General features: G+C 57.9%; 45 protein-coding genes, 1 tRNA gene, 2 rRNA genes, 3 pseudogenes and 2 CRISPR repeat arrays (2 of these 53 running past the window's edge). Of the genes and pseudogenes, 31 read left to right on the forward strand and 20 right to left on the reverse strand.

Features of this window, described 5'->3' with window-relative positions:
- Positions 1–1,976: ribosomal RNA gene (locus tag MUK72_RS18945) — 23S ribosomal RNA — on the forward strand; it begins 960 nt to the left of the window's first position.
- Between the two features lie 132 nt (positions 1,977–2,108).
- Positions 2,109–2,227: ribosomal RNA gene (gene rrf, locus MUK72_RS18950) — 5S ribosomal RNA — on the forward strand.
- Between the two features lie 426 nt (positions 2,228–2,653).
- On the opposite strand, the gene nucS is transcribed toward rrf, so the two are convergent.
- From nucS to MUK72_RS18965, 3 genes are all read right to left on the reverse strand, one after another.
- Positions 2,654–3,415, reverse strand: coding sequence for an endonuclease NucS (nucS, locus tag MUK72_RS18955; protein WP_244707201.1), 762 nt, complete (start codon positions 3,413–3,415; stop codon positions 2,654–2,656).
- A gap of 280 nt (positions 3,416–3,695) precedes the next feature.
- Entirely contained in the window at positions 3,696–4,256 is a 561-nt protein-coding gene (locus MUK72_RS18960; RefSeq protein WP_244706464.1) for a TATA-box-binding protein, read from the reverse strand.
- Positions 4,257–4,469: 213 nt separating this feature from the next.
- Positions 4,470–4,922: an HVO_A0114 family putative DNA-binding protein gene (locus tag MUK72_RS18965; RefSeq protein WP_244706706.1), complete on the reverse strand. Its 453-nt coding sequence runs from the start codon at positions 4,920–4,922 to the stop codon at positions 4,470–4,472.
- Between the two features lie 177 nt (positions 4,923–5,099).
- On the opposite strand from MUK72_RS18965, the gene MUK72_RS18970 reads away from it, so the two are divergent.
- The gene (locus MUK72_RS18970; RefSeq protein ID WP_244698896.1) at positions 5,100–6,269 is read left to right on the forward strand and encodes an ISH3 family transposase; all 1,170 of its coding nucleotides are present in this window, start codon (positions 5,100–5,102) and stop codon (positions 6,267–6,269) included.
- Between the two features lie 148 nt (positions 6,270–6,417).
- Here MUK72_RS18970 and MUK72_RS18975 read toward each other — a convergent pair whose 3' ends face one another.
- The 3 genes from MUK72_RS18975 to MUK72_RS18985 all read right to left on the reverse strand — a co-directional run bounded on the left by MUK72_RS18975 (position 6,418) and on the right by MUK72_RS18985 (position 8,029).
- The gene (locus tag MUK72_RS18975) at positions 6,418–6,699 is read right to left on the reverse strand and encodes a hypothetical protein (protein WP_244706708.1); all 282 of its coding nucleotides are present in this window, start codon (positions 6,697–6,699) and stop codon (positions 6,418–6,420) included.
- A 128-nt stretch (positions 6,700–6,827) separates the two neighbouring features.
- Positions 6,828–7,568: a class I SAM-dependent methyltransferase gene (locus MUK72_RS18980; protein ID WP_244706710.1), complete on the reverse strand. Its 741-nt coding sequence runs from the start codon at positions 7,566–7,568 to the stop codon at positions 6,828–6,830.
- A gap of 185 nt (positions 7,569–7,753) precedes the next feature.
- Entirely contained in the window at positions 7,754–8,029 is a 276-nt protein-coding gene (locus MUK72_RS18985; RefSeq protein ID WP_244706712.1) for a hypothetical protein, read from the reverse strand.
- Positions 8,030–8,337: 308 nt separating this feature from the next.
- On the opposite strand from MUK72_RS18985, the pseudogene MUK72_RS18990 reads away from it, so the two are divergent.
- Positions 8,338–9,675, forward strand: a pseudogene (locus MUK72_RS18990) (Na+/H+ antiporter NhaC family protein); the annotation flags it as partial.
- A gap of 176 nt (positions 9,676–9,851) precedes the next feature.
- Here MUK72_RS18990 and MUK72_RS18995 read toward each other — a convergent pair.
- Positions 9,852–11,021 carry an ISH3 family transposase gene (locus MUK72_RS18995; RefSeq protein ID WP_244706366.1) on the reverse strand — a complete coding sequence of 390 codons (1,170 nt, stop codon included), beginning with the start codon at positions 11,019–11,021 and terminating at the stop codon, positions 9,852–9,854.
- 82 nt (positions 11,022–11,103) lie between these two features.
- Between MUK72_RS18995 and MUK72_RS19000 the strand changes: the two genes are divergently transcribed.
- The gene (locus MUK72_RS19000; protein WP_244706714.1) at positions 11,104–11,448 is read left to right on the forward strand and encodes a hypothetical protein; all 345 of its coding nucleotides are present in this window, start codon (positions 11,104–11,106) and stop codon (positions 11,446–11,448) included.
- Positions 11,449–11,550: 102 nt separating this feature from the next.
- Positions 11,551–13,113: an acyl CoA:acetate/3-ketoacid CoA transferase gene (locus MUK72_RS19005; RefSeq protein WP_244706716.1), complete on the forward strand. Its 1,563-nt coding sequence runs from the start codon at positions 11,551–11,553 to the stop codon at positions 13,111–13,113.
- Between the two features lie 249 nt (positions 13,114–13,362).
- Positions 13,363–15,797: direct repeats of the CRISPR family, unit length 37 nt; unit sequence GTTTCAATCCCGGTGTGGGTTTCTACCGCGTCGCGAC.
- Positions 15,798–15,914: 117 nt separating this feature from the next.
- Here MUK72_RS19005 and csa3 read toward each other — a convergent pair.
- On the reverse strand, positions 15,915–16,547 hold the full coding sequence (gene csa3, locus MUK72_RS19010) for a CRISPR-associated CARF protein Csa3 (RefSeq protein WP_244706718.1): 633 nt from the start codon (positions 16,545–16,547) through the stop codon (positions 15,915–15,917).
- A gap of 174 nt (positions 16,548–16,721) precedes the next feature.
- On the opposite strand from csa3, the gene cas6 reads away from it, so the two are divergent.
- From cas6 to MUK72_RS19055, 10 genes are all read left to right on the forward strand, one after another.
- Positions 16,722–17,570: a CRISPR system precrRNA processing endoribonuclease RAMP protein Cas6 gene (cas6, locus tag MUK72_RS19015; RefSeq protein WP_244706720.1), complete on the forward strand. Its 849-nt coding sequence runs from the start codon at positions 16,722–16,724 to the stop codon at positions 17,568–17,570.
- Between the two features lie 387 nt (positions 17,571–17,957).
- The gene (gene cas10d, locus MUK72_RS19020; protein ID WP_280518337.1) at positions 17,958–20,459 is read left to right on the forward strand and encodes a type I-D CRISPR-associated protein Cas10d/Csc3; all 2,502 of its coding nucleotides are present in this window, start codon (positions 17,958–17,960) and stop codon (positions 20,457–20,459) included.
- On the forward strand, positions 20,456–20,893 hold the full coding sequence (cas10d, locus tag MUK72_RS20295; protein ID WP_280518338.1) for a type I-D CRISPR-associated protein Cas10d/Csc3: 438 nt from the start codon (positions 20,456–20,458) through the stop codon (positions 20,891–20,893). The genes cas10d (MUK72_RS19020) and cas10d (MUK72_RS20295) overlap by 4 nt, the downstream gene beginning before the upstream one ends.
- Positions 20,894–20,895: 2 nt before the next feature.
- Positions 20,896–21,882 (forward strand): type I-D CRISPR-associated protein Cas7/Csc2, encoded by a 987-nt coding sequence (gene cas7d, locus MUK72_RS19025; protein ID WP_244706722.1) that lies wholly within the window; start codon positions 20,896–20,898, stop codon positions 21,880–21,882.
- A gap of 4 nt (positions 21,883–21,886) precedes the next feature.
- A complete protein-coding gene (gene cas5d / locus MUK72_RS19030) occupies positions 21,887–22,621 on the forward strand; it encodes a type I-D CRISPR-associated protein Cas5/Csc1 (protein ID WP_244706724.1) in 735 nt (244 codons plus the stop codon).
- A complete protein-coding gene (cas3, locus tag MUK72_RS19035; protein WP_244706727.1) occupies positions 22,618–24,768 on the forward strand; it encodes a type I-D CRISPR-associated helicase Cas3' in 2,151 nt (716 codons plus the stop codon). The genes cas5d and cas3 overlap by 4 nt, the downstream gene beginning before the upstream one ends.
- 1 nt (position 24,769) lies before the next feature.
- Positions 24,770–25,393, forward strand: a complete 624-nt coding sequence (gene cas4, locus MUK72_RS19040; protein WP_244706729.1) for a CRISPR-associated protein Cas4 — start codon at positions 24,770–24,772, stop codon at positions 25,391–25,393.
- Positions 25,390–26,385 carry a CRISPR-associated endonuclease Cas1 gene (cas1, locus tag MUK72_RS19045; RefSeq protein WP_244706731.1) on the forward strand — a complete coding sequence of 332 codons (996 nt, stop codon included), beginning with the start codon at positions 25,390–25,392 and terminating at the stop codon, positions 26,383–26,385. Before cas4 ends, cas1 begins: the two co-directional genes overlap by 4 nt.
- Positions 26,382–26,654: a CRISPR-associated endonuclease Cas2 gene (gene cas2 / locus MUK72_RS19050; protein WP_244706733.1), complete on the forward strand. Its 273-nt coding sequence runs from the start codon at positions 26,382–26,384 to the stop codon at positions 26,652–26,654. The genes cas1 and cas2 overlap by 4 nt, the downstream gene beginning before the upstream one ends.
- 126 nt (positions 26,655–26,780) lie before the next feature.
- Positions 26,781–30,126: direct repeats of the CRISPR family, unit length 37 nt; unit sequence GTCGCAGGACGGTAGAAACCCAGCACGGGATTGAAAC.
- Positions 30,127–30,325: 199 nt separating this feature from the next.
- Positions 30,326–31,384 carry a hypothetical protein gene (locus MUK72_RS19055; RefSeq protein ID WP_244706735.1) on the forward strand — a complete coding sequence of 353 codons (1,059 nt, stop codon included), beginning with the start codon at positions 30,326–30,328 and terminating at the stop codon, positions 31,382–31,384.
- Between the two features lie 23 nt (positions 31,385–31,407).
- Here MUK72_RS19055 and MUK72_RS19060 read toward each other — a convergent pair whose 3' ends face one another.
- Both MUK72_RS19060 and MUK72_RS19065 read right to left on the reverse strand, forming a co-directional pair.
- Positions 31,408–32,385, reverse strand: coding sequence for an IS1595 family transposase (locus MUK72_RS19060; RefSeq protein WP_244706737.1), 978 nt, complete (start codon positions 32,383–32,385; stop codon positions 31,408–31,410).
- A 53-nt stretch (positions 32,386–32,438) separates the two neighbouring features.
- Positions 32,439–32,849, reverse strand: a pseudogene (locus MUK72_RS19065) (coiled-coil domain-containing protein); the annotation flags it as partial.
- 139 nt (positions 32,850–32,988) lie between these two features.
- On the opposite strand from MUK72_RS19065, the gene MUK72_RS19070 reads away from it, so the two are divergent.
- The 4 genes from MUK72_RS19070 (at position 32,989) to MUK72_RS19085 (ending at position 36,103) form a co-directional block, all read left to right on the forward strand.
- Positions 32,989–33,648, forward strand: a complete 660-nt coding sequence (locus MUK72_RS19070) for a hypothetical protein (protein ID WP_244706741.1) — start codon at positions 32,989–32,991, stop codon at positions 33,646–33,648.
- Complete coding sequence (locus MUK72_RS19075) at positions 33,632–34,996, forward strand: ApeA N-terminal domain 1-containing protein (RefSeq protein ID WP_244706743.1); 1,365 nt, start codon at positions 33,632–33,634, stop codon at positions 34,994–34,996. The genes MUK72_RS19070 and MUK72_RS19075 overlap by 17 nt, the downstream gene beginning before the upstream one ends.
- 378 nt (positions 34,997–35,374) lie before the next feature.
- A complete protein-coding gene (locus MUK72_RS19080) occupies positions 35,375–35,770 on the forward strand; it encodes an OsmC family protein (RefSeq protein ID WP_244706745.1) in 396 nt (131 codons plus the stop codon).
- A gap of 259 nt (positions 35,771–36,029) precedes the next feature.
- Positions 36,030–36,103: transfer RNA gene (locus MUK72_RS19085), tRNA-Met, on the forward strand.
- Positions 36,104–36,115: 12 nt separating this feature from the next.
- Here the strand turns inward: MUK72_RS19085 and MUK72_RS19090 are convergent.
- Positions 36,116–36,694 carry a methyltransferase family protein gene (locus MUK72_RS19090; protein ID WP_244706747.1) on the reverse strand — a complete coding sequence of 193 codons (579 nt, stop codon included), beginning with the start codon at positions 36,692–36,694 and terminating at the stop codon, positions 36,116–36,118.
- 151 nt (positions 36,695–36,845) lie between these two features.
- Here MUK72_RS19090 and MUK72_RS19095 point away from each other — a divergent pair, with 151 nt between their 5' ends.
- Positions 36,846–37,016, forward strand: a complete 171-nt coding sequence (locus MUK72_RS19095; protein ID WP_244706749.1) for a hypothetical protein — start codon at positions 36,846–36,848, stop codon at positions 37,014–37,016.
- Between the two features lie 107 nt (positions 37,017–37,123).
- Here MUK72_RS19095 and MUK72_RS19100 read toward each other — a convergent pair whose 3' ends face one another.
- Positions 37,124–38,092, reverse strand: coding sequence for an IS1595 family transposase (locus MUK72_RS19100; protein WP_244706751.1), 969 nt, complete (start codon positions 38,090–38,092; stop codon positions 37,124–37,126).
- Between the two features lie 381 nt (positions 38,093–38,473).
- Here MUK72_RS19100 and MUK72_RS19105 point away from each other — a divergent pair, with 381 nt between their 5' ends.
- Positions 38,474–39,691, forward strand: a complete 1,218-nt coding sequence (locus tag MUK72_RS19105; RefSeq protein ID WP_244706753.1) for a Gfo/Idh/MocA family protein — start codon at positions 38,474–38,476, stop codon at positions 39,689–39,691.
- Between the two features lie 21 nt (positions 39,692–39,712).
- Here MUK72_RS19105 and MUK72_RS19110 read toward each other — a convergent pair whose 3' ends face one another.
- Together MUK72_RS19110 and MUK72_RS19115 are read right to left on the reverse strand one after the other, a co-directional pair.
- Positions 39,713–40,759 carry a Gfo/Idh/MocA family protein gene (locus MUK72_RS19110; RefSeq protein WP_244706755.1) on the reverse strand — a complete coding sequence of 349 codons (1,047 nt, stop codon included), beginning with the start codon at positions 40,757–40,759 and terminating at the stop codon, positions 39,713–39,715.
- A gap of 125 nt (positions 40,760–40,884) precedes the next feature.
- Positions 40,885–41,237 (reverse strand): annotated as a pseudogene (locus MUK72_RS19115) (IS4 family transposase); the annotation flags it as partial.
- A 231-nt stretch (positions 41,238–41,468) separates the two neighbouring features.
- On the opposite strand from MUK72_RS19115, the gene MUK72_RS19120 reads away from it, so the two are divergent.
- The 4 genes from MUK72_RS19120 to MUK72_RS19135 are packed head-to-tail and all read left to right on the forward strand — an operon-like array spanning position 41,469 to position 46,429.
- The gene (locus MUK72_RS19120; RefSeq protein WP_244706758.1) at positions 41,469–42,647 is read left to right on the forward strand and encodes a BMP family lipoprotein; all 1,179 of its coding nucleotides are present in this window, start codon (positions 41,469–41,471) and stop codon (positions 42,645–42,647) included.
- Between the two features lie 13 nt (positions 42,648–42,660).
- A complete protein-coding gene (locus MUK72_RS19125; RefSeq protein WP_244707203.1) occupies positions 42,661–44,259 on the forward strand; it encodes an ABC transporter ATP-binding protein in 1,599 nt (532 codons plus the stop codon).
- Positions 44,260–44,282: 23 nt separating this feature from the next.
- Entirely contained in the window at positions 44,283–45,383 is a 1,101-nt protein-coding gene (locus MUK72_RS19130; protein ID WP_244707205.1) for an ABC transporter permease, read from the forward strand.
- On the forward strand, positions 45,380–46,429 hold the full coding sequence (locus MUK72_RS19135) for an ABC transporter permease (RefSeq protein ID WP_244706760.1): 1,050 nt from the start codon (positions 45,380–45,382) through the stop codon (positions 46,427–46,429). Before MUK72_RS19130 ends, MUK72_RS19135 begins: the two co-directional genes overlap by 4 nt.
- 272 nt (positions 46,430–46,701) lie before the next feature.
- Here MUK72_RS19135 and MUK72_RS19140 read toward each other — a convergent pair whose 3' ends face one another.
- The 4 genes from MUK72_RS19140 to MUK72_RS19155 form a co-directional block, all read right to left on the reverse strand.
- Positions 46,702–47,175 carry a PIN domain-containing protein gene (locus MUK72_RS19140; RefSeq protein WP_244706762.1) on the reverse strand — a complete coding sequence of 158 codons (474 nt, stop codon included), beginning with the start codon at positions 47,173–47,175 and terminating at the stop codon, positions 46,702–46,704.
- Positions 47,172–47,648 (reverse strand): helix-turn-helix domain-containing protein, encoded by a 477-nt coding sequence (locus tag MUK72_RS19145; RefSeq protein WP_244706764.1) that lies wholly within the window; start codon positions 47,646–47,648, stop codon positions 47,172–47,174. Before MUK72_RS19145 ends, MUK72_RS19140 begins: the two co-directional genes overlap by 4 nt.
- A gap of 570 nt (positions 47,649–48,218) precedes the next feature.
- Positions 48,219–49,274 carry a TrmB family transcriptional regulator sugar-binding domain-containing protein gene (locus tag MUK72_RS19150; protein ID WP_244706766.1) on the reverse strand — a complete coding sequence of 352 codons (1,056 nt, stop codon included), beginning with the start codon at positions 49,272–49,274 and terminating at the stop codon, positions 48,219–48,221.
- A 38-nt stretch (positions 49,275–49,312) separates the two neighbouring features.
- Positions 49,313–51,310 (reverse strand): DUF7997 domain-containing protein, encoded by a 1,998-nt coding sequence (locus tag MUK72_RS19155; protein ID WP_483306173.1) that lies wholly within the window; start codon positions 51,308–51,310, stop codon positions 49,313–49,315.
- Between the two features lie 98 nt (positions 51,311–51,408).
- Here MUK72_RS19155 and MUK72_RS19165 point away from each other — a divergent pair, with 98 nt between their 5' ends.
- The 5 genes from MUK72_RS19165 to MUK72_RS19185 all read left to right on the forward strand — a co-directional run bounded on the left by MUK72_RS19165 (position 51,409) and on the right by MUK72_RS19185 (position 56,387).
- The gene (locus MUK72_RS19165) at positions 51,409–52,905 is read left to right on the forward strand and encodes an extracellular solute-binding protein (RefSeq protein ID WP_244706772.1); all 1,497 of its coding nucleotides are present in this window, start codon (positions 51,409–51,411) and stop codon (positions 52,903–52,905) included.
- 76 nt (positions 52,906–52,981) lie between these two features.
- Positions 52,982–53,974 (forward strand): carbohydrate ABC transporter permease, encoded by a 993-nt coding sequence (locus MUK72_RS19170; protein WP_244706774.1) that lies wholly within the window; start codon positions 52,982–52,984, stop codon positions 53,972–53,974.
- Position 53,975: 1 nt separating this feature from the next.
- On the forward strand, positions 53,976–54,989 hold the full coding sequence (locus tag MUK72_RS19175; RefSeq protein WP_244706776.1) for a carbohydrate ABC transporter permease: 1,014 nt from the start codon (positions 53,976–53,978) through the stop codon (positions 54,987–54,989).
- A gap of 4 nt (positions 54,990–54,993) precedes the next feature.
- A complete protein-coding gene (locus tag MUK72_RS19180) occupies positions 54,994–56,178 on the forward strand; it encodes an ABC transporter ATP-binding protein (protein WP_244706778.1) in 1,185 nt (394 codons plus the stop codon).
- A 2-nt stretch (positions 56,179–56,180) separates the two neighbouring features.
- The gene (locus MUK72_RS19185; RefSeq protein ID WP_244706781.1) at positions 56,181–56,387 is read left to right on the forward strand and encodes a DUF8005 family protein; all 207 of its coding nucleotides are present in this window, start codon (positions 56,181–56,183) and stop codon (positions 56,385–56,387) included.
- Positions 56,388–56,592: 205 nt separating this feature from the next.
- Here the strand turns inward: MUK72_RS19185 and MUK72_RS19190 are convergent, their stop codons facing one another.
- Together MUK72_RS19190 and MUK72_RS19195 are read right to left on the reverse strand one after the other, a co-directional pair.
- On the reverse strand, positions 56,593–56,985 hold the full coding sequence (locus MUK72_RS19190) for a hypothetical protein (RefSeq protein WP_244706782.1): 393 nt from the start codon (positions 56,983–56,985) through the stop codon (positions 56,593–56,595).
- Between the two features lie 104 nt (positions 56,986–57,089).
- Positions 57,090–57,671 carry the 3' portion of a tyrosine-type recombinase/integrase gene (locus MUK72_RS19195; RefSeq protein WP_244706784.1) on the reverse strand. The gene runs 564 nt beyond the window's last position, so only the last 582 of its 1,146 coding nucleotides appear in the window; the start codon falls outside the window, past its right edge; it ends in the stop codon at positions 57,090–57,092.

Consider the following 57,671-nt stretch of genomic DNA (forward strand, 5'->3'; position numbering starts at 1 on the left):
GTAGTTCGTGGGGTAGAGCGACCGATTGGAGGGACCGACTCCGAGAGGAGTCGGCCCTCCTGTCGAACTCCGAACCTACGAACGCCGTCGACGCGGGGAGAGCGGTGTGCGGGGTAAGCCTGTGCACCATGAGGGAGACAACCCAGAGCTTGGTTGAGGTCCCCAAGTGTGGACTAAGTGCGATCGAAGGTGGTTCCGAGCCATAGACAGCCGGGAGGTGAGCTTAGAAGCAGCTATCCGCTAAGAAAAGCGTAACAGCTTACCGGCCGAGGTTTGGAGCGCCGAAAATGATCGGGGCTCAAGTCCACCACCGAGACCTAGCGGCGCACTGTATAGTGCGATCCAGTAGGTCGGCGCTCCGTTTGGGTGGAAGTACGGGCGAGAGTTCGTATGGACCGAACGGTGACGATAATCCTGGCCACAGTAGCAGCGGTAGTCGGGTTAGAATCCCGACGGCCTCACGGACAAGGGTTCCTCGGCAATGTTCGTCAACCGAGGGTTAGCCGGTCCTCAGTCCTACCGCAGTTCGAGTAGGACGAATCGGGAAACTGGTTAATATTCCAGTGCCCGCGTGCAATCATGCCGACGCCTCGGGGTCGACCGAGCCGGGCACTCGCCCGGTCGAATCACCAAAACTCGTGGAAGCCGTAACGGCACGAAGCGGGTGAACGATGAGATAGAGAAATTCGGTCCAACCTGGGGCCCGTGAAAAGGCGCACGCGGTCCGTACCCAGATCCGACACAGGTGTCCGTGGCGGCGAAAGCCAAGGCCTGTCGGGGACAACCGACGTTAGGGAATTCGGCAAGTTAGTCCCGTACGTTCGCAATAAGGGATGCCTGCCTCGGAATGAGGCAGGTCGCAGCGACTCGGACGCTCCAACTGTCTAATAACAACACAGGTGACCGCAAATCCGCAAGGACTCGTACGGTCACTGAATCCTGCCCAGTGCGGGTATCTGAACACCCGGTACAACGGGACGAAGGACCCGTCAACGGCGGGGGTAACTATGACCCTCTTAAGGTAGCGTAGTACCTTGCCGCTTCAGTAGCGGCTCGCATGAATGGATGAATGAGAGCGTCACTGTCCCAACGTTGGGCCCGGTGAACTGTACGTTCCAGTGCGGAGTCTGGAGACCCCCAAGGGGAAGCGAAGACCCTATAGAGCTTTACTGCAAGCTGTCGCTGGGACACGGTCGCTAGTGTGCAGGATAGGTAGGAGTCATTACGCAGGCACCCGCGCTAGCGGGCCGCCGAGACACCACTGAAATACTACCCACTAGTGACTGTGACCCTTACTCCGGGAGGAGGACACCGGTAGCTGGGCAGTTTGACTGGGGCGGTACGGGCTTGAAAAGATATCGAGCCCGCCCGAAGATCACCTCATCCGGGTCGGAGACCCGGAATAGAGCGCAAGAGCAAAAGGTGGTCTGACAGTGTTCTCTCCAACACGAGAACGCTGACGCGAAAGCGCGGTCTAGCGAACGGATGAGCCTGCTTGATGCGGGCCATTTACGACAGAAAAGCTACCTTAGGGATAACAGAGTCGTCACCCGCAAGAGCACATATCGACCGGGTGGCTTGCTACCTCGATGTCGGTTCCCTCCATCCTGCCCGTGCAGCAGCGGGCAAGGGTGAGGTTGTTCGCCTATTAAAGGAGGTCGTGAGCTGGGTTTAGACCGTCGTGAGACAGGTCGGCTGCTATCTATTGGGGGTGTCATGGTACCTGACGGGAACGATCGTATAGTACGAGAGGAACTACGATTGGTCGCCACTGGTGTACCGGTTGTCCGAGAGGGCACGTGCCGGGCAGCCACGCGACACGGGGTAAGAGCTGAACGCATCTAAGCTCGAAACCCACCCGGAAAAGAGGTACCGCCGAGGTCACTCGTAGAAGACGAGTTCGATAGACTCGGGGTGTACGCGCCGAGGCAACGAGGCGTTCAGCCCGCGAGCACTAACAGACCGAGCCACATCAGTCATATCGCATTGGAATCCGTCCTGCTGGACGGGTCCAGGCGCTAACTGGATCGCACGTCATACATTAGATACCCGAACGCATCGGCCCACCGATCGTCGGCGTTACGCGGTTCGATTCCGCGGATCGGCATTAAGGCGGCCACAGCGGCGGGGCGACTCCCGTACCCATCCCGAACACGGCAGATAAGCCCGCCAGCGTTCCAGCGAGTACTGGAGTGTGCGAACCTCTGGGAAAACTGCCTCGCAAGAGGGGCCAAGTGTGAGCCCAGGAGCGCAATCGGTAGTACACGCAGGGTCCGTCCCGGTGGAACCCGAGACCGCTCCGTTACAACGGCTCATAACTAGTGGTTCGCCGCCTCCCATTCATACTTTGAGCTACCCCTTTCGGTAGCTCATTCATCATCACTCGCGGAGTGGCAACGCTTGCACTCTGATATGTGGTCACTATTGAAGCAAACATTCCATGTTTCGCCGAATTGATCTAATTTTCGTCGACAATAAGATCATCCGTTCATCGGTGCGTCTTAGTGTGAGATTAACCACTACTGCTGGATCGGACGATCGCTAATAGCTATCAGAGACTGTGTCCTCGACTGAGAACTGGTGGTCTAATTCAGTTTACACAACTGTGTTTTCGGCTGACTCAGGTCGAAGGAGTATAGGAGTGACATTTTTATTATTTTCCGGCGTCATTTGAGAAATCTGTCGGCTGGGATATGTCCTCCTGTTCCGGAGTGAGCGAGACGAACTCCAAACCTTCGCTGGTGAGTAGTTGCTTGGCGCGCTCAGTCACCGAAGGGGCGACCAAGATGCCTCGAACGGATTTGCCCGGGCGATTTCGCTCGAGTGCTTCGACGTAGCGATTGAGTTGGCCGACTGCATCGGGGCCGACGCGGCGGCGTTTGAGTTCGACCGCGATGGGAGTGCCATCGGCGTCTTGTCCATAGATGTCGATCGGTCCGGCAGACGTCTCGCGTTCGGTTGCCATCGCATTGAAGCCAGTTTCGAGGATATCGGGATCGGCGAGAATACGCTGGCGGAGGTCTTCTTCGCTGCCTTCGAGTGCGAACTCCGACATGTCGTCTAATTCGAGACGTGAAGCCTGTGCAACTGTTTGGAACGTGATTTCGAGTTCTTCGTGAGGCGAACTGCGGACACTCTCGACGATGAGGTGGTCGTCGTTGAGACGAGCGCTGTGTGTCGAACCGGGCGGCTGCCAGTTGACAGGCTTGCGCTGCTTGTTGCGGTGGACCAACAGTGTGCCATCGGGTTTGAGAATCACCAACCGCTCACCGGACGCGAGATGACTCGATGCGCGTCCGTCATAGTCGACTTCACACTTACCGACGATCGTGAGCATTTCGCCGTGCTTGAGGCCCGTGTCGACGAGGTAGTGAGCATCTTTGAGCGTTGGATCGGTGAGCGTCGAGACAGGCATACTGGCTGTTTGGCCTCGATCAAGCCATAGCGACTCGTTTGACTTTACCCTTACCGGTTGGATGGCCTATCCTACTGCTGTACCCTATTCAGCGCAGTACTTGCAAGGGGGAGTTAGTGAATCCAGTGCTCACGACAGCGATTTGAACTGGGTAGGGATCCCCGTAAACAGACAGACCTCCATTTATATACTATAAATATTCTATCATTCACAATCGGAGATTGTAATCGAGTAGGATCAACGTCAGAAACGACGGGACGTTGGGTTACAGATGTGTTGTTTAGCCAAAAAGACCGAGATCTGTGAGTTTGGAGATGATCACCTCTGTCGCCGCTTCCGCGTCTGCAGGTATTTTCCCGCCCGTGATGACTGTCTTGCCCGATCCAAAGAGTAACATGACGACATCAGGTTCGTCAAGTCGGTAGACGAGTCCGGGGAACTGCTCGGGTTCGTATTCGACATCCTCGAGGCCGAGACCGATCGCAATCGCATTCAGATTCAGACTTTCACCGAGATCACCGCTCGTCACGACGTTCTGGACCTCAATGTCAGGATTGTCACTCACGTCGATTCCAAGGTCGGAGAGTGTTCCAAAGACGATCTCAAGAGCTTCGTGAACGGCTGGAACAGACTCCGCACCTGTACAGACGATCTTTCCCGACCGGAAGATCAGTGCTGCGGCATCTGGGTCTTGTACCCGATAGACTATGCCAGGAAACTTGTCGCGGTCAAAATCTGCCCCTTCGAGATCCATTGCGACCGATTCCAGATTGAGTTCCTGGCCCACAGCTGTTGAAGCGACCACATTTTGGATTTCAAGCGTCTCCTTCGGGTCAGTGATTTCCTCGTGGTCGCTCATAGATGGGTCACACCCGGTCCAATGGAGAGCGGTCATAAAAGCGATTCCAGGACGCCGAAGTATGTCCAGTCCGCAAAATCGGGATTGAATGAAAATATTTTGAGGGGGAATGTCCATATCTCGATGCCGAGGCCTCCGACGGTCGCGTTGATCAGGTGCCCACGAACACGACTGATTGAAGAAAGCAGACGTGGACTATGCGGCAGCAGGTTCGTCAGTGTGGTCCCGTTCAGATTTGAGTGAAACGGAGAAGTCGAAGACGATTTGGTCATAGGCGACGATCGGTCGCTTTGCGTTCCCCTCTTCGACGAACTCGACGATACCGTGGGCAGCGAGTTTTCGGAGCTGGTCGTGGACGTTTTTCTTGTCTCGGTCGACCAACCGCGCTGCTTCGCGGATGCTCGCTGGTTCGTGGACATTCAGCGCACGCAAGAGCGCGAGCGTCGAGTCGGTAAACACCGCTGTCGCGGTGTCCACGTCCGGGAACGAAAGCGTCGGATGATCTGTTCCGTCTTCATCGCTCTGCTCGTCGGACTCGACGGTGACACGCAGCGTTCGTGCCCATTCGTCGGGCACGGAGTCGGGATGCGTCCCAGCGTGCTCCTTGCTCTTCTGTTCGCGTCCGTTCTCGGTGTCGTTCTCAGTCATATATTGTAGTCCTCCGGTGATGGTCCGAACGGCTCGATTCCTGTTTCCCGAAAGAAGCGGTCGTACACCGCAGCCACTGATTCTGGAAACTCGTACTCAGCGTCGAGATCTCCGCCGACGTGGCGATGATCAGTACCTCACAAAGCGGGTTAGGTGAACGGGCTGCTTGGTGGATTGATGGAGGCCAACCAAGCAGCCAGTGAACTCACAGAGGACCAGGTGCTTAACTTTCTCGTCAACACGCTCAACGAGGAGATCGATATCGGACTCGGCGAGAACGCCGATATCGACTCCAAGGACATCTGGGACGTCCTCGTCGGCGCAACAGCCGACGAGGACTCGGTCAGTCACCTCTGTGAGATTTCAGAGGACTCACCCCACGGCAATACGATTCTCCATCACCTCCGGACGAAGTTCGAGCTCGCAGAGCTCGAACGAGTCGGCAAGACGCTCATCCAACAGGATACCCTCGAACTCCTTCCGGATCGGCCGGTGGAGGTCGTCGCCGACCTCCACCTCCGTCCGTACTACGGCGAGGAGTACGACTCCAAGGAAGAACTCTACGAGTCACTCGCCAAAGCTGGAACGACCACGTTCCACGGCTATGCCACACTCTACGCCCGCGTACGCAACAAACGCTACACGCTGGCGGTGCGCCGTCTCACCGACGGCGACACCGCCAGCTCGATCCTCGCGGAACTGCTCGGCGTGCTCAACGGCCTTAACCTTGAAGTCAAGGCCGTCTACCTCGATCGGGAATTCTACGATACGTACTGTCTGACGCTGCTCGCTGCCCACAACTACGCTTTCGTCATGCCGATCGTGAAGTGGGGCGAGAAGATTCAGACCGAACTGAGTGAAGGCTGGAGCCGCGTGATCGACCACGACCTCCGAGGGGAAATCGACGGTCACACGTGGACCGTCGATTTCCCGGTCTACATCGACTGTACGTACCAACAAGGAAAGTACGACGAGGAAGGTGTGGCGCGTCACGGCTACGCCGTTGACGCGCCGTTCATCGACACACCGCGTCAGGCTCGGAAGTACTACAGCCGACGCTTCGGGATCGAATCGACCTACCGGTTGTCCGAACGAAGTATTGCGATGACGACGACACAGAATCCGGCGGTGAGGTTTCTGTACGTGCTGATCAGCTACCTCCTCCAGAATGCGTGGCGGTATCTCCACTGGGAGTACGTGGCGTCGCCGCGCCGAGGCGCGCGACGCCTCTGGCCGTGGCGATTCGATGAATTCCTCGGAATGGTGCGGAGAGCAGCGGAGACGGCGCTCGCGGTGCGTCGCGCCGTCCCCGCAAACAAGCCACCGGACGACCGCTTCGAGCGGTAATCCACCGACCGGGAACGCCTACTCAGCGAGTGGCAACACCGTTGCGTCGGCGGCGTTCCGCCGCCGACTGCGACAGGTTTGATGCTCTCGGTGTCGAACAACCCTCCTCAGCAGTTACTCGGCACCGATTTCTCCACCGAATTCACACTCAGAAGCAGTCAACCGACGAGCTTTGTGAGGTACTGATGATGGGTTCCGTCGCCGTGGTCGTTGTCGTAGCGTAGCATCGTACCTGTTTCGGGCCGATAGGCCACTCGACATCGTCGGGTGGATTGGCTGGATTGGCGATCCCGTAGTGGAGTGCGTAACATGCGCCCGGCGGGTATCGTCCGATAGCGGCGGGGTAGATGAACTTGTATCGGACGAGGATGCCCGCCCGCACCATCTTCTGCTTCTCATAGACCACCTCGGGACTCTCATCATCGGCCATCCTCTACCGTCGGTACGAACACCAACGCCTTAAATTCGTGGGTGCGGACACCAACGAATCTGATCAATGGCTGGGATGAATGGTATGATCGGATATCGCCAAGCTCGCTGTCATACCAGAGGCCATCATTAGGGCGTAGCGACGACGAGGACGTACGGTTCGGCTCGTCCCTTCCGAGCCACCCGTTCGACCGTTGTGACGGTGAAGCCCGCCCGAGAGATGTGCTCGGGCCAGTATTCTTCAGGAGTTGCGGTCGTATCCTCGGGAACGATCGGGAGTTCGAGCACGCCGAGCGTTCCCTGCGGTGCACAGACGCGATGCGCCTCGCGGAGTGCCGGATCGACCTCCGCCGCAGGAAGGTCGTGGAGCACCCGACAGGCGGTCACTACGTCCTGCGAATCGGTCGCCACGGGAAGCCGAGATGCGCCGCCGACGATGGGCACGATGTCGACGTCGGCTGCACGGCCGTTGCGCCGCGCGAGTGCTGGACCGTTTCCGAGGATGATGCGGTCGTCGAACACGTCGAGGCCCAGCATCGTACACGAGTCGGGAACGCTCGGAGCGAGACCGACGAGCGACCGCCCGGTTCCGCACCCAATGTCGAGCGCGCGGTCGGCCTGTGCGAACGGGAGCGCGGACGCAAGCGCGGCGTATGGCTCCCGGTTGAGAGCCCACGGAGGTGGGGACAGCAGCCGTCGCGCCGCTGTCGCTCCACGAACCGCACCACCGATCATCGCCGCCATGGCGACCAGACGGACCCATCTTGATTCACTCGTTCGTCGGCATATCTCGGCCGGGAGGATCACAGCGAGTGCGGTCAGGATGGTACGCAGCCGTCGCCGCCAGTGATACAGCCCGAAGTTGTACATTGGTTCTCCGTGCCGTGCGACTGGCCGGGAGACCTCTTCAGTATCCTGGTATCGCTGGGCAGGGTTCTGTCATCTGGCCGCTGGTCATTCAAGTGATTCTGGTGACAAGATGAAGATACGAGAGACGTTCGCGCCCGATTCTGTTCACTGCTGATTGCTCAACTTGGAAGCATAGCCGTGAGTCGCTATTCGAACGTTGCGAGAACGCGGATGTCAGAATCGTCGTCGCGCTCGCGCTGCGTGTGTGCGCCGTGATCGCGGAGGAACGCTTCGACGCGGTCGGCGAGTTCGGCTGCTTGCTCTCGATCGATATGATCGATAAGAGTCGAGCGTTCCCGGTCGCTGTTGTCGATGACGAGCGAGAGCTCGTTGAATTCCTCGGAGTGTCGGTAGTCGCTGAATTGCTCGGCAACGAGATCAGCGAGATCGGCGAGTGAGTGATCAGACGGTGAGCGAGTCACAATTCAGTCGGAGGTTGGCCGTGCTGGAGTATTACAGCTGTCGGCTGAGAAAGCGGATGATTTCGGCGGTTCCGGCCTAACCAGAGCGTACTACTGGCTGCTGAAGCCATTTTCCAATCGAAAGGATACAGGTCGCAATTTGACATCGTACGGCTGCTTGTGCTGAGGATCTCCTTTTCAATCTCTGTTTATTGGAACGAAATTACATGCACAAGTATTATTATGTTTTGGTAAGATTTGCCAGTGTGCCAATACCAAATCCGGCTGTTTTGGCTCTCGCACCACCATTAGTCGCAATTATCCTTGCGATGGCGACCCGGCAAGTACTCATCTCACTGTATGCCGGTATTTGGACAGGGGCGTTGATCGCGACCTCGGGTGATCCAATCGCGGCGGCAGCTCTCTCGCTTGACTGGATCGTTGAGACCGTTCGCGATCCGTTCAACGCGACGTTTCTTGTCCTGATCCTCTTGATGGGAGCGGGTGCAGCATTCATTTACAAATCCGGTAGTATCCTTGCGCTTGAACAGTGGGTTGGTGAGAAGGTTGAAACCGCCCGTGACGCGCAGATACTCACTTGGCTGATCGGGATCTTCATCTTTTTCGATTCGTACACGAGTACGATCATCACGGGCAACGCGACAAAGGAACTCTCCAACTCGCGATACTCTTCGCGTGAAATGCATGCCTACGTGCTTGACTCAACAACCTCGCCGGTGACGACATTCGGACCGATCTCGAACTGGATCGGATTTCAGGTATCGGTCATTGCACAGGTCATTACTGCCGGCACTTTGACTGTCGCCGCCATCGGCGCATCTCCATATGAACTGTTTCTACAAAGCATCCCGTGGAACATCTACTGTCTTATGGCCTTCCTCATGGTGGGGATCATCGCTATTACTCAACGTTTCTACGGACCGATGCTGGATGCAGAGTGGCGCGCACGGAGCGAACGGAAAACGATGCGAGAGGGAGCATCACCGCTTTCGAACGTCAGTTCTGACGTCGGTGAACCAAGCGAAATGAATCCGACGTTAGTGAACTTCTTTGCGCCGATTGTTGCACTCATCGTTGCTGGACTCGTTTCGATGTGGTGGCTGGGTGGTGGTGCGTCGCCGACTGTCGGTCTTGCTCAAGCGTTTCAGGAGACGGACATCGCCCGAGCGTTGCTGTTTTCAGCGTTTGCGTTCGCCGTCGTTGGGTTTCTTGGAACCGTGGCCACTGGGGCGCTCGATCTCGATACGGCGAGCGATACGATTATAGATGGATTTAAGACGATGATGATTGCGGTGGCGATCATCGTTCTCGCGTGGACGATCGGTCTGGCAGCCGAACAGGTTGGGACGGCTCAGTACGTCATCAACGTCGTGACCGGGAGCGGGCTGCCCGGCGAGACGCTGCCAATTCTGATATTCGCCATCTCCGCATTCATTGCGTTCACGACCGGTACTTCATGGGGGACAATGTCGATCGTCACGCCACTTGCATTGCCACTGGGTTACGAGACGGTAGGGGCAGAAATCCTTCCGGTGCTCTTGGGTGCGCTCCTCGGTGGAGCTATCATGGGTGATCACTGCTCACCGATCAGCGATACCACAGTCATGTCGTCGATCTTCTCTGGATCGGATCATATTCAGTACCTCACAAAGCACGCCAGTTGATTGCTTCTGAGGCGTGAATTTAGTGGAGAAGTCGGTATCGAGCAACTGCTGAGGGCGAGGTTCAACACCGAAAGCATCGAACCTGTCGCAGTCGGCGGCGGAACGCCGCCGACGCGACGGTGTTGCCACTCATCGAGCAGGCATTCCCGGTCGGTGGGTTAGCGCTCGAAACGGTCGTCCGGAGGCTTGTTTGCGGGGACGGCGCGACGTACAGCGAGTGCCGTCTCCGCTGCACGACGCACCATTCCGAGGAATTCATCGAATCGCCATGACCAGAGGCGTCGCGCGCCTCGGCGCGGCGACGCCACGTACTCCCAGTGGAGATACCGCCACGCATTCTGGAGGAGGAAGCTAATCAGCACGTACAGGAACCGCACCGCTGGATTCTGTGTCGTCGTGTTCGCTACACTTCGCTCAGACAGACGGTAGGACGATTCGATACCGAATCGACGGCTGTAGTGTTTCCTGGCTTGGCGTGGCGTCTCGATGAACGGCGCGTCGACGGCGTAGCCGTGACGCGCCACACCTTCCTCATCGTACTTCCCTTGCTGGTACGTACAGTCGATATAGACCGGGAAATCGACGGTCCACGTGTGACCGTCGATTTCGCCTTGGAGGTCGTGATCGATCACGCGACTCCAGCCTGTGCTCAATTCGTTCTGAATCTTCTCGCCCCACTTCACGATCGGCATGACGAAAGCGTAGTTGTGGGCAGCAAGCAGCGTCAAACAGTACGTATCGTAGAACTCGCGGTCGAGGTAGACGGCCTTGACTTCGAGGTCAAGGCCGTCGAGCACGCCGAGTAGTTCCGCGAGGATCGAGCTGGCGGTGTCGCCGTCGGTCAGACGGCGCACCGCCAGCGTATAGCGTTTGTTGCGTACGCGGGCGTAGAGCGTGGCATAGCCGTGGAACGTCGTCGTTCCGGCTTTAGCGAGTGAATTGTAGAGCTCATCTTTAGATTCGTACTCCTCGCCGTAGTACGGACGGAGATGGAGGTCGGCGACGACCTCCACCGGCCGATCCGGAAGCAGTTCGAGGATATCCTGCTGGATGAGTGTCTTGCCGACTCGTTCGAGCTCAGAGAGTTCGAACTTCGTCCGAAGGTGGTGGAGAATCGTATTGCCATGCGGTGAGTCCTCTGAAATCTCGCAGAGGTGGCTGACCGAGTCCTCGTCGGCTGTTGCGCCGACGAGGACGTCCCAGATGTCCTCGGAATCGATATCGGCGTTTTCGCCGAGTTCGATATCGATCTCCTCGTCGAGGGTGTTGACGAGAAAGTTAAGGACCTGGTCCTCTGTGAGTTCACTGGCTGCTTGGTTGGCCTCCATCAATCCACCAAGCAGCCCCTTCACATAACCAGCTTTGTGAGGTACTGATATTGATCACGTCAACACTCAGATTCCGTTTGCATTGACTGGTGGCGGTGTCGCGGTCGCGATGTATGGCTTGTATGCATTGGGGTTGACTTCACCAATTGTGATCTTGCCGATCGCGCTTGTGGTTACCGTTGGAAGCGTATTTGTCTTCAATACGATTGATGCCCGTCGAAAGGATCTCCCAGCAGTAATGCCGACTGTCGAAGAAGTCGAGCAAAGCACGTCAGAGTTCGGTTCGGATGCTGAATCTTCCTCAACCGGACTGGTGGAGCGAGCATCGGCGAACTTCGAGCTTGTGAACATGGTATCGGTAGTTGCGGTAGTCGTGACGATCGCTTATCTCGGATCGGTGCTGGCACTGGCCGCATTCAGTGGCTGAATACGCAGTTCACACTATCTTCTGAAGATTGCCCACGGTCAGGAACTCTCGTGAATCTGCCGGACAGCAAGGTATATCGGCCGCCGACAACAGGCAAATACGATGGACATCGTGTGCTCAGTCGACAAAGCCGTCGAACAAGTCGAGACGGGTGATACCGTCGGAGTCGGTGGCTTCGTCGCCGTTGGTCTACCAGAGTATCTCCTTGAGGCGCTGGGAACCCGCTACAATGAAACCGGATCCCCGGGTGATCTCACGCTGTATCATCCTGCTGCCGAAGGCGACCGGCAGGGGCGAGGAGTCTCGCATCTCGCCCGTGACGGGATGCTCGAACGCGTCATCGGAAGCCACTGGGGATTCGTTCCGGAGTTGATGGAACAGATCGCCGCGGGTGACATTGAGGCATACAACCTCCCATTCGGGGCGATGGACCACCTGCTTCGTGACACAGCTGCCGGCAAACCGGGAACGATCACGAACGTCGGATTGCGGACGTTCGTCGACCCGCGACAGGATGGTGGCAAAGTGAACAATGCCACGACAGAGGACATTATTGAGGTCATGGAATTCGGCGGCGAGGAGTACCTGTTTTACCACTCAATCCCGCTTGATGTGGCCCTGGTACGTGGGACGACGGCCGATGAAAATGGGAACATATCGATGGAACGGGAGGCGCTGAAGGCGAATATGCTTGCGACTGCACAGGCTGCACACAACTCCGGGGGGACGGTCATTGCACAGGTCGAGCGTGTAACCGAGGCGGAGACGATCTCCCCACGTAAGGTGGACCTCCCGGGGATCCTCGTGGATACGGTCGTTGATGCTCCACCGTCCCACCACCGCCAGACGTACGGCGAAGACTACAGTGGTGCACTGAGTGGTGAAATTCGGGTCCCCGAGAGCGATAGCGATGAGAATCGGCCAGCACTCACCGAACGGAAGGTCATCGCACGCCGTGCGGCAATGGAGCTGGTTCCGGACGCGGTTGTCAATCTCGGGGTCGGGGTCCCGGAACTGGTCCCGACGGTCGCGACCGAAGCTGGCGTCGGGGATGAAATCACACAAACCGTCGAAGCAGGCCCTATCGGCGGATCACCGTCGGGTGGCATCAACTTCGGGACGGCTGTCGACCACGACGCGCTCGTCACTTCACCTGAGCAGTTCGACTTCTACGATGGGGGTGGGCTGGATATCGGCTTCCTCGGGATGGCACAGATCGATGCCGCTGGCAACGTCAATGTCAGTCGCTTCGGTGCCGATATCCCGGGCTGTGGGGGTTTCATCAACATCACACAGAACGCTGAGCAGGTGGTTTTCTGTGGGACGCTCACGGCAGGTGACCTCGACGTTGCTGTTGGCGATGGCGAGATAGAGATTCGAAGTGAGGGAACGAACCGCAAGTTCGTCGAGCAGGTTGAGCAGGTAACGTTCAGTGGCGAGTACGCTGTTGAGATCGACCAGCCGATTACGTACGTCACCGAGCGGGCAGTCTTTGAACTGACCGATTCGGGCCTTGTATTGGTTGAAGTCGCCCCGGGAATCGACATCGAGAGGGAGGTGCTCGGAGAGATGGGATTCGATCCGATCGTCGCCGACGAGGTTTCAGAGATGCCGCAGGCGCTGTTTGAGGAATCGACGTTCGCGCTTCGTAGATACGTCGAGTGAGGCGTTGCTCCCGATTGAGATGGGGCGGGCGTACAGGGTGCGAACGAGAGTCTGAGTCGGATGAGAGTTCGAATCGTAGAGGATGACGCGGGCGTAGATAGCGGGTGAATTCATTCCCTTCTGGTGCCCTGATAACCATATGAAGATCGGGGCTTCTGGACCGGGGGTCAGAAAGGAGTACCTTCTGGACATCTTGATCAACGTCCGAATCTCGTCATGAATGCCAAACCCTGCTCTTCAGGACCAACTGTTTCAATCCCGGTGTGGGTTTCTACCGCGTCGCGACCCGTCGTCGTCGCGGACGGCTCGGTGGAACGAGTGGTTTCAATCTCGGTGTGGGTTTCTACCGCGTCGCGACGTCCGATTCCGTTCACTTCGGGGTCGTTTGCGATTTCGTTTCAATCCCGGTGTGGGTTTCTACCGCGTCGCGACGCGACGGTGCTTCAGGAACAGCAATGAACGGAATGCAGTTTCAATCCCGGTGTGGGTTTCTACCGCGTCGCGACCCGCAGTAACGCGAGCCGGGGCGAGCACCCGAGCGGTTTCAATCCCGGTGTGGGTTTCTACCGCGTCGCGACGAGCGACGGGAGGATGCTCGCGTAGAGCCCATCCATGTTTCAATCCCGGTGTGGGTTTCTACCGCGTCGCGACCCTCACCACCCGAATCGACACGCGGGAGACGTTCAAGTTTCAATCCCGGTGTGGGTTTCTACCGCGTCGCGACCTGGGGAGGCGCAGTTCTGCTTTCACTGTAGCGCTCGGTTTCAATCCCGGTGTGGGTTTCTACCGCGTCGCGACGTTGCTGGTGAGAAAGTCGCCGAACCCGACCGAGTGTTTCAATCCCGGTGTGGGTTTCTACCGCGTCGCGACGGAGCGCGGCCACTACGATCCCGGCCGCGACGGCAAGTTTCAATCCCGGTGTGGGTTTCTACCGCGTCGCGACCTGCGTGGGAGTCGCTCGTCATCAACGGCTGGCCGTTTCAATCCCGGTGTGGGTTTCTACCGCGTCGCGACACGACTGCACGAACACACCGTGCTACCCGACATCCTGTTTCAATCCCGGTGTGGGTTTCTACCGCGTCGCGACGCCGCACGGCGAGCATACGCCGATCTCGGCCGGCGTTTCAATCCCGGTGTGGGTTTCTACCGCGTCGCGACGCGTCTTCGCCGGTTCGGCCACCATCGCGTCGGGCTTGTTTCAATCCCGGTGTGGGTTTCTACCGCGTCGCGACGCGTCTTCGCCGGTTCGGCCACCATCGCGTCGGGCTTGTTTCAATCCCGGTGTGGGTTTCTACCGCGTCGCGACATCGCCGCCGTGATAGCCGCCACGGATGCAGTTCATGTTTCAATCCCGGTGTGGGTTTCTACCGCGTCGCGACATCGCCGCCGTGATAGCCGCCACGGATGCAGTTCATGTTTCAATCCCGGTGTGGGTTTCTACCGCGTCGCGACTATCCCGCTCGCACCGATTGTCGAATAAGCAACCTCGTTTCAATCCCGGTGTGGGTTTCTACCGCGTCGCGACTGCTCTCGACACCACTCGCGGCCGCGATGACGTGCGGTTTCAATCCCGGTGTGGGTTTCTACCGCGTCGCGACGCGGCCCGAACTACTGCCATCGTCCTCACTCATTCGGTTTCAATCCCGGTGTGGGTTTCTACCGCGTCGCGACTCGAGGCCCACGGACCTGCCTCACCGCTCTCGATCGGTTTCAATCCCGGTGTGGGTTTCTACCGCGTCGCGACCTTCTCGACGGCGTCGTCGACGGCCGTGTTCTGTTTCAATCCCGGTGTGGGTTTCTACCGCGTCGCGACCCGCTCGGAGAGGGCGGAGCGAGGCGACAAACCCGGTTTCAATCCCGGTGTGGGTTTCTACCGCGTCGCGACTTCAAGCGCTGGCTCCGCCAGCAAGCCGAACGCGCTGTTTCAATCCCGGTGTGGGTTTCTACCGCGTCGCGACCAACCCGTCGTAGAGTCCTTCCGCAGCCTTGATGAGTTTCAATCCCGGTGTGGGTTTCTACCGCGTCGCGACCCGAGCGGGTGGCGGGACGGTGACGGCCAATGACGGTTTCAATCCCGGTGTGGGTTTCTACCGCGTCGCGACAGAGCACCGGCCGGCGCGGTTCCGGTCGGTATCAGTTTCAATCCCGGTGTGGGTTTCTACCGCGTCGCGACCGGCCGCGAACAGACGAACCTCCAGGCGATGTTCGGTTTCAATCCCGGTGTGGGTTTCTACCGCGTCGCGACGCGAGTGCGGTCGCCTGCTCGCCGTTGCCCGCCATGTTTCAATCCCGGTGTGGGTTTCTACCGCGTCGCGACTTGAACTCTTAGCTTTGCGTGTCGTTCACCTCTCCAGTTTCAATCCCGGTGTGGGTTTCTACCGCGTCGCGACCCGCCTCGTGCGTCCAAGCCCATTCGACGACGATCTGTTTCAATCCCGGTGTGGGTTTCTACCGCGTCGCGACTGTATTCGCCCGATAGACTCGATGGTTCGTCGTCGCCGTTTCAATCCCGGTGTGGGTTTCTACCGCGTCGCGACAGCGGATTCGAGCACGCCTCGTTCACGTACAACGGCGTTTCAATCCCGGTGTGGGTTTCTACCGCGTCGCGACCCCGAGACGCCGCCACCACTCCCCCGCGAAAACACCTGTTTCAATCCCGGTGTGGGTTTCTACCGCGTCGCGACAGGGGGTGTTTTCTCGGGGATAGCACCTATAGTTTTCTCTGGAGATGCGAAAACGTGGGAGTTATTCGTGGATCCTAGCTGTACACGGCTTTGAAAAGGGTCGACGAAGATTGACACTCATGCGTGGAGTCGGCCGGCGAGTGTCGGTGCGACGTGGCGGGTTTTGCCCTTCATCCATGTCTCAACGGCACCATCGGATTCGAGCGCGTCGAGGTGTCGGCCGACAGTACTCCTCGATTTCCCGGCCTCGTCGGACATTTCAGGAAGTGTCGTACTCTTGTCGATAGAGACGAGATACCGGAGCGTGTCGAGGGTCGCGTCGGATGGGCGACTCATCAGGTTCGGGAGACCGATCTCTTCGATCTCCTCGTCGACGTCCCTGAACTGGAGTGCAAGATCGACAACGTTCGGCCTGGCGATCGCGGCGACGGTCAGCGGGAGGAAGATTTCCCGCGGCCCCCCGTCGAAGTTGAGTACCACCGTCCCCTCGGCGGCTTCAAGAATGTCAACGCATTCTAGAACAGCGGCTTCGAACGCCTCGTAGCTAATCTCCTCGATAACGATGTCCGATTCGGGACCAAGTTCGTTGACGGTCTGGACAACATCTTGGATAGCGCTCTTCGCCCTATCACTCGTGTCGCCGCGCGGTCGGAGGAGCACGATGACGTCCTCGGCGTCGAGGCCGTTATCGAGTATCGGGCGCATTACCCGCGGGCTGTAGTGTCCAATCGTGGAGACGTACGTCCGCATACCTCTGACTGCAGTCGTGTTCGACTAAACGGTTTGGCTTCGTAATTGCGTAATCGTCTGGCTACGATCCCGAATAACTGAATACATTCCCGAAGTTGTAAAAAGATTCAAGAGGATGACCGTTTCAGATATTGTCGTGAATCAACACACGAATGCCTACTGTCGCGAGTTGTCATGCGTCGGATCGACTTGACGCTTGAGCCGGAGGGCTCGTTCCCGGTGCCGACCGCGAACGGCTACCACATCTACGGTGCGGTCCTCGCGGCGCTCGACGGCGTCGACGAGGACGTGAGCACGCGCGTCCATGACTCTTCGATCGGGAGTCTGACGAACAGCGGCCTCCTCGGGACGTTCGACGGGAGCCAGCGCGACCACCACAAACGCGTGATCCGCGATGAGACGTACGACCTCAAGTTGGGCGTCGCTGACCCCCGCGACCAAGAGGTCTTCCAAGCACTCGCTGACGCGTTCGTCTTCAGCGACGATACGCTCGAACTCACGGACGGCGACTTCCGCGTGCGCGACTTCGCGAGTACGAACACAACTCACGAGGACCTCCTCAAAGAAGCCTCAGAGATCGTCGCTCGGAACCACGACACCTTCGAGATTGAGGTCCGCTTCGAGACACCGACGTGCGTCAAAGAGAATAGCGAGATAACTAACATGTTTCCCGCGAGACAATACATATTCGCCTCGGTATTGCGCAAGTGGAACGCAACTATCCCGGACGAGCGGGCGGACGAGTTCGAGATCGCGATGACCCGCGAGGACTTCGGGACGAACCTCATCGAGAAACCCGATGCGGACACCTACGAGACGGACAGCGTCCTCGTCAACCGTGGCGAGGACGGCGGTCCGATCCTCCGCCAAGGGTTCACCGCCGACTGCACGTATAAGTTCAAGGACGCGAGCGAAGCCATCCGGACCGCGGTGACGGCGCTCGCGCTCTTCAGCGAGTACGCCGGCGTCGGCGCGTTCGTCTCGCGCGGCTGTGGGACGGTCTCTGTGGAGGTGAAAGAATGAGAGGGTATGTGCGCGACCCAGACAAGGTTTCAATTCCGTTCGGATTTTTTCAGGGGTCGCACCAAGAAGTACGTTCCCCGAGGTACTCGAAGGTTCTGTCTGGCGCTACCCATACAAGAGCCACTAGGGATTTTTGTATCTCCAGTGTGAACCACATGTCGAGGAGCATGATAGCTAAGACAAAATTAAGAAGGTCAGATGACCCCGGACTCGTGGAGCGTTTGAGCGCGAGTTTCCGTATCAGAACGGGAACCCAGACGTATCGCCATCCAGTAGACCGACGATTTCGACCGGCTGGTCGACCAACGGGCAAAAAATACGACGCTTCTTACGGGGGCGTGTTCGCTCGAACCGGGGACCGGTCAAGGTCTAACAGGGGAAACACTGGTGTCCGATAGCACATCGATCTGGGGCAATCGGGATCTTCACCCCGTCCTCGCGGAGTACCTCGCCGACCTCGACCCTCTCCTTCTCGATGTCGGGTGGTCTTTCGAGTCGGCGAAGAGCGTCGAATACGGTTTAACCGACCAGTCGATGCTCAACCACGTCCGGAACGGCGTGTTCGCTATCGTGCGACTGAACGAAATTGCGCCGTCGTTCGATGCCTACGAGTTGAGCGACGACGAACTTCGAAAGGTCGTCGCGCTGTTCGCCGTTCACGATCTCCACAAGCTCTGTGACGAGCAGGAAATGGACGAGGAATACGATATAGATGAGGACGAGGTAGCAGACCTCGTCGACGCTCTCAATGTCGACGCGTTCGCGCCCGACCTTCGGATTGCGACCTTCCACGCGTGCGCGGTCGACCACGCAAATACATGGAACTCGAACCCGGAGCACTCCACCCGAACGTACGACCGCCTCCGACCATACGTCCGTCTCGCCGACGCGTTCGCGTCCTGCGAGACGCCAGAAGCGGCGACGGTCAAGCGGAACCAGACGGGGTTGGAAGTCGCATACCCCGGAACCGACCTCGAACTCCGGCACCACACGCTTGACGACGTGAAGGGTGTGTTCACTAATCTCCTCAACGGTGCGGTCAGCCACGTCCTCGAAGAACGCTTCAGATACGAGCGGCTCCTCATCTACCAAGACGGCTGCGTCTACCTGACCGATGAGGACTCCCCGGAACCGGCAGTCGACCAGGACCTGATTGGCGACGTGTATGACCGACTTCGGGATGACATCCCCGAATCCCACGATGCGTACGACAGTCATAGCGCGCTCGCGGATAACCTTTCGACGCAGTCGCAGGGGTTCTACACGATCAACGATCAAGACTTCTTCTACGCTGGTGCACGGAACCTCCTCTACGCGACCGCGTTGAAGGCGAAGCAGGACGCGGACCCCGACTCGGGTCCGACTGACAGTATGGCGGAGACGATGGAGACGCTGAACGACCGTCTCCCGATCGACATCGACACGACGACACGAGTCGCCCCTGGATACGCGCGGCTGGTGTACACGTTCAAACGCGCGTTCGTCGATCCGCTCGTCGATGCCGGCCTGACAGACGAGGACGCTCTCACTGTTACGTGTCGGCTCTTCGACATCGATGAAGGCGTTCTCGACGGCCTCCGGGAGATTCGTGATAACGAGAACATCGACCTCACGGCCGGCGGGAAGTGGGACTACGCGTACGCGGTCGGGCAACACATCGCCGATCGGGCGCGTCGTGAGGGCTGGCAGGACGTTCCGGGCGAGGTTGTGAAACGCCTCATCACGAATCTCGACGCTCTCCCTGACAACTGGGAAGATGTCGTCATGGGCGCACACACGGGCCAGTTCGAGACCGAACTCCGGGCGTACATCGGTGATGTCCTCCGCGTCGGTGGTCAGGCGTCCCCACCGACCACGGAAATGGACGAACTCTCCGATCCGTTCGAGGAGCACCACGCGACTCGTCGGGGGAAGACGTGTACGTTCTGCAACCGCGGGACGACGAGTACCCGAAAGAGCGACATGAAAGCGCCGAAGTCGCTCACGACGCTCCAAGCGGGGTACTCGAACCGGATCCCCGCCGATGCCGGCCAGCCCGAGAAACTCCTCGTCTGTACGCCGTGTCAGATCGAGCTCTCTCTCCGTGAGACCGGATCAAGTCGACGTGACGCCGGCCGGATCTTCGTCCATCTCGTGCCGGACTACTTCTACACGCCGATGATGTGGAATCTCTACGCCGACGAGATCTTCGCGCGGTTCACGGGGGAAGCGATGACCCGAATCGGTCGTCTCGCCTCCGCGATGTTCGATGTCGTGACTACCGGAGAAGACCGCGACCAAGTGGACGAGACGCCAATCTCCGAGTCGGTATCGACGGTCCTCCGAGAAGCGACGCAAGCCGAGGACGTGGGCGGCCGCTCGATGATCGAGCAACTCCAAAACGGGTTCGACCCCGACGCCGGATTCGGGACACAGACGCTCTCGTTCTACAAGCCACAGGACAACGAGACGGAATTCCAGTTCTTCGGTGTCTTCGTTGGTCTCGCGGTCGCGTCGACGATGGGGCTGCGAGCGTACGTCTCACAGTCCCCGATTCCGGAGGTCCGGGGACGCGACTTCCCGGAGATGATAAATCTTGACGCCGGGTTCACGACCGTGAACGGGTTTTACGGCCGAGAAATTCCACTCTCGAAGCTCCGAAATCGGCTCGGGGCAGCCGCCGCCCTAATCGAACTTGGCTACGCGCTCGCCCGCGACGACGCCCGGTTCGCAAAGTATCTCCGGATCGTCCGGAACAAACCGCTCCCTGGATCGTATCTACTGAAACGAGCGGTGCAGAATTCCGATGACGGCGGGATCGCACGGTACCTGCTCGAGGAAGCGGACTACCTCGACCGGTACGGAAATCCGACGAACGATATGGATACAATGACAGTGATCCACGAATGACGAACACGACGAAAGACGACGTGACTGAGCTCGCGGAACTTGCCTACGACGCGATACGGCCTGCGTACGGGAACGACAAGCCGTACGCCATCGAGCGAGTATTCCGCGAATCAGTGAAAGCTGTGAAGGACTCGAACGAGTTTCGGCTGAGTGCCGACGAGGCGGCACTTCTCGTCGCTGGCCGGCTCGAAAAACTCCACCAGCGAAGCGAACAGGTGTGGCCGGTACCCGCTGAGAAGAGTCGGAGCGGCGACCAGCTGAACGAGCGTATCGAGCGGTACGCGGACGCGTTCGCGCAGCGACTCCTTGTCGACCGCTGTGAGGGGAAGCCGTCGCTGTTGAAGCGGCGAGCGAACAATCTCGCGGACGGCTTCTACGCGGCGACGATCCAACTGCAGCGCGACACGACCGACAACACGACGGAGACCAACTGACAATGTTCGACTACGATACCTACCCCGAACTAAAGCGCGGTACCGTTTCCCGAGACGAGATGACGATTGCCCCGCAGAACAATTTCACGAACGTCCTCGTTCTGCGCGAACTGGAGAGCCACGCAATCTTCACGACTGACGGGCAGAGCGCTGACCTCGCGAACGTCGCGGTCGGATCGGGCGACGATCGTGAGACGTACTCGCCGGGCCTAATGTTCATGCGCAAGCAGACAGGGAGCGACCGACGATTCGGAAAGTCCCTCCAGCGGGACCTCCTCGGTACGGAGTGTACAATGCAGGTCAACGGCATGTGCCAGGACTGCGTCGAGTGCATCCTCTATGGGAGCGCCGCAAGCGACGACGCCGACAAACAGCTCTCGATCACGTCCCGTGTGATGTACGATACCGCCTACACGCTCCGGGACGCAACCGCGACGATCGACGAGAAGTTCCAGAACGCGCCCGGGGACGACTACGCGAAGACCGCCGAAGCGACGATACGCGAACCCGACTTCTTCGAGCCCGGAACGCTATTCCCGTCGGTTATTACGCTTCGGGATGCGACGCCCGAGGAACTCGCGTTCGTCCTTGGGGTCACGGCGAAGAACAAACGCTACGGTGCCGCGACGTCACGTCTCGGTCGCGTCAAGAACCATGTCCTCGGCGTCTACACGGGGAGCGAAGAAGGTCCGGCGAACCTCGGGTTGACTCGAGACGTCGTCACCCGCCTCCGCAACAGCGACGAGACGACCGCCGACTCAATTCAAGACGTCATCACGTCGGCGGCACACGACCCGCAACTTGTTGGCGAACTCCTTCAGTCCTCCTTCGATGATCGGATTGATGCCGAGCACGGCGGACTCGACCTCGAACACGTCCCGGACGACACCGTCAACGACCTGCTCGAAGCCGCGACCGGCGACTCGCTCGCTGACGTCCTCGAAACGCAACTGGACGCCTCGCGCGCATTCCTCGAACAGACTGCCTAAGGACATGACGGCAGCACTCGAAGTGACGATCCGGACGCAGGGGGAGATCTGGTTTGCGAGCCGCGAGGTCGGTCGGCTCGCCGATACGGAGCCGTACTTCCTGAACACGGCGCTCTACTACGCGTTCGGGTTCGCATCCGGCCGGTACGTCGACCGCTCGTTCGATCCGACGTACCTCGACGACACCGACGAGGTCGCCGAGGAGTTGTACGTAACGCCGGCAACGCCATCGGACTCTTCCAGAGCGGGGCTTACCAATCGAATCACGTCGACGTATAACACGAGCAGTGACGACTACGCGACTATCAACTACGCAGCGACGGACGACGAGAATACCGACGCGAAGCAGAACCTTCCGACATATGGTCGTCGTCGCGTGCTCGGTCACGGGAACGAACTCACGTGCTACCTGCTCGGACGTGGCCTCAGCGCGGATGAACTCGAGTCGCGCGTCCCCGGCTACATCCGTCTCGGGAAGAAACGCGGCAAAGCGCGTGTTGAGACCGAGCCTCTCGGTGTCTCGGAAGGCGACGATGAATTCGACCTCGGCCACCCGATCGGCGCGTACGACACGGCCCTCACGCCGATGGGGAATCTCGTAACGAAACGGATGCGGCCGACACCGCTCGTGATGCAGGCATCCTACGAGGGCGCATACGTCGAACTCGAAGCGTCGAATCCGGACAACAACGACGTCCGGCTGCCCGCTGACGTTACCTTCCTGGGGACCAAGCGATGAGGGCGACACTCCCTCTCTCGGGCGTCGAACTACGACGGCACGACGATCCCGAGTATCCGGTCGAAGATCCTGAATTCGAACCGTACGCTCACCAGCAGGATCTCCGAGAACTGTTCCGGAGTTCGGGTGAGTTTCTCGCGGTGAACGACAGTCCGACCGGCGGCGGGAAGACGATGTCGTGGCTCGCGCCCGTCATCGAACGTGGAGAGCACGCGCTCGCGGTCTACCCGACGAACGCGCTCATCCACGACCAGTACAATCAACTTACGGATGAACTCGACGAGAATTTCCCCGGGCAAGGGTCTGACGTCGCGGTGCTCCCAATTACGGCCGACACGCTCCGGACACGGTACGCGGCCGAGTACCCGGACGCGAAGACGAACGGAGAGCGGCTCCGCGCACTCCTCCGGACGTACGTGTATCAGCGTGAAGACCCGGTACTCGTGTTGACGAACCCGGACATCCTCGTGATGATGCGACGGCACATTTATGGGCGCACCGGCGATCCCGGATCCCGTGTCAGACAACTCAACGAGTTCGAGACGGTAGTCGTCGACGAATTCCATCGTGCCAACAGGAAAGAGCAGAACACGCTCCTGTTCTCCCTTGACGAGATGTACGACCTCTCGGAATTCCAGTGCGCGCTCTCGAAGATCGTTCTCCTCAGCGCGACGCCGACCACCCGGCTCGAACACCGCTTCGAGGAGGCGATGAGCGCGCCGTATCACCGCGTGACGTCGGAGCGGGAGACAACCGAAGAGCGCCCCTTCGACGAGAAACCAACGAACGGGTGGGGTGCAGTCATGCCACCCGTCGACCTCGATGTCCGTTCGGCGTCGACGTTCGACACTGCGAGTGAACTGCTCGGTGAGGACTGGGATGACACCGAAGCGTTCGCCCGGCAACCCGGACGGACCGTCTTCATCCTCGACGGGATTCACGAGGTGGACGAGGTCTATACTCGCCTCTCGAACGCGCTCGACAACCGAACCGTCGTTCGCATCGACGGGTTTCACCGCGGCGACCTCGAGGAGAAACTCGACGACTTTGACGTCCTCGTGAGCAACTCCGCCGTCGAAGTCGGGATTGACTTCTCGGTCGACCGCCTCGTGTTCTCAGCGCCCGATCGGGCGAGTTTCGTCCAGCGTCTCGGCCGCCTCCGAACTGAATCCGAACCACAGCTCGCCCGCTGTTACGTTTCGTCGACCGCCGCTGCGTCGCTTTCGGAAATTGAACACGGCGGGCGTATCCCACGTGCACAGCTCGTCGAAACGCTCGAAGATGCCTACCACGACCCCCAGGAGTTCGAATCGTTCGACTGGCGATACTCGGCGGCCGAAGCCCATCACCACATCGAACGTCGTGCTCGCGACGCCAACTCGGAACGTGCCAAAGGGATCCGCGAGGAGGGCTGGGAGCGAATCCTCCGACACTTTGGCGGTGGCGATCCACCGCTCACTCGGTCGGATGTCGAAGCACACACCGATGTCATCGACAACGCCGTCGAACGGACGCTTCAGTGGTACCGCGGCGGGTCGCTTCAGGCACTCGTCTACGACCGGACGCTGGGCGCAGACGACCGAATAAAGACGTACGACCTATTCTACCTCCTGCGGCATGGCGACGTCGAGTTCTTCTCACGCACTGGGTTCGACGAAGTCGTCCCGGACGAACACGATGACGACGTCTCTCACCTCGCGCCGTACGTCACGGGCTACTGCACGTACGACGGAACGATCGAAACGAACGACGACGGTTACGGACGGAGCGTCCGTCTCGAGGCTATCTCCGAGATATATGGCTGGCTACGCGCCGATGACGGCGTCGACGACGAGACACGGAAACCACGCGAACTCGGCGGGATCAGTATTGATGTAGATCCCGACGGCGCGGACCGGATTACGTCGATCGAACACCTCCGCGACGAGATGTGCGAGGACCTCGACTTGCTCTGCTACGCGGTCAAGAAACATCCACGACAGGTAAAGAACCAGTACGACCTCGGAAAGTTCCTCTTCCTCTACCCGCTCACAGTCGGTGACGAACAGTGGTGTGCCGCACTCGGAGTCGACGCGCTCTACCTCCACTGTGCGGTCCAAGAGTCGCAGAACGCCGTCGACTTGGAGAGTTTGGGGATTGGTCTATGAGATGACGGGTTCAAGCTTCAAGGACGAACTGGTCTACGTGAGCGCGTTGAACGAGTTCGTCTACTGTCCCCGACGGTACTACTACCAGCGGTACTACGACGAGATCGGCGAACCCTACGAACTCGTCGACGGCCGATCGAAGCATGAACACGCATCCCGTCGCGGGAACTGGGTGACAGAGCGATACTTTCGCTCCGACGACCTTGGGATGCACGGGAAGATCGACCTCGTCGATACCGAGGACGGGACACCGACCCCGGTCGAACGGAAGCGTTCCGAGAGCGGGTCGTACTACCCAAGCGACGAAGTCCAACTCGCCGGCTACTGTATGCTGCTCGAAGACGCGATCGACGAACCCGTGAATGTGGGATATATCTACCTCTACTCGACTGATACGCGTCACTCGGTCCGGATTACGCAAGATCACCGCGAGACCGTTCGAAAGATACGACAACGCATCCGGTCAATGTCAGTCGGTTCGGTTCCGCCGCTGACGCAGAACCAGTCGAAGTGCGAGGCGTGTTCAGCGAAGACGTACTGTATGCCCGGCGAAACGGCGCTCCTCTCGCCGTCCGATGCTGAAGGAACCGGATGGGAGGGAACAACACCGGGTGATTTAGCGTGAAAGAAAGCCAGGGGATGTTCGATGATTCGGTCGTCTACGTTACGACGCAGGGTTCGCAGGTACGTATTGACGGTGGGCAAGTCGTCATCTACGACGTGGATGGCGACGACGGTGAACTCGGATCGTTCCCCGTTGAGAAGCTCGATACGATCAACGTCTTCGGTGGGGTTAATTTTTCGACGCCGTTCGTCGCGACGGCGAACGAGCACGGAATCGTGTTCAACTACTTCACGCAGAACGGGAAGTATCGGGGGAGCTTCGTTCCGGAGCGTAACACGATCGCCGAAGTCCGCCGGGCGCAGTACGCGCTCGATGAACCCGACGAACTGGCAATCGCGAAGGCGATGATCGCGGCGAAGGTCCGGAACGCGCGGACGATCCTCTCGCGGAAGGGCGTCCGAGGGACGACCGTCCTCAAGGACCTCGGTGAACGCGTTTCGACCGCGTCGAACAAGGACGATCTCCGCGGGATAGAGGGCGAGGCTGCAGAGCGCTACTTCGACCGACTCGACGAGACGCTCGTCGACGACTGGACGTTCGAAACGCGCAGCAAACGACCGCCCGAAGACCACATCAACTCGCTGCTGTCGCTGACCTACGTCATGATGAAAAACGAGGTGTTGAGCGCGTTGCGCTGCTACAACCTCGACCCTTTCCTGGGCGTGCTCCATGCCGATCGGCACGGACGACCGTCGCTCGCGCTCGACCTCCAAGAAGAGTTCCGGCCGCTGTTCTGTGATGCGTTCGTCACACGCCTGGTAAACCGAGGGACGATAACGCACGATCAGTTCGGAAACGACAACCGACTCACCGACGACGGCTTCCAAGCGTACTTGGACAAATTCGACGACTACATGAGCGAAGAATTGACACACCCGCACTTCGAGTACCGCGTGAGTCGCCGAAAGGCGATCCGACAGCAGGTGATCCTCCTGCGGAAAGTGATCACGGATGAACTCGATGACTACCACGCGCTGGAGGTGTTGCGATGAGACTCGCAGTGACGTACGACGTCAGCGACGACACGAATCGTCGGCACGTCTATCGAACGCTGGAACGATACGGGGCGTGGCGACAGTACAGCGTCTTCGAACTCGACGTATCGAAGAGCGAGCGAGTCGAACTCGAAGACGAACTCGAAGGACACATCGAACCGGCGGACGGAGATCGAGTCCGACTGTATCGGCTCTGCGAAGCCTGCCAAGAAGCGACGACCGATCTTGGAACCGAACCACCGGACGAGCAATCGAACGTCATCTGACGTCGACCTTCGTCGACCTTCGTCGACCTTTTTCAAAGCCGTGTACAGCAGGGGTCCACGAGAGCGGGCCGGGCCGTTGTTGGTAGAGCAAGGTTTATAGCCCGGCTCAAGCAAATTACACCCCCTGTCGCAGGACGGTAGAAACCCAGCACGGGATTGAAACATGGTGGTGTTGCTCTCAACGTCCGCGGACTGACGAAGGTCGCAGGACGGTAGAAACCCAGCACGGGATTGAAACATTACCAGGGCTTCGCGGTTGGTTCCGAGTTCGGCACGTCGCAGGACGGTAGAAACCCAGCACGGGATTGAAACCGGGTTGCCAGATGCTCGGGAACTGGTTGTCCTGCGGGTCGCAGGACGGTAGAAACCCAGCACGGGATTGAAACACGGCCGCGCAGTGGACTGTCGACACCGACGCCACGGTCGCAGGACGGTAGAAACCCAGCACGGGATTGAAACATGTTGGTCGCCAGCACGTCGACGAAAGCGTGTATGGTCGCAGGACGGTAGAAACCCAGCACGGGATTGAAACCTCATCGTTCCTCCCGCTGCTCGCGATCGGCGGCACGGTCGCAGGACGGTAGAAACCCAGCACGGGATTGAAACAGGTCGCGGGCGGCTGCTCCTGGCCCTGCTGATAAGTCGCAGGACGGTAGAAACCCAGCACGGGATTGAAACGACGTTATTAACGAGTTGGTACGTTCCATCTTCCGGGTCGCAGGACGGTAGAAACCCAGCACGGGATTGAAACGTAGCCAGGCCTTGAGGACGTCGATCGCTCTCGCTGCGGTCGCAGGACGGTAGAAACCCAGCACGGGATTGAAACTTCATGACGCTGGCTTTGAGGCCGCCACCGCCACCGTCGCAGGACGGTAGAAACCCAGCACGGGATTGAAACACCGTCAACACGAGCGAGAGGGCAAAGGCCACGCCGTCGCAGGACGGTAGAAACCCAGCACGGGATTGAAACTTCGGCGTGGTTGCGCGCCGTCTCATGGGCGCTTCGCGTCGCAGGACGGTAGAAACCCAGCACGGGATTGAAACTCGTCAAATCGTTCGTCCTTGCCGAAGCCTGGAGCAGTCGCAGGACGGTAGAAACCCAGCACGGGATTGAAACGGCTCGGGATGGCCCGTGCCGCCGTGTGAGCACTGGTCGGTCGCAGGACGGTAGAAACCCAGCACGGGATTGAAACAGGTCTTGAACCTCCTGCTGGATGTCATCCACTTCAGTCGCAGGACGGTAGAAACCCAGCACGGGATTGAAACTATTCAACGTCATCCTTGATGATCGCCTTGACAGGTCGCAGGACGGTAGAAACCCAGCACGGGATTGAAACGTCCGGAAAACCCGCGTGTACTCGGAGGTATAGGAGTCGCAGGACGGTAGAAACCCAGCACGGGATTGAAACAGGTTGACGTCGTCATCGTCGCAGTAGGGGCAGTTAGTCGCAGGACGGTAGAAACCCAGCACGGGATTGAAACAAACGACTAACGGTGGACTTCGACGAGGACTTCTAGTCGCAGGACGGTAGAAACCCAGCACGGGATTGAAACACGTGGGAGTGTGCGCGCTACAACATCTACGAGGTCGCAGGACGGTAGAAACCCAGCACGGGATTGAAACGCCCACGACGGCACGAGCGTCGGGGCGATCGCCAGTCGCAGGACGGTAGAAACCCAGCACGGGATTGAAACTGAACGCCGGGCCCGTTCCGACGGTACGGCTTGACCGTCGCAGGACGGTAGAAACCCAGCACGGGATTGAAACCATCTGTCGCTAAAAGACGGAGAATTTGTGTCTGCGGGTCGCAGGACGGTAGAAACCCAGCACGGGATTGAAACAGGACGACTATTGGGGACCGCGAATGAGCCGCGTCGTCGCAGGACGGTAGAAACCCAGCACGGGATTGAAACAGTCTGTGAATACGGACATGGTAGTATTTACCATGTCGCAGGACGGTAGAAACCCAGCACGGGATTGAAACCGGATGAAATCGGGTGTTCAGAACCCACAATCCGGTCGCAGGACGGTAGAAACCCAGCACGGGATTGAAACCTGACCACAGTTACGACGGCCTCGTTGTCCAGGTCGCAGGACGGTAGAAACCCAGCACGGGATTGAAACGGTGTCCTCCTCGATGTGACCCATGTGCCGCTTCGTCGCAGGACGGTAGAAACCCAGCACGGGATTGAAACTCTGTCTCGATGCGAATGGTCCGCATATTGAGATTGTCGCAGGACGGTAGAAACCCAGCACGGGATTGAAACGCCATCGGTCCAATCGGTTGGGTCATCATGGGTATCGGTCGCAGGACGGTAGAAACCCAGCACGGGATTGAAACAAGGCTCTTGAAGCACAGTTGTGGCGCGACGAAGAGGTCGCAGGACGGTAGAAACCCAGCACGGGATTGAAACGTAGTAATGCTGGTTTTGTTTGTCCCCCAGCGCTATAGTCGCAGGACGGTAGAAACCCAGCACGGGATTGAAACAGTAGATCACTACTTTCCCACACTCGATACAGACGCGTCGCAGGACGGTAGAAACCCAGCACGGGATTGAAACACGAGAGCGCCGCCCGCGGGTTCGACAACGTCGGGTCGCAGGACGGTAGAAACCCAGCACGGGATTGAAACACTACGAGGGCGAGTTCGTCGTCGAGTACGGCGACGGTCGCAGGACGGTAGAAACCCAGCACGGGATTGAAACACTACGAGGGCGAGTTCGTCGTCGAGTACGGCGACGGTCGCAGGACGGTAGAAACCCAGCACGGGATTGAAACAGCTTGACCGTCGAGTTGCCGCTGCCGGACCACGTCGTCGCAGGACGGTAGAAACCCAGCACGGGATTGAAACACTCGGAAGTGCGTGATACTGATACCGCTCTCGCTCACCTGTTCGTAGTCGTATTCGACGATCGAGTGACTCGTCGCAGGACGGTAGAAACCCAGCACGGGATTGAAACGGAGTGCCGCGTGCGACTCGTGCAACCGCCGCTTGAGGTCGCAGGACGGTAGAAACCCAGCACGGGATTGAAACCTCCGTATGGCCCCCATCGACGGCCGGGACCGAGACGTCGCAGGACGGTAGAAACCCAGCACGGGATTGAAACATCTCGAAAGCGAGTTGGACGCCGGCGACCACGACGGTCGCAGGACGGTAGAAACCCAGCACGGGATTGAAACGGCTGAACGAGTCCACGAGAGTCGTCTCACACCGCGGTCGCAGGACGGTAGAAACCCAGCACGGGATTGAAACATCGCCACGTTGTGTTCGCGGGCTGACTCGCCGACGGTCGCAGGACGGTAGAAACCCAGCACGGGATTGAAACTCGGAATCGGGGTGAATCGAATGTTGAAGTCAGGCTGTCGCAGGACGGTAGAAACCCAGCACGGGATTGAAACACCGTCCGGCACGCCAACGTGGAAGTGCCATTCGGGTCGCAGGACGGTAGAAACCCAGCACGGGATTGAAACAAGATGAAGATTGTCGATCACACGATCGTCGGAATTTGTGGGAGAGGGGACGTTTGCCGAGGGATTTTAGCAAGGTTTTCATAGAGTCACTGCCGTTCAAGCAAAGAATCAGGTGCTCAGACGATCTCAGAGAGACAATTTTATACTTCACCCCTTGGTTATTGAACCCACTCAATGAGAATCGAATGTCGAATTAACGATGCACGCAACTGACGAACATTGGCTACCCGGCGAGTCGGTCATCGATTTGTCTAACCGTATGCAAGTCGAATATGGAACCGGAGTTGGCGAATCTTTCGGAGCGCTTGCTGATCCGCAACAGGATGATATTAGTGCGAATTTCCTTGAGAATTTTTCGATTGAAACGCTTTCGACCCATTGGGGTGATTTGGAGGCATGGAAAAGAGATGGCCATGTCGATAAAATGGGGCGTGAAGAATCGTTATTTTCATATATATTGGCTGACGCTGGTCCGCAACAAGATCCAAGAAATCTAAAGATCCGAGGAACAACTGCCTCCAAAGAGTGGGGTGGGGAAGCTTGCCGATTTGCGTGGGTATTGTATGGATTATCTCAATCAATTGCGCTCACTGCTGTAAGCGATGATTGTGAGGTGGCTGATGAATCTGTCTGCCTGTTTCGTGGTTTCCATGAGCGGTATGATATTCCACATGTTCTTGCAGCAGCTGTCGATGATCCGTCACGAAAATCGTTTACAGTCCCTGCGACAGTTCTCAATAATTATTCACCGAATGAAACAAACGCAGCTGAATACAGTCCTTTAGTCATTCAAAAAGAGGTTCATATGACCGATATTATTCTCACACCAGATTATTTCATCAAAGAATTCGATAGTAATGATGGAACATTATTCACAAATGATGGGGAATGCCGAGTTCTTGGAACTGTGACAACCAATTTTTCGGCGAATGAGATTTCGGTTGTCCACAAAGATGGGGCTGGTGGAGTTATTCAGAACCGGTCGTCTCTTGAAGAATTTTTTGATCCGATTCCACGCTCCAATAACTGGGGTTTCGAGGTATTCACTAAGATGTTGGAATCTGCTGGTGAACGAATTAAAGAATATTCGGTGGATGACTCGTTCCCCCGTGAACAGCTTCTTGTTACGACGCAGGAAGGAATTGAGCGGCTTGAAGCATGGTACGCAGATACTGAAACGGAGCTACAATCAAGAACTGATCCATCAGTTGCTGATGCGCTTTCACTCATCACTGACAGGCAAATCAATCTCGAATGACGTTATTGACGCTCTTGCCGAATCTAGTGAAACACGTTGAGGGCAAAGCAGTCAACGAGGCCGTGTAGCGGTGCTCCGACGAGGTTCAACGTCCGTACGAACCCGTAGGTTCGGACGGACTGCTCCAATCCTGGTTTGGAGAGACCGCGGAACTTCTCCAGCCACGTCTGGATCAGCGACCAGAGGCATTCGACTTGATTTATGTGGACGCCTTCGTCTGAGACGTACTTATCGTCGTGAACAACGGTTCGATGCTCGTGATTCATCTGCTGATACGCGGGAAGTTCGTCGGTCCAGATCTCTCCCAGCGGCTGGGAGAGATCGCCTGCTTCCTCTATCACTGGCCCGAAATTCTCGTCGTATTTTGATCCTTCTTCGGCTGAGATCACCCGAAGCACGTCGCGGCTCGCCGCGACGAGCGTGAGTTTGTCGCCCGGTGCTCCCTCCCAGCGTGATCGGCCCGGTTCCCCAGAACCGCCGCGGGAGAGACCGTCCCGCGGCGGCGATTGACCTTTGTAGCCCGAACACTTCGAACCGGTTTCATCGATCTGTGTTGGTCCCTCAACGGTGTGCTGGATGCGCTCCCAGACGAGGGGAAAGCCGCGTTCGAACGCGGCTTCCCCATCGCGGAGTTGTGTATGGATCGTGTCGTAGCAGGAATCGAATAATTGGGCGATCTGGTTGATGCTGAGCAAGGTATCAGCGTAGAGAATGAAGATGAGAAGGAGCTCACCGGGTGTAAGACCGGTGTTTGCGAACGGCGTGTTTCGGGTGTATATGAAGCTATAGCGGCAGTTACGACACCAGACTCGGGGACTGCCGTCCCGAGTCTGGAGAGCTGTTTCTCCATACTCGGGACAGGGAGCCTGCTCCCACGCACGCTTGCAGCGCCGCTCGACGATGGCGTCGAGCGGCTCGGGGCGGAACACTATTGCTTGGCGCTCAACAACTTCCTGGAGCATCCCGCCGAAAGCTGTCCGTTGGAGCACATCCACTAGCATACGGCGGGATGCTGTAGTTCCTACGCGACTGTTTCACCAGACTCGGCAAGAGCGACGCGGTCACAATCGGGGCAGTACGCCTCCCCGACCCGGACGGTCCTGTCCGGGTCGGGTGGTGGCCGGGTCGTTCCTTCGTGGCCGGGGTTGCGTCCGGGTCCGGACGAAGAGTCGCTGGCGGCGTCTACGTCGCCGCCAGCTTCGTCGTTATCCTCGTCTTGCTCCGACTCCTCATTCTGTGGCTGTTGTCCAGCACTGCCCTGCTTGCTGGACGGTGTGTGGGCGTTTTCGTACTTCTTGAGGCGATTTTCGAACTCTTCGATTCGCTCGTTCTGGGCAGCATTTTGCTGGCGAAGAAACGTGTTTTCAGCGAGGAGAGCGAGATCTCGTTGGGGAAGGATCGTCCGACCCACAGAACGGATCGCCGAGGTCGAACGACCCGACAATCCGTCAGGCCCGGAAAGCACGATTAGCGGCTGTTCGTCCTGCTCTTCCCTGAGAGCTACGATTTCTCCTTGGCTGTTCCGCTAAACAGATACTGTGACTTAATGTGAGAACAGAGGACTACACTTTTGATGATTGGCGTTCAAGATTCATATGACCACTATGAGTTCGGACGCTGGTAAACAGGTAGCGTATCTGCGTGAGAAGAGCCCCCGGATTCTATATAACGCAGCCCAGCGTTCCTGGTATGAGCGGCAGATCGAAACTCCTGTTGAGTTCCTGCAGGCTTGTATTGCGACTGAACTCGCAGATGTACTATCGGAGCAAGTGCTGCAGTTACTTGGTGAAGAGAACCTATATCCGGTTGCTGAACGGTTTTGTCGAGAGTTGCGCGACAATGAGATAACCCGAGTGATGAGACAGATGAACCAAGCGTCGAAAGAACGAACGCGCACAGCACAGATTGAAGCGGCTGCTCAGCAGCTCGTCCGTCAGCGACTTCTTCAGGTCAGATCCGTTGTGGAAGAGTACTATTGTGATATGGAAGGGTTGTTCTCGGAATTCGAAGAAGACGTTGCGGCGGGACTACGTGCAAAACGACATGCCAAGCACGCGAGTCGCTTTGAAGACACACAAATCCTTCGTGACCGATTTGCGGTGCGTGTTCCAGAATCTGCGGTAGATCTTCAGTCTGCAGTTGAGGCGTCTCAACAGGAAGGGACTTCCGCAGTAAGCACCCAATCTTACGAAGAAGTGACGTTCTCTGCTGCGAATAAGCGACATGGTCAATATGGGGATGAGCCAAATGCACGACCAGCGTGAAGTACGCGGTCATTGGTGGCGTCCCGGGCATAGATCTGATTCTGTTGGCGGTATTTTTTCCTATCAGCCGTCCAACGGTCTCGAGCTGGATTTGTTCGACTCACTTGATCAGCACGAAACGAACTCGTTCAAAGGCAATGAGGATACTTTAGAGACAGTAGAGCGGATTTACGGTATTACTCACGATGGTGATCCTGTGACACTTGTCAAGTGTTACAGAACCTTTGAGAGAGTTGTATATGGAACAGAGATTACGAATCCGGAGACGTTTGTGATTGAGACCGGACTGATCGGCGAACATTTTGACGGGGATATTCGGTTCAACACAGTACGATTACGATTGGAGGCGCTACACCGATGGTTCTCACGAAGTGGGCTAGACTTTGATTTTGAACCAGAAAAAGAAGAAAAATCCAGTGAGGACAAGCCAGAATCCGATCCTGTAGTGCCAGTAGTACGTGCTGAATATGCATATCCAGACTCTGAAACCATCGATGTCGGAGATATGACTCTACACTTCGATCCTGGGATCACGGTTGAAAGGGAGCGGTCGTCTGTCAATCTTGGAGAATACACGTCAATTGATATCGATTCGGGACATGAGAATGGGACAGTTTCACTACCAGAAGCACAAGCTATGTCGCGGAAAGTCAGATTGTTCATCGCTCTGGCGCTTCAAGAACCAGTTCAATCCCTGGAAATGACAGGATATTATCAATCAGATACTGGATCAGATAGCAGCAGTGTGGAGATACTAATGTCTGCAAACGCTGAGAGCACGACTTCGGACGACCAACATCCACAAGAGATACTCTTCTTGTTACCAGATATTGAGGACGAGTTTGAACGGATTTTACAGACGTGGTTGCAGACATTTGATGAGTTAGCTCCAATGTTCAATTTCTATTTCAAATCAATATATAACGACACAAATATATCAACAACATATCTTCTGCGACGAACAATGCTCGAAGCATATTACAATATTCGGATTAGTGAAAAGCAATTCTCAGGACTCAACAAACAAAAGCTGGATATGATATCATCACAGACTGAGGCAGAAACGATTGGGGCGCTAATGGGTGAAGAGACTGATTCTTCGTTTGAAGAGCAGTTGAATATGATACTCCAAAACCATTCGAAAGTAGTTGATCAACTCTCAGAACAACTTGTAGACCGCATCACCAGTTTTCCTACCACTAATGAATTACCATCTGATTGTAATCAGAACATCTCGTCTGTGCTGCAGAATCAGTCACAAAATCTTGGCATGATTTGTACCATCGTTATTTTGTCTGAAACCGGTTTTTCACCACGTAAAATCAGCACATTTGTGGAGCTATCTTAACCGACTAATAGGGTGGCTGGGACGATTACAAGGGCCTCGAACCGTACTCGAACAAGCCGAGTCCTGAGGCTATCGTCAAGAAGTTCGAGACGGCCGGTTTCACGTGAGCACGACATCCCGGAATCCGATACATCACCCATCGGAGCAACTAGTGTACTGTCAGCTGTGAGTTGAAAGACTCATCTTGTCTTGGATAGTAGGCTGGTGGTAATGACCCATCGACGTATCCAATCAAGTTGACCGAGGAAGAGCGCGATACACTGAACGGCATTACATCTCACGGCGTCTACCGGGCGCAGAAAATTACTCGCGCACGTATCCTTCTCCAAGCCGACAGAACCAACTCCTACGGAGCTACTTCCCGTTGTTACACACGCAATGATCGACAGTACGACGACTTCGATGGAAGGGTATCGGACCGAGACTCATGTCGACGACCAGACGGTGACTATCGATGCAGGTAGTGAGGCGGGTCCGCGCCCGACAGAGGCATTGGTTGCAAGTTACGCGTCCTGTTATACTGTAGCGCTTCGTATTGGTGCACAGCAACGGGAAGCGGGCGATCTCGGCCGTGTCGAGATTGATGCGGAGGCTGATCGAGACACTGACGATAACCTCGAAGCCATTCGGTTTGCAGTAGCCGTCGAAAGCGACCTCGATGACGAAATCCGGGGAGCAATCGTTGAACGTGCGAACGCTCTCTGTCATGTACACGACGCGCTCCGGGAGGGTCTCCACGCAGACGTCAGCATCCGCGGGAACGCCTCGTGGTAATCAAGCCGCAACAACCTCAGTTGCAGTCTTAACCACAGTGAACATCGGTGATGATGCGGGATTCAGCGGTGTTGCTGGATGTGACTGATCACTCGAACGAGTTGAGAAGAACCGGACCGATCCTCTCTCGTATCTTCACCTTGTCGCCAGAATCACTTAAAGGATCAGCGGCCACGCAGCGATGATCCGGAATGCCCCAGCTCACCAGATCACTGGGGAGTTTCGCTACTCTTACTGGCGTCCGAGACTGAGTGATGGTAGCGGGATGGGATAGCCAGACATTCCGGCGGGTTCATATCCCGCAGATCGGTGGTTCAAATCCACCTCCCGCTATCCGAATGCTTCTTACCACACGTAGGGGATCAAGCGGTAGGGTGTGCGGTCCAAAAAGCGCTGATATGGTTCGCCGAGCTCTTCGGACAGCGTGCGTTCCTCGATGCGAATACGGTAAACATACGCTATGACGAGCCCGCCAACGATCGCGACGATACTCACCCAATTACTCAGGACGAGACCAATACCGGTGTATTCGAGGAGACCACCAGTATAGGATGGATGGCGGACCCATCGATAGGGCCCTGTGTCGATAACCTGCTGATTTTGATGTATCTTGACGGTGGGCGTGAAGTACTCATCTAGCGTCTGTACTGCATATCGTCGGACGGCACCGCCAACGAGCAGGACAGCGATCCCGACAGCGAACATGATGTGCGAGTGCCACAGGATCGTCATCGAAGGAAGCAGATAGATGGCCGCAACACCGACAAGAATACCGCCGCCACCGGTAATGCCAATGACCCGTCTCGATCCCTTATCGTGTGCCTCAGCTGTCTCGGTGTCCTCACGGCGACGACGTCGTATCTCCCGCAGGATGTCCGGTCCCATCGCCACGGCGACCGCCGCGTAAAAGACGAAGAGGTACACCGGATCGCTGAGTAGGGGTTCCATATGCTGTTGTCTGCGACGGGATACCTGTTGAACCTTCGTCTAGACTTCATGTCGACGAGCGATTCCATCCACGACATCATTTTACTGCAGCGCGAAGGTTTACAGTCGTTCTACTGAAAGGTCTTGTATGGCTGGACTCATACAGCGAACTGCGACGGCAATCGACGACATGTGGCAGTCAATCTGGGGCGATGCCAGTCGTGGTGAGAAGATCATCATCGCAATTGTTCTCCTCGTCACTGGACTAGCGATCCCGGTGATTCCCATCGTCTGGATCGCACGTCTGATTGCGAACTGATCGGTAGAAGTCTGGTGTGTCGATTGTCTCGACAGCACTTTCTTTGGATCACTAGGGAGCTCTGTTGGGAACGAGAGCCGGGGCTTTCGGGAACGCTCTTGTGTAGATTAGCGGAATACGTTGACGGCGACGCAATCGACGAGGCTGTGGATGGGTGCTTGAACAAGATTCAGGGAGCGAAGAAGCCCGAAGGTGCGAGCGGCCTGCTCCAAGCCCTGCTTGGACAGGCCGCGGAATTTCGCCAGCCACGGTTGCACTAACGACCAGAGGCATTCGACCTGGTTCGTGTGGATACCTTCCTCTGAGACGTACTCATCATCATGGACAACGGTTCGATGCTCGTGTTCCATTTGCTGATACGCGGGAAGCTCGTCGGTCCAGATCTCTCCCAACGGCTGGGAGAGATCGCCTGCTTCCTCAATCACTGGCCCGAGGTTCTCGTCGTATTTCGACCCCTCTTCGGCTGAGATCACCTGGAGCACGTCGCGGCAGGCCGCGACGAGCGTCATCTCATCGCCCTGCTCTCCTGTCCATCGCGCCCGTCCGGGTCCAGGGGACCCGCCACGGGACAGTCCGTCCCGCGGTGGGTTCTGGCCTTTGAACCCCGAGCACACCCGCTGAGTTTCGTCCACCTGTGTCGGCCCAGCAATCGTGTGCTTGATGCGTTCCCAAACAGTCGGGAAACCGCGAGCGAACGCGGTTTCCACGTCGCTAATTGCCTCGAAGACGGTTTTGTAGGCGCGGTCAAGCAGCGGTGCGATTTGGTTGATGCTGAGGAGGGAATCAGCGTAAAGGACGAAGGCGACGAGGAACTCGCCGGGGGCGAGTTCCGAGTCATAGAAGGGTGTGCCGCGGGTGTAGGTGGTTTTCCAGTCACAGCGGCCACACCAGATACGGGCCGAACCATCGAGAGCGTGGAGGGCGTCGGCGTCACAGTTCGGGCAGGTACGGGTGGTCCAGATGGCTTTGAGTCGCCGCTCGACGATGGCGTCGAGCGGCTCCGGCCGAAACTCTATTGCTCCGAGGTCAACGAGTTGCTCAAGCATTCCGCCGAGAGCAGCGCGTTCATTGGTCATGTACGACTGCTGTCGGCGGGATGCCGTAATCTCCGCGACTCGGTTCCGCTACGCTACACAAGAGCGTTCGGGAAAGTCTACCCGGGATTAGAGAGCTAAGGACGAGTAAATTGCAATTTCACTTGTTGAATTTGCTATTCGACAATCATCGGCTGTCCGCCATCAATGCTCTTAGGCGCGTTATTTCGGAACGTGCCGAGTGGCGCTACTCAGTCAGTTCTTGGAATTTTTGATGGCTGCCGTGTATTCGACCTCGTCGGGCATACCGCCGCTCGATCCGACTGCCCGACGATCACCGTCAGTTGCTCATCTGTGATTCGGGGAAATTTCACGACACTTATCAAACACCGGACCTATACACCGTGCATCCGTGATGGAGACATGAGCGACCGAGAGTTCGGTGTCGGGTTCGTCGGGGCAGGATTCATTGCTTCCACGATGCATCTACCGAGTTTTGAATACGTCCCTGATGCGAACATTACGGGAATTCTCAATCCCACCAGATCCAAAGCCGAAGCATTCGCTGCAGAGTGTCGGGCAACCGGAGCCGGTGACCCAGCGGTATACGACGAAGGCCAGCTTGTAGACTTGGTCCACGACCAGAACGTCGATGGAATTTGGGTCACGAGCCCGAACTACACCCGACTCGAAACCATTGAGACTGTCGTCGAGGCTGTCAAGGATGGCGCACGGCTCGATGGTATTGCGCTCGAAAAGCCAGTCGCGCGTACACTGGCCGAATCCGAAGAGGTCGCCACACTTGTTCGGGAGGTCGAAATTCCGACGGCTTATCTCGAAAACTACGTTCACGACCCAGAAATTGCTGGAATGAAGGAGCGGCTCTGGGAGCGTGGACGGCCGGCGGGACGGCCGTACATAGCCCGTTCACAGGCCGAACACGCGGGTCCACACGCGGCGTGGTTCTGGGATGGAAGACGCCAGGGAGGTGGAGCACTGACGGATATGCTGTGTCATGCGCTCGCCGGCAACGAATTCATCCTCACCGATCCCGAAGCGGACGGAACGGATCTCACCCCAGTTTCGATATCGGCGGACGTGGAGACTCTGAAATGGGATCAGCCAGAGTACGCCGAACAGCTCCGCGAGGAGTATAACATCGATTACGAAACAGCACCCACCGACGATTACGCACGAGTGACTGTGACCTACGAAACTGACGAAGGACGGCGAGTAGTTTCGGAGGCGACTGGGTCGTGGTGTTTCGTCGGCTCGGGGGTTCGTCGTCGGATAGAACTCCTTGGTCCTGAGTACTCAGGGCAGGTCGTCACCGACGAGACGGCTTCGAGCGTCTTCTTCTCGGATGAACTCGATGAAGGTGAGGGCTGGGCGGAGAAACAGACCGCGACCAGCGGTCGGATGCCGGTTGCGGGCGAGTTAGTCGACGGTGCCATGCTCGCCGAAAATCACGACGCGGTCGAGGCGTTCCGTCGCGGCGAGAATGGATTTCTCGATATTGAGGACGGTCTCGCCGTGATGGAACTGTGTATGGCCGGGTACAGAGCGGCGGAGACGGGTGCGGCCGTCGACCCACGAGTCGTCGACCTTTCCGGTTACGTCCCTCCGAGCGCGAGGGAGTGATTCGTCGAAGGGCGTGGAGAGCTATCGGCGCTCGCCGACCAGTTCTGTTTCTACGCCCGCCGCGGCGGCACTCTGTTGTGCCGTTTCGATGATCCGTTGGGCCTTTCGGCACAATTTCGGGTCGGTGGGTCCGACAAACGGCTCGTCGTTTTCGAGACAGTGGATGAGATACTGAACGAGATTTGTGTGTGGCGCTTCAAGTGGGTCGGGTTCGACGGCGTAGCCATCTGGGACGTCGGCCGTCTGGACGCGAATCGGGACATCGTGCTGCCGGGTCGTGATTGCTCCCTTCGTGCCGACGATGTCGTAGCCCTTCGCCGGTATTGGGTCGTGCTCCCAGGGATGTGTCGACGTACGGAGTGAGGTCTGAAGCGTCGAGAGACCGGTCTCATATCGACAGACGCTCGCGCTCTGGAGGTCGACGCTATCACCGACTGGAGGGTGGGTATGTGCCGAGACGGTGTTCGGCAGCTCGCCATCACGAAACCACGTGGTGAACGTGGCCCCATAGCCGAGATAGTCGAGCAGCGACCCACCGCCGCTCTCGGGGTCGTAAAACCAGCTGTCGTCGGGTGGAGCGCCCGCGTTGCCTCCGTAGTACTGGATTTCGATCACATCACCGATGGTCCCCGTAGCGAGGAGTTCTCGGAGTTCGTTGTGGACTGGTGACCACGCCACTGGCCAGTTGACCGCAAGCCGTCCCGCCGATTCGGCGTCGGCATCAAGCATTCGGTCGGCGTCCGCCAGCGACTGTGCGAAGGGTTTCTCGATGGCGACGTGGATGCCGTGGGCGAGGACACGCTCGACGAACGCCGGATGTGCCGAATTCATCGGCCCACCGATGACGATGTTTGGTTCGACCTCCCGAAGACACACTTCGAGGTCGTCGTATTGCTGGCCCGAGGGTACCTCGCAGTCAGTGGCGGATTCTTCGAGCGATCCGGTGGACGTTTCAGGATGCTCGTCACAGAGTCCGACCACTTTCACGTCGGGATGGTCAGCCGCCCATGCGACGTTGGTGTTCATGTGCATCTGGTCGAAGTTCGCGCCGACGACGCGCCAGGTCATACCGAATCTGGTCTCCAGTGCGACATAACTCATCGCATCCACCGAGAAATCACTTGTCCCAGTTCAGTCCAGTAAACGAGTGCTCTTTCTGAACCACTTTTCGATCATTCTTATCAGTGCTTGGTATCGCGCTTGAGACGGCTCACGAAGTAGCCGCCGTTCTCGTCGATCAGAGCGAAGCGACGGAACTTGAAATGCGCCAAATCGAGGAGTAGCAACCGTCCTTCCAGCCACGATCCCGTCTTGAACTCGGTGCTGTCATGAGGACGTTCACCAGGCGAGAGCGTCTTGTCGGCAGTAGCGTTGTAGGCACGATGGAAGGCGGCGAGTGTTCGGCTCTCGCCTGCGGCGAAGCCGAACACGAGCGCCTAGACCATCGCTGGAATCTAGAACTTGCCGTCGCGTTCGACCACGCCGACTGCCTCGGCGTGGTCTTCAAGCGCAGTCGATGGAAAGAGCGTGTGAGCCGGCGTTCAATTCGATTTGAAGAGGGTTCTGGAGTCACACCGAACTCCTCCTCATTCCGTTCATGAACCGACTTCGCTTCCAGCCGCAGTCATGCGATTCCGCTCTTAGTTAAAGACGAATGTACCTAGCTCATTCCCCTTTGTGGAGCGGATTTAGGAACGCGTTGGAAACATCGACTGACACCGTCATCGATATTTATTCTATAGATTAAACCTAAAGTTGATTTTTATAATGATATAAAATGAACAGGGACATTAAAATACCCTGTGTGATAATACTCATATCGGAAATCATGGACCGAAGGAGATATCTCAAGGGTGTTGTTTTGGGCGCTGGCACGGCTGGACTCAGCGGTTGCCTTGGTGGCAACGACAGTACTAGTAACAGTAGTGGTGGAAACGGTAGTGGCAGTGGGGGCAGTGGTGGAAATGGTAGTAGTGGGGGTAGTGGTGGTGGCGCGACCCAGATAGCGATTATTTCAAGTCCAGCGGGATTCGGCGACAATGCATTCAACGACAACGCCCTGATGGGCCTCAAGGATGCGAGTGACAACTACAACATCAAAGTCAATCAGGTCGAAGAAACTGATCCATCGAACTACGAGTCGGTTCAGGCGAACCTCGCTCAGGAGGGTAGCTACGGAGTTATCGTTCTGGTGGCCTCCGAGCACTTGAACGCTCTCGAACAGAACGCCTCGGACTATCCGGATCAGAACTGGATGCTAATCAACGACTACGTCGACCAGCCGAACGTCTCGGGATGGATCGCAGCCAACAACCAGATGTCGTTTCTTGCGGGCGTTCTTGCCGGTACGATGACTACCGAACAGCTCGACCACAAGGGTGGTTCTACCACGCCAAACACCGCTCAGGTCGGATTTGTCGGCGGACAGGACACCAACTTTATCAACACCTACGAGCGCTCGTATGCCGAGGGCGCACAGTGGGTCAACGAAAACGTGAAGGTGAACGCGGGCTACGCCGGGAGCTTCTCGGACGCGAGCGCGGCTGCAAATATCGCCAATTCACAGTACGATAACGGTGCGGACATCATCTATCATGCCGCATCGGCTGCCGGTACGGGTGTATTCTCCGCCGCACAGAACAAAGGTCGTTTCGCGGTCGGCGTTGACGTCGATCAATCACAGACTCAACCGGATTACAAGGACGTGATTATCGGATCTGGCGTAAAGCATCTCAACGAGTCCACTCAAACGGTTGCCGAGGCGGCCGCACAGGGCAAGTTCAAAAGCGTCACTGGACAAAATCGGCTCACGATAGACAACAAAGGTGTCGACGTGGTGATCGGAAAGGCGTTCAAAAACAACCTCCCGGACGTCATCAGCAAGAAAATCGACCAGGCGAAAAAAGGTCTCTCGAACGGCGATATCGAACTCTCATGTGGACCGACAGGGTGTTGAACACGCTCGGCACATGCTCATCGATGCCGCTCACGATGGGGGAGGCGGGCTTGTGAGTGATTCACCACCCGCAGTTCGGCTTGATGAGATCACCAAACGATTCGGTGACGTCGTTGCGAACGACGCAGTGGATTTCACCCTCGAAAGCGGAAACATCCACGCACTGCTAGGCGAGAATGGTTCGGGCAAGACCACGTTGATGAGCGTTCTCTACGGGCTGTATTCCCCTGACGAGGGTACGATATCGATCGATGGCGAACGACGGACGTTCGACTCACCACGCGAAGCGATGGACGCTGGAGTTGGTATGATTCACCAACACTTTCAGCTCGTCGAGCCGATGACGGTGCTTCAGAACGTCGTGCTCGGAAACGAACCTACGTCGCGCGGTCTCGTCGATGGTGCAGAAGCGAGGCGAGAAATAAGTCAGATCTGTGACCGCTATGGCTTCGAAATCGATAATCAATTCGAAACGCCCGTCCGCAAACTTGACCTCGGTACTCAGCAACGAACCGAGATCGTCAAAAGTCTGTATCGAGGCGCGCAGATCCTCATATTCGACGAACCGACGGCCGTGTTGACACCTCAGGAGGTCACAGAACTGATCGATGTAATGGAGGATCTTGCCGAACGAGGGCGCTCGATAGTCTTCATTACGCACAAACTCAGTGAGGCGCTTACTGCCGCCGATCGGATTACCGTACTACGGGACGGAGCCGCAATCGATAGCGTTCGCGCCGCCGAAGCCACAGAGCAAGCACTTGCACGGATGATGGTCGGCCGCGAAGTCTCGACCGAGCGGCCGGCCCGCGAGCGCGTTCCAGGCGACCTACTGCTTGAAGTCGACGGTCTAACTGTTCGGGGTGAACGAGGGCTTGAGCGCGTCTCCGGTATCAATTTAACCGTCAGAGAGGGGGAGATTCTCGGCATCGCAGGCGTCCAAGGTAACGGACAGAACGAACTCGTCGAGGCTATCACGGGTCTCCGCACACCGGAGGCTGGGAGCGTCAGCCTCAGTGGGACTGATATCACGAAAATGAATCGGAGAGAGCGAATCGAGGCTGGTATCGCCTACATTCCGGAAGACCGTCAAACGGAGGGGCTCGTTCAAGACTACGACCTCGTTCACAACGCACTACTAGGCAATCAGACGATTGACCCCTACTCGGACGCGGGATTCGTCGACTGGCAGCGCACCCGTGAGCACGCGACGGATATCACCGAGAGATTCGACGTCCGGCCACGGGACACGACATCTACGGCATCGTCGTTATCGGGTGGAAACCAACAGAAGTTCATCGTGGGCCGTGAAATCGCACATGACCCTGACGTCATCGTTGCCTCACACCCAACTCGCGGTGTCGATATCGGCTCGATAGAGTTTATCCACGACCGACTGATCGAACTCCGTGAGGACGGCGTCGCCGTGTTGTTGGTCTCTTCGAAACTTGATGAAATCCAACGACTCGCCGACCGAATCGCGGTCATGTACGAGGGACGATTCATCGATACGGTCGATCCGGAAACGGTGACCGAAGAGGAGATCGGACTGTTGATGGCTGGTCACGACTCGACGGAAGCAATCGAATCTTCCGGGGAGATGCGCCAGTGAGCACTGAAACCGGGATTCGGGAGATGGTAGAGCGCATTGCGAATCGGCTGTTGGCCGCGACGGTCCTCGAACGAATCGGTATCGCAGTGGCCTCGACGGCTTCTGCACTGATCGTCGGGGTGTTCGTCGCGGCGGTAACTGGTTACGATCCGGTCGCACTCGGTGGACAGTTGTTTGTCGGCTCGTTCGGCAGCGAAGGGGCGATCCTTCGCACGCTCCGATTCACGACGATCTACATCCTCACCGGCGTCGCGGTCGCAGTCGCGTTCCGAGCCGGTGTGTTCAATATCGGCGTCCAAGGCCAGTTCATCGTCGGTGGATTCGCCTGTGTCGCGACCATCCTCGTGCTCGCTCCCGCTTTTCCTGAAGGAACCCTTGGCGGGACTGCATTGGTAGTCATTGGGACACTCGCTGCAGTCGTCGCTGGCGGGTTGTACGCCGCACTCCCTGGTGTGCTGAAAGCCTACGGTGGCGCAAACGAGATTATCACGACGATTATGCTCAACTTCATCGCCACCGGTGCGGTGGGATGGCTCGTTCAGGGTCCCTTTCGTGCTGCGGATTCGTCAGCACCAAACACTGAACGTCTTCCGGAAACGGCTGTACTCCCTCAGATCCTCTTCGACGATCCGGACTTTTCGATCATTGGTCTCATTCTCACGCTCGTGATCGTCGTCGCCGTTGCAGTCCTTGTCTCTCGGACGATTTTTGGCTACGACATGGTGACGAGCGGACATCAGACTACTGCAGCGACCTATGCCGGTGTCGATGCCAAACACATGATCGTCTCGACAATGACGGTCTCAGGGTTCATCGCCGGGTTTGCGGGCGCTATCTTCGCGATCATGGTCCAGGGCTACTACACCGACCCAGCTGGCATCGGGAACTATGGCTTTGATGCAATCGCAGTGAGCCTGCTCGCGGCCAATAACCCGCTCGGAGTGATCCCCGCGGGGCTGTTGTTCGGTGGACTCGAATCGGCCGGGTCATACATCCAGATCAGTAGTGAGGTTCCGATCCAACTGATCGACGGCATCATCGGTCTCGTTGTGTTATTCGTAGCCGTGCCCGAACTGTTTCGGATGGCAGCAAAACATACCCGCCTCGGTGGTGAAAATCGATGAACCGCGAGGTTACCACGCGACGAATCGTCGTTGGTGCCCTTGTCATCGTGGCTGTGGCCGGTCTGTGGCTGCTCTTGACGAACCTATTCGACGTACCGTTGGATGGGATCTTCACGATCGGCTTCGTCGGTCGCCTTCTTCAAGCCGCAACACCGATCGCGCTCGCGGCGATCGGCGGTCTCTTCGCCGAGAAGAGCGGAGTGTTCAACATCGGCCTCGAAGGGTTCATGATTATCGGAGCGATTACAGCCGCGGTTATTACCTTTATCCTCGGCGGGTCAAGTGCCACACAGGGCGATCTCTGGATAGCGATGGCAGTTACCGTGGTGATATCGATAGTGCTCGCTGCGGTTTTCGCAGTGTTACTGATTCGGTATCGGGCAAACCAGATCGTCGCGGGACTCGCGGTCTGGTTCATTGGCCTTGGATTTGCACCGTTCACCGCGAACCTCCTCTGGGGAAGCGTCAACAGTCCCGGTCTCGTGAGAATAAACGCGATTCGGGCACCGTATCTCACAGAGATGCCAATTCTCGGACCGACGCTGTTCGCTCAGTCACCGCTCGTGTTGCTCACCATCCTCATCGTCATCGTGAGTTGGGTCGTGCTTTACCGTACGCGGTACGGCTACTGGATCCAAGCTGCAGGTGAAAACCCCGAAGCACTCGATACAGCAGGTATCGACGTGAATCACGTCAGGTACGCCGCCGTGATCTGCTCGGGTGCGCTCGCGGGGTTCGGTGGTGCAGTTTTACTTGCGAATGCAGGCACTTTTGTCGGTACTGGCGACACGATGGTCAACGGACGGGGGTGGATTGGCATTGTCGCATATCTGTTCGGCAACTACAATCCGCTCGGAGCGGGTGCAGCAGCGCTCCTGTTTGGCGCGCTGGATATGCTTCAGGTTCAATTCCAAGCCGTTGGTATCGACGCCCCGAATCGACTCATCGGTCTCTTTCCCTACGTCGTTGTGGTTGCCGTTCTCACGGTTTGGGGACGGACTCAAGTTCCCTCTTCGGTCGGTGAACCCTACGAGAGCGAGGACTGATCACCATTCTGGGGACGAGTAACCGTGGTTCTGGGTCGTGGCATCGTGTTCGCTGTGGGAGAGGGCGAGGAGGTGGATAAATCTACGTGTCCTTACTTATCTAAGCATGAGTGAAACCGCATCGCTCTCCTGTAGTACAGCGGAACCGTGAGCCAACGAGAAAATCATCCTCTAAGTAGTCCGAATCCGCGACGTAGCGGTTGTCAGTCCACCCTAGAGCGCCTATTGTTAGTATGCTCTTCGTCCAGTCTACCAAAGAGCGTGGCCTGAACTCATAGCACGGTCAGAGGGTCGTTGAGGGTCACTTGATCAGCGATGCCCTGGCGTTCTGTGATTGCTTCGACTGTGTCGCGGAGTTTCCTATCAGCAGTTACCAGGGTGACAGTATCGTTCTGGGCAAGTTCACAGATGAGTGCGGGGATATACTGATCAGCTTTGACCTCGTGCTCCGGTAACGAGTCGTCGGTAATACGCCGTCGCGCTTCGTCAATCACGTCACTGTAAGCTTCATATTTTGGCTGACGAAGCACGAGATACCCCTCATCGATGAGTTCTTGGATTGCCTGAGCTGCGTTTCGATGATTTTGTGGAGCATTGTCGGCATCAAGAACGTCGTCGACGAGTTCCTGCTTGACCGACTGAGGGAGGAGGAGCTTCGTTCCCGCTTCGACGGCGGTGTGAACGCGTTCGGGAAACGCTCGTCCGTGCATGATGACGGCGTTCGCATCGAGAACGACAACACTCATCGGTCGAAAAGATCGAGCTCGGCGGCAAGGCGGAGGAAATCGGCATGTGCCATATCGAGGGTGGCGCTGGCTTCACGGTAGGTGAGATCGCCTGCCTCAACACGCTCCCAGATCTCGATGACCTCTTCGATGATTCCATCGTCGTATTCAGCGAGCATGTAGTCGACCGTTTCGGACTCGGCTGCGACAGCTGTGGAGATCGCATCCAACGAAAGACGAATGTCGAAATCAACAGGGGAGTAGACCGCAGGCTTGCCCTGCTCTCGGTGGAGCAATCCTGCTGTGGCGAGATCGCGGCAGTATTCGTGCGCAGTCGTATGAGGAAAGCCAAATTCATCTTTGAGATCGGCCACGGAGAACTGTCCGTGTTCGGCAGCATAGCCAAGAATCTCGAGTTTGCGGTCGTTGGCCAACTGTTCGACGACAGTGTGAAGCCGCTTCCGCGAGAGGGGAGTATCATCAGTGGTGCTCATACGATTTTCACGTATATACTTGTTTTCTGAATGACCTAAGGCTTTCGTCAGTAGGCAGCATTCCAAGGGAGTTGAGCGTGCCCGTTTCTTAGCCTCGGCGGGAGACCCACTGAGATTGTGTTCCCGATTCCGTCGGTAGTCACCGATCTCGTTGCTTTTGATTAGGCGAGTGGATCGTCGTCAAGTACGCTGTCGGGGCGTACTCGGGGTTAGAGAGCTAAGAACGAGTAAACAAGTAATGTAAAACAAATATTATACGAACTCCTCCTCATTCCGTTCAAGAACCGGCTTCGATTCCAGCCACAGTTATCCGATTTGTCGCTCACCTAAAGACAAATGGAGTTCAATCATTGCGCAGACCACTCTCCGCAGCGAGTACGTCCGGATCGTAACGAACTGCTTGGCAAGATTCTCACACTATCGGGCAAGCAGTCGTTTCGATCGTATATCGAAGAGGATGTCCAATTCTCCACAAATCCCACGAAATCAGTAGAGAGGATAGTTGAAAACGACGTCAGCTAGGCTGCAACAAGGCAAATCATGTCCAGCGAAGGAACGACGACTGGGGATTCAGGACTCGCCCGCGGGGTGAAGCGTGACGTCCGTCGCCTCATAGTCTTCGAGGAAGGTGCGGGGACCGCCGACCTCGAATTGGTGGTCATCCGACCCGAGGACAAGGGATTCCTGCGTCGGCAGGTCGTTCGAGTACGGGCGAACGAGGCTCTGTTTCACGTCGACGACGGGTTCGGTAATCGTCTCGAAGGGATCGGTTGTCTGGGGAGGTCTGACCGACAGTTCGGCTTCAATCGCACGGTCTTGGGCCCGGTGGAGCGCCACGTCGAAGATCGCGTGGCGGAAACTGTCGTAGGCCTTCGGGAGCGTCCCTGCGTCTGCGACGTATTCCTGGGTGCCCATCTGCCAGTGATTCGCAATAAACGAGTCGAACAGCGCGGAGACGATATGGGTTTCCGCGTGGTAGATGGCGTACTCGTTCGAGTTCGAGTCCAGTACCGCGTCGGCCGAAGCGACCACGCCGTCCGACCGGTCGGTCGTGAGCATGACGGGCGCCGGCGCGTCCCAGCTCTGGACGATAGTGGCGAGTGAGTCGTCGACGGAGAATTCGTCGCCATACTCGGTGATTAGCAGCATACAGAACGTCTCCCGGCCACACGCCGACCGGAGTGACTCCTCAACGGCCTCAAGAGCGGACGCTGGGAGCGAGAGGACGATCTCAGACTCAGCGGATCCGATCAGATCGTTTAGCTTACCTAGGATGGTCTGACGCGCTTTGATGATGCTGAACGTCTCCTGCTCGTAGTTCTCGGTGTCGAAGATGCTCTCTAGTTCCGCTTCGATAGTGGACAACTGCGAGACGAGGTTTTCGATGCCCTGTGAGGGCGGCAACGCCCGTATCTGCGTTGGGACAATGTGGTCGTCGATCTCGATCAGGTTCTTGGCTTCGAGTTTATCCACGACATCGTAGGTGTAGCTTTTGGAGAGGTCCGCCTCCTCTGAGACGACGCTGATCTGCGTGTTTCCGTTCCTGAGTATCGACAGATACGCGAGTGCTTCCTTATCCGAGAGGCCGAATCGCGTGAGGCGGTCGATGATGTCGTCTTCGTTCATTGTGTCGGTGGTGTGGTAGCGATGGTTGGCATGGCGTGTTAGGCGTTTCGAGCGTGCCGCGCCGCGAATGTCGCAAGTCGGATGCCATGGGACCAGCCGAGCGGCGTCGCGCTGTCGGGTGAGCCCGTATCGAAGAACTGTTCAGGAAGGTAGCCTGACGGCAGGCATAGAGAGCCGCTGAGGTCGATTTCGGCGAATAGGCGGTCGGACCAGGCTGTGGCGTCGAACGGCTCGTCCGTGTCAGGGAACAGCTCGATGGCCCGTTCGGCGGTGTAGGCGCCCCACCCTGTCGAGACGGTCCACACTTTCCCGCCGTCCTGGGTCTGCTGTCGCCACGTGTCCGCCTCGAATCGGGCCAGGCCACGGATGTCGTCGGTCTCCTTCCAGAGACGGTCGAACGTTGTGTCAAGGTGACGTTCGAGTCGGCGCAGCCGGTCGTCGTCCACGTCGGCGATCCGCTCGTAGACGAGGTGGGCGTCGATCAGCGAGAACGTCGTACTGTCGGCGCGCCCGTCCAGCTCGCCGTCGACTGACCGGCGTGCGTAGATTCCCTTGTCTGGGAGCCACATCGTGTCTAGTGCCGCATCGATTCGCCGGGTCCGCTCGGCCGCGTGGTTCCTCACCGTCGGGTGGCACGGCGCAGTCGCGATCACACTGTAGGCATGGAGGAAGCTAGCAGCCGTGTGGATGAACCGTCCGTCCATGTTCTCCCACGCGTTCTCGCAGGCCAGCGGGAGTCCATCCGTCGCCAGGGACCGGTCCAGCCCGCCGACGCCGCGCGCGAGCGCATTCCGTATCTCTGTGCGGGTCGGCTCCGGGATTGCGTCGTGATACGCCGACAGGTACGCCGCGAGGAAGACGAGCGCGCTTGCCGTCTGGTCGGCCTGATAATGCGTCTCGTTGCCCTCGACGTGGCCATTGGCCCAACCGGGGGCTAGGCGACCGTTCATCGGCCACACACGATGGGGCCAGCGGCCGTCGTCGAGCTGGGTCGCCAGGTAGAACGCGGCACTTTTTCGGTGGGTATCCGCCAGTCCGAGGCCGAGTTCGCCGTCGGCCTTCAGGAGGAATCGTGCGATCTCGGCATCGTCCCGGAACCACGTGTAGCCGTAGCCGCCGGAGTACTGGTAGTAGGGGTCGAATTCGGGGCCGGCGATACGGGCGCCCGTCGGTGCGGACAGCAATCGAAGCACCCGGAGATCCGTATTGACGAGTTCGTCAGGGGTATCGACGTGTGGGAACGTCTCGTGCGCAGCCGCGCGGACGTCGGCGGGGGAACCGTGGCGCCGCGTCAGGTCCGCGAGTGCGGCGAGGCTGTCCGAACGGGGTTCGTCCTCGATGTCGGCTAGTCGGGTCACAACGGTCGTCTTCCCGTCCTCGACGGCAGCGCGGAAGCTGACACCGCCAGTGAGCCGGCTCCCTTCATAATCGTCAGTCTCGCTGGAGTGGCGCGGCGACCGCGACGTTTCGGCAAGGACTTCCCCGAACTGCGCCGACTGCTCGGGCGTGATCGCCGACAGTTCTGTCGATGCGCAGAGGTAGTCATGTTCCCGGTTGTGGTACACCTCAACGACCTCGTCATCGTGGATCAGCTGTCCGACGCGCCCTTCCTGGCCATCCGGAAAGAACTCCACAAATCCGACGACCGACAGATCGTCCGGCCAATCGCCAGTCAGTTCGAACAAGGTCGAGTGAGAACACCCGACAGAGATGTCGCGCTGGACGATGTCAAATTCATCGAAGCGATGGACGGTCTCGACGAGCGCGGTATTCCCGTGATAGCGCTGCATGGTGTCGTCGAGGTCGTCGAACCAGCGGACCGTCCCCCCGAAACGTACGCCGAATCGCAAGGCGGTGATCCCGTGGAGCCCGGACAGTGGATACGAGTAGTCCCGGACGGCGCCGGCAGGGGTGACATGAACAAGACGGCGTTCAGAGCCGGCGAACAGCCCGGAATGAGTGCGCCGTTCGCCCGGGAACAGCTCTGGGTCGCCTTCGGCCCGTTTGTAATCTGCCAGTGAGCGGCGAAATGCCATACGCCGAGTTATCCCTGTGGCTTAGTAAAGTTTCTTGTGATAAAACAACCCATCTCCCTAAGCTATAAGTCACTGTACACTCCCTAACAAAGAGAGAGATGACGTCAGAGAACTCCGGGACCAATCGAGAGGGAAGCAAAGTCTCGCGCCGTCGGTTCATCGTTGGAGCCAGCGCGTCCGGTCTAGCGACCGGGCTCGCAGGGTGTTCGACACTGCTTGGCGGCGGCGACAGCATCGGCAATTCAACCAACGGAACGCAGACCGGCAACGCCGACGGCGGAACAACCACCGTGACCTGGGGATTCGACGCGACGGTCGCACAGGACCACGCCAACCAGATCCGCGATGCGCTCCACAACGAGGGTGGACTGTCGGCCGACATTAATGTCCAATTTGAGCAGGGCCAGCCCGATACCGGCAAACGGCGGGCAAGCTACAATCGATTACTCAGCGCGGGCGAGACCTCGCCCGACATGTTCCTGATGGACAACGGCTGGGTGAATATCTTCACCCAGCGCGGACAGCTCCAGAACCTCACGGAGTTACTCACCGACAAGCAGTTGACCACCATAGACGAGGAATATTTCAGTGCGTTCACTGATACGGCAATCGACCCGTCAAGTGGCGACCTCTACGGTGTCCCGCTCTACCCCGACTACCCGACGATGCTCTACCGGAAGGATCTCGTTGAGGCGGCAGGGTACAACCCGGAGGGGAACAACTGGGCGACGGAGCCGCTCACTTGGAAGGAGTGGTCGAACATCGCGGCTGACACCTACGACAATGCAGATGTCGACTACGGCTTCACGACGCAGTGGGACATCTACCCGGGGACTGCCTGCTGTACGTTCAACGAGGTGATGTCCTCGTGGGGGGGCGCCTACTTTGGCGGCCGCGAGAACCTCTTCGGCCCCGTCGGCGATCGGCCGATTACCGTCAACTCCGAGCCCGTTATCCAGTCGCTGGACATGATGCGGAAGTTCGTCCACGACGAGGACTTCGATCACCTCCAGGGCTACGGTGGGGGCTTCGTTCCGACCGACATCCTCGGCTGGATCGAGGACGCTTCGTTGGCACCATTCACGAACGGGAACGCCGTCTTCCATCGGAACTGGCCGTTCGCGATCAACGCAGCCGCGTCGGAGTTCGGCGATGACCTCGGCTCGATGCCGATCCCGTACGCCGTCCCCGAAAGTGAGGCCCAGTTTCAGGGAACCGGAGGAACGACCTCCGCTCTCGGTGGCTGGCACATCACGGCTAACCCTAATAGCCAGAACTTAGACGCGGTTGCACAGGTGATGGACGCGACGATGCAGGAGGAGTTCCAACTGTTCCTCCTGGAGATAGAGGGATGGCTGCCACCGCGTAGTGACCTGTTCACCTCCAAGGAGGCAAGAAGCATTGATCCGATGGGCAACTACATGGACACGCTCCAGGTCGCTGGTGAGAACACAATGCCACGGCCGGTCACGCCCGTCTGGTCCGATGAGGCCAGCGCCATCGCCGAGCAAGCTAACGCCGCTGTTAACCAGGATCGGTCCTCGGCGGATGCCATGGCTGCGCTCGAATCAACGCTCTCGAACATCGAAGGATAGCGTGACAACACCGTATGTGACATGAAAGACACCTCAAAATAATGAATGGATCCAAAGTGAGGCGGGACACACAAACATGACGGCAGAGACGCACAACGAACCGACGCGCGAGTCGCTGCGGTCTAGACTGCTGGTCAGCGTGATGCGGCGGGTAGAGAATTTCAGCGAGACGCAGTACGCGTACTTGTTATTGACGCCGGTATTCATTTTGCTTGGTGTCGTGGCGCTATATCCGCTGTTGCGGACGTTTGAACTGTCGCTATTCGAGACCAGCCTCAATCAAGCCACACAGAAATTCGTTGGACTTGATAACTACGTCCAGCTGTTTACCGGCCAGAAGGATCGATGGCTCCCCGGCAGTTCGACGTTCCTACCGACCGAATTCAGCTTCGACGCGATGATATCGAGCGCCTTGGTCGTGACGATCATCTTCTCCGTCGTGGCGGTGGCGTTTGAGACGGTTATCGGGCTCGGACAGGCGCTCGTCCTTGACCAAGACTTCGCCGGCCGGCGCTGGGTCCGTGCGGCGATAATCATTCCCTGGGCCGTCCCTATCATCATCCAAGGGATGATCTTCTTCCTAATGTTCCACCCCAGCATCGGGTTCTTCGTCGAACCGCTCTCGAATCTAGGCGTGCTCGCGGAGCGTAACACGCTCAACGATCCTGCGAGTGCGCTGTTCATTGTCACCGTCGCTGACATCTGGAAGACATCAGCGTTCATGGCATTGTTGATCCTCGCCGGGCTCCAAAGCATCGACAGGAAACTCTACGATGTCGCGAAGGTGGCGGGGGCGTCGAAGTGGCAGCAGTTCAAGCTGGTCACGCTTCCGCTCATCTTGCCGACCATTGGAATCGCGGTCCTATTCCGCTCTGTCCAGGCGATGCGGATCTACGGCCTTATCGATACGGTCTCTAGCTGTGAAGTCGTCCCGTCGTTATCATGTATGGTCGTCACAACGTTCCTAACCCGGCAAGGGACCTCCGCAGCCATCGCGTTCGTCACCGCAGGTGTCATTGGTATCGCGGTGTCGGCCATCATATACCAGCAGTACAAGGAGGGCATCTGAGATGGCGACAGACCAGTTCAGCGACTCGGACGAACGTGCCGAAACGGAAGGCGGACCGCTTGAGCGATGGACCCAGCAGGCCATTCGGAACCCAGAACGAGTGTACCGCGCGCTGTTCTACGCGGCCATGATCTTCTTCATGGTGACAACGCTGTTCCCGTTCTACTGGCTGCTCGTGCTGGCGCTGACGCCGCAGAATCGGCTGCTGGAGGGAGCATTTCTTCCAGAAGTCGACCTCTTCGGGGCAGCCGTCGGGTTCCCGTTGCCGGTCCCGAAGGGGTTCAACCCCGCTGCGTTCGTCGAGGTCTTCCAGCAGGTGCCGTTCCACCTGTTCATGCTGAACAGTTTCGCGCTCGCGGTGACAACGACAATTATCGTCCTGTTCATCGCCAGCCTCGCCGGGTACGTATTCGGCCGTCTCGAATTCCCCGGCCGGGGCGTCCTGATGCTCGGAATCCTTGCGATTAGCTACTTCCCACCGGCGGCGTTCGTCATCCCGTTGTTCGAAGCGTTCACCGGGAATATTCCCGTCACGCTCCCCTTCACGGAAGTGGCGCTGTTCACGCCGCCGCGACTGCTGAACACGCCCGGGTCAATGGTGATCCCGTTCAGCGCGCTGTTCCTGCCGCTGTCGATTTTCATCTTGACGACGTTCTACAGCCAGATCCCGGACGGATTGGAGGACGCCGCACGTGTTGAGGGAACGTCCCGGATCGGCGCACTCTTCCGGGTCATCATGCCGCTGTCGGCCCCGGGTGTCGCGACCGCGGCTATCCTGACGTTCATCTCCGTCTATAACGAGTACTTCTTCAGTTCGATCATGGCGACCTCGACAGAGGCAGCCAACTGGTCGCCCATCGTCGGCGGTATCCTCAGCTACCAGACTCAGTACACCACTCAGTTCAACCTCATGGCGGCCGCGAGCATCGTCGGGGTGCTCCCCGTCGTGATACTCGTCATCATCGCTCAGGAACGCATCGTAAGCGGACTGACAGCAGGCGCGCTCAAGGAGTAACCAAATGACACGACTCAAACTAGAACACGTCACGAAACGGTACGACGATGTCGTCGCGGTCGACGACATGAACCTGGACATCGCCGACGGCGAGTTCGTCACGCTGGTCGGGCCCTCGGGCTGTGGGAAGTCGACCACGATGGAGACGATCGCCGGACTGACCACACCCACCGAGGGCACCATTACCATCGGTGACCGCGAGGTGACGGACCTGCCGCCGAAGGATCGGGGCGTGGCGATGGTGTTTCAGAACATCGCGCTGTTTCCCCACATGGACGTCTACGACAACATCAGCTTCGGGCTGCGGCTCCGGGATTTCGACACCGAGGAGGTCGATCGCCGGGTCGAGAACGCGACCGAGATCGTCCAGATGGGGGGGATGCTCGACCGGGACCCCGACGAACTCTCGGGCGGTCAACGCCAGCGAGTTGCGATCGCGCGCGCGATCGTCCGCGAGCCCGACGCCTTCCTGATGGACGAGCCGCTGGCGAACCTCGATGCGAAGCTCCGGGTCCACATGCGGACCGAGCTCCAGCGCCTCCACAAACAGCTCGACACCACGATCATCTACGTCACCCACGATCAGGCCGAGGCGATGACGATGTCCGACCGGATCGCGGTGATCGACGGTGGGAAGCTCCAGCAGATCGACCCGCCGCTGACCTGCTACAACCAGCCGTCGAACCTGTTCGTCGCGGGCTTCATCGGCTCGCCGAGCATGAACTTCGTCGAGGCGACGGTCACCGAGTCGGGGTTGGAGTCCTCCTACTTCGATCTCGCGTTCGACCCCGCCCCGTTCGATTCCGTCCGCATCGAGGACGCCGTGACAGTCGGCGTCAGGCCGGAGGATGTCTATCCGGTGACGGACGTGGAGTCTGTACCGAGCCCATCCAGAGATATCGAGGCGACTACCGACGTGCTAGAACCGATGGGCGACGAGATATTCACCTACCTGTTGCTCGGCGAGGGGAAAACATCGATGGCCCAAGAGGCGACGAAGACCGACCAGCTACTGATGAGCAACGATCCCAACGCGGATATCCAGGAAGACCAAGAAATCGACGTGGTCCTAGACCGCCATAAAGTCCACTTGTTCGACACCGCGAGCGGGGAAGCAATCACCCACGGCATCGTCGCTCCGCCGGGGGTCGACAGGGCGGTTGGCTCGCCGGTCGAAACCAATGACTGACCATGGCGGCTGAAACCGTCGCACTCGTCTACTGGGGCGGGCTGGTGGTCCTCTTTTTCTTCTGGGCCTACGGTATCGTCTCGTTCCTGCTCGATATCAAAAACAAGATTGTTCCCGGGATCGTCCAGTACAGACGTGGCCGACGACAACTCGAACCCGAGCAGGCCGAGAAGTCGGAGCGTGAGGAACAGGAACGAGAGCTGTACTGACTGAACGGGTTTAGGTAGCCCGACGATTCCCACCCGTTCGCCCTGTCGAGGGCTGATCAAAGATCATCCAAACGGAGGGGGAGACCCCATGAGAATCCCGCTAGAGCTATTGTAGCGTGAAGTGCATCTGGAATCCCCTAATTGCCACTATAATCACCTACACTACTATCCTGAGCCCCCCACTTAGTCGATGGAAAACCGTCCGTCAGGCTACCTCGGAGCGGTCACCGCCAGCACGTTGCGACTGGCGACTGACGGGCTGCACCCTTGCGACGACCGCACTCGCTATCCCGGCGACGGCGACGAGTCCGCCACAAACCATGTTGCTTGTTGTGAGCCCCAACACGAGACCGAAGACGATCGGAGAAAGGGCGATGACGATGCCGAGGAGTGCTCCGCCCAAGGCAGCCGACATTGAGGGGACCGTCCCAGAGGTGAGCCGATAGGCTGTGTGGCCGAGCACGAGCGCCGCGAACTCCCCCAGTAGAACGTTTGTGAGCGCTTGCGCGTGGTCGGGTTGCCAGATCGCCGGCGCGATGACGGTCCAGCCCGCAGCGACCGTTGCAAGGATAGCTGCCCACTTGACAAATTGTCGCATCGATCTATCTCGTGTTTTCTGCGCCTTCCCACTAAACCTTTGCTACCGTCTGGAGCGTGTCATAGGGTTCATGGCCAAATTATGAGAGTGATCCGTGTCTATCCTTACTCGCTGCTGCCTCCACCTTGCTGATCCACTTCTTGGAATGCGTTGGTCATCTGATCGGCGAGTTCTCCGGCTTCGATGTGCGAGTAGTGCTCGCGAACGACCTCTTCGGAGTTGTCGAGCGCCCTGGCAGCTGCTGCATGGCCTGACGTACGTACGAGAACCTCACCAGCACCGCGCCGGGCACCATGGGGCATCAGGTACTCCCCACCGTCATCGAGTTCTATTCCTACCTCCCCGCAGAGCCGTTTGAGGATGTGTCGGCCGGCGTCGGTCGTTATCGAGGGTGGTTCGATGTCATACTCGACGCAGACCTCGATCAATGAGCGGCCGGCGCGCATCTCCTCAATCTCCGTATCGGTGTATCCACGGATATCCAGTTCGTTCATCACCCGTTGAGAGAGCGTCGGTCGATGAAACGAGGGAAACACTGGCCAGCTCTCGCTCGGTGCATCCAGTACCTTCCGGTAGATCTGTAGCGGGTGGATTACCGGCTGAGGAAGCCCTCGATCGTCGAGGCGCTGCTTTTTCGCGAAAACCGTCGCATAGCGATCCTCAAGATGGACGTCTTCCCACCGGAG

It is taken from the genome of Halococcus dombrowskii (genome assembly GCF_022870485.1).
Classification (GTDB): Archaea; Halobacteriota; Halobacteria; order Halobacteriales; family Halococcaceae; genus Halococcus; species Halococcus morrhuae.

Coding starts and splice junctions, on each gene's coding strand:
- nucS (WP_244707201.1), bottom strand. CDS start 3,415: ATGCCTGTCTCGACGCTCACCGATCCAACGCTCAAAGATGCTCACTAC.
- MUK72_RS18965 (WP_244706706.1), bottom strand. CDS start 4,922: ATGACTGAGAACGACACCGAGAACGGACGCGAACAGAAGAGCAAGGAG.
- MUK72_RS18970 (WP_244698896.1), top strand. CDS start 5,100: ATGGAGGCCAACCAAGCAGCCAGTGAACTCACAGAGGACCAGGTGCTT.
- MUK72_RS18975 (WP_244706708.1), bottom strand. CDS start 6,699: ATGGCCGATGATGAGAGTCCCGAGGTGGTCTATGAGAAGCAGAAGATG.
- MUK72_RS18980 (WP_244706710.1), bottom strand. CDS start 7,568: ATGTACAACTTCGGGCTGTATCACTGGCGGCGACGGCTGCGTACCATC.
- MUK72_RS18995 (WP_244706366.1), bottom strand. CDS start 11,021: ATGGAGGCCAACCAAGCAGCCAGTGAACTCACAGAGGACCAGGTCCTT.
- MUK72_RS19005 (WP_244706716.1), top strand. CDS start 11,551: ATGGACATCGTGTGCTCAGTCGACAAAGCCGTCGAACAAGTCGAGACG.
- csa3 (WP_244706718.1), bottom strand. CDS start 16,547: ATGCGGACGTACGTCTCCACGATTGGACACTACAGCCCGCGGGTAATG.
- cas6 (WP_244706720.1), top strand. CDS start 16,722: ATGCGTCGGATCGACTTGACGCTTGAGCCGGAGGGCTCGTTCCCGGTG.
- cas10d (WP_280518338.1), top strand. CDS start 20,456: ATGACGAACACGACGAAAGACGACGTGACTGAGCTCGCGGAACTTGCC.
- cas7d (WP_244706722.1), top strand. CDS start 20,896: ATGTTCGACTACGATACCTACCCCGAACTAAAGCGCGGTACCGTTTCC.
- cas5d (WP_244706724.1), top strand. CDS start 21,887: ATGACGGCAGCACTCGAAGTGACGATCCGGACGCAGGGGGAGATCTGG.
- cas3 (WP_244706727.1), top strand. CDS start 22,618: ATGAGGGCGACACTCCCTCTCTCGGGCGTCGAACTACGACGGCACGAC.
- cas4 (WP_244706729.1), top strand. CDS start 24,770: ATGACGGGTTCAAGCTTCAAGGACGAACTGGTCTACGTGAGCGCGTTG.
- cas2 (WP_244706733.1), top strand. CDS start 26,382: ATGAGACTCGCAGTGACGTACGACGTCAGCGACGACACGAATCGTCGG.
- MUK72_RS19055 (WP_244706735.1), top strand. CDS start 30,326: ATGCACGCAACTGACGAACATTGGCTACCCGGCGAGTCGGTCATCGAT.
- MUK72_RS19060 (WP_244706737.1), bottom strand. CDS start 32,385: ATGCTAGTGGATGTGCTCCAACGGACAGCTTTCGGCGGGATGCTCCAG.
- MUK72_RS19070 (WP_244706741.1), top strand. CDS start 32,989: ATGAGTTCGGACGCTGGTAAACAGGTAGCGTATCTGCGTGAGAAGAGC.
- MUK72_RS19075 (WP_244706743.1), top strand. CDS start 33,632: ATGCACGACCAGCGTGAAGTACGCGGTCATTGGTGGCGTCCCGGGCAT.
- MUK72_RS19080 (WP_244706745.1), top strand. CDS start 35,375: ATGATCGACAGTACGACGACTTCGATGGAAGGGTATCGGACCGAGACT.
- MUK72_RS19095 (WP_244706749.1), top strand. CDS start 36,846: ATGGCTGGACTCATACAGCGAACTGCGACGGCAATCGACGACATGTGG.
- MUK72_RS19100 (WP_244706751.1), bottom strand. CDS start 38,092: ATGACCAATGAACGCGCTGCTCTCGGCGGAATGCTTGAGCAACTCGTT.
- MUK72_RS19105 (WP_244706753.1), top strand. CDS start 38,474: ATGAGCGACCGAGAGTTCGGTGTCGGGTTCGTCGGGGCAGGATTCATT.
- MUK72_RS19110 (WP_244706755.1), bottom strand. CDS start 40,759: ATGACCTGGCGCGTCGTCGGCGCGAACTTCGACCAGATGCACATGAAC.
- MUK72_RS19120 (WP_244706758.1), top strand. CDS start 41,469: ATGAACAGGGACATTAAAATACCCTGTGTGATAATACTCATATCGGAA.
- MUK72_RS19125 (WP_244707203.1), top strand. CDS start 42,661: ATGCTCATCGATGCCGCTCACGATGGGGGAGGCGGGCTTGTGAGTGAT.
- MUK72_RS19130 (WP_244707205.1), top strand. CDS start 44,283: ATGGTAGAGCGCATTGCGAATCGGCTGTTGGCCGCGACGGTCCTCGAA.
- MUK72_RS19135 (WP_244706760.1), top strand. CDS start 45,380: ATGAACCGCGAGGTTACCACGCGACGAATCGTCGTTGGTGCCCTTGTC.
- MUK72_RS19140 (WP_244706762.1), bottom strand. CDS start 47,175: ATGAGTGTTGTCGTTCTCGATGCGAACGCCGTCATCATGCACGGACGA.
- MUK72_RS19145 (WP_244706764.1), bottom strand. CDS start 47,648: ATGAGCACCACTGATGATACTCCCCTCTCGCGGAAGCGGCTTCACACT.
- MUK72_RS19150 (WP_244706766.1), bottom strand. CDS start 49,274: ATGAACGAAGACGACATCATCGACCGCCTCACGCGATTCGGCCTCTCG.
- MUK72_RS19155 (WP_483306173.1), bottom strand. CDS start 51,310: ATGGCATTTCGCCGCTCACTGGCAGATTACAAACGGGCCGAAGGCGAC.
- MUK72_RS19165 (WP_244706772.1), top strand. CDS start 51,409: ATGACGTCAGAGAACTCCGGGACCAATCGAGAGGGAAGCAAAGTCTCG.
- MUK72_RS19170 (WP_244706774.1), top strand. CDS start 52,982: ATGACGGCAGAGACGCACAACGAACCGACGCGCGAGTCGCTGCGGTCT.
- MUK72_RS19175 (WP_244706776.1), top strand. CDS start 53,976: ATGGCGACAGACCAGTTCAGCGACTCGGACGAACGTGCCGAAACGGAA.
- MUK72_RS19180 (WP_244706778.1), top strand. CDS start 54,994: ATGACACGACTCAAACTAGAACACGTCACGAAACGGTACGACGATGTC.
- MUK72_RS19185 (WP_244706781.1), top strand. CDS start 56,181: ATGGCGGCTGAAACCGTCGCACTCGTCTACTGGGGCGGGCTGGTGGTC.
- MUK72_RS19190 (WP_244706782.1), bottom strand. CDS start 56,985: ATGCGACAATTTGTCAAGTGGGCAGCTATCCTTGCAACGGTCGCTGCG.